Source organism: Cupriavidus phytohabitans, assembly GCF_000426345.1.
Classification (GTDB): domain Bacteria; phylum Pseudomonadota; class Gammaproteobacteria; order Burkholderiales; family Burkholderiaceae; genus Cupriavidus.
Genome location: NZ_AUFE01000005.1, coordinates 169,136 through 225,361 on the forward strand (window position 1 = coordinate 169,136; position 56,226 = coordinate 225,361).

Genomic DNA, 56,226 nt, shown 5'->3' on the forward strand with positions numbered 1-56,226 from the left:
CGTAGTCGCGGTGCATGGCGATCTGCGAATGCAGTGCATGCGACAGCAGGCCGGCCTCGGTGTCATAGAGGGCCAGCCCGGTTTCGTCGCAGGAAGATTCGATGCCGAGGACAAGCATGGGGAAGAAGCTGAACGCCGCCGCAAAAAGGCGAAACGGCCGTTGAAACAACCGGTTGCAGGAAGCGCGCAGGGTAGCACAGCGGCGCGCGTCGCGCTTTTCGCTACAATCTGCCCTTTCTTGAGCGGTGGCAACAGATGGATTGGCGAGGCAAGCAATGAGCGGGGCGACGGGAACCCGGACAGGCCGGTATGACGTGGCCGTGCTGGGCGCGGGCGCGGCCGGCATGATGTGTGCCGCCGTCGCCGGACAGAACGGCGCCAGCGTGGTGCTGGTCGATCACGCTACCAGGCTGGCCGAGAAAATCCGCATTTCCGGCGGCGGTCGCTGCAATTTCACCAACCTGCAGGCGGGGCCGGCCAACTACCTGTCGTCCAATCCGCACTTCTGCCGTTCGGCGCTGGCCCGCTACACGCCACAGGACTTCCTCGACCTGATGCGCCGCCACGGCATTGCCTGGCATGAAAAGCATCGCGGCCAGCTGTTTTGCAATGACAGCGCCGAAGATGTGATCGCGATGCTGCGCGCCGAATGCGACACCGGCCGTGTGCGTTGGCAGACCGGCTGTTCGGTGGCGGAAGTCCGTCGCGAGGGCGACGACTTCGTGTTGCTGACCTCCACCGGCACGATCCGCGCCGGCGCACTGGTGGTGGCGACCGGCGGGCTGTCGATCCCCAAGATCGGCGCCACCGACTTCGGCTACCGCATCGCGCGCCAGTTCGGGCTGGGCATCGTCGAAACCCGGCCGGCGCTGGTGCCGCTGACCTTCGACGGCAAGGACTGGGCTCCGTTCGCGCCGCTGGCCGGCGTGTCGCTGGAAGTGGATGTCGCCACCGGCAACGGCAAGGCGGCCGGCGCGTTCCGCGAAGACGTGCTGTGGACCCACCGCGGGTTGTCCGGGCCGGCGGTGCTGCAGATTTCCAGCTACTGGAAGCCGGGCACGCCGGTCGCCATCGACCTGTTCGACGGCGAAGACGCGGCGGCGTGGCTGCTGGAGCAGAAGGGCGGCAGCCGCAAGCACCTTGGCAACCTGCTGGCGCAGCGGCTGCCGGCGCGGCTGGCCGACGCGTGGTGCACGGCCGCCGGCGTCGATGCCACCATGCCGCTGCATGACGTCACGGACAAGGGCCTGCGCAAGCTTGGCGCATCGCTCAACGACTGGCGCATTGTGCCGTCGGGTACCGAAGGCTACCGCAAGGCCGAAGTGACGATCGGCGGCGTCGATACCCGAGCATTGTCCTCGACGACGATGATGGCGCGCGAAGTGCCAGGGCTCTACTTCATTGGCGAGGTGGTCGACGTGACCGGCTGGCTGGGCGGCTACAACTTCCAATGGGCCTGGGCGTCCGCGGTCGCGGCAGGCAAGGCGGTGGCGGAGGCCAGCCGCAGCGCTGCCGCCGGGCAGTCAGTGGCCTGACCGTCGATCCTGTTTGTGATCAGGGCGGCGCTTTCCCGGTGTCCGTTGCCCGCCACTTCCGTGCTCGGGGCTTGGTGCTACAATCCAGAACTTCGTAAAGCCGCTATCCCGAAAATCTTTATTTTCTGGCCAAATGACTACGGTCCGTCTCAAGGAAAACGAGCCTTTTGAAGTCGCCTTGCGCCGTTTCAAGCGCGCCATCGAAAAGAACGGGCTGATCTCCGAATTGCGGGCCCGCGAGTTTTACGAAAAGCCCACCGCCGAGCGCAAGCGCAAGGAGGCCGCTGCCGAGAAGCGCCATTACAAGCGCATCCGCAGCCAGATGCTGCCGAAGAAGCTGTTCTGAACCGGGCCTCGCGTTTGCACCAACCCGCTGTGGCGCACGCTTCGGCGGGTTTTTGCGTTATGGACCTTGCAGGGCCTTGCAGCGAGCGGCTTTTGCCGCCACCTGTGAGTGTCCACCCACTTTCTGGAAGATCACGATGTCCCTCAAAGCCCGTATCAGCGAAGACATGAAGAACGCCATGCGTGCCCGCGAAACCGAGCGCCTCGGCACCATCCGCCTGCTGCTGGCCGCGATCAAGCAGCGCGAGGTCGACGAGCGCACGGAACTCGACGATACCGCCGTGCTGGCCGTGGTCGAGAAGCTGATCAAGCAACGCAAGGACTCGATCTCCCAGTTCCAGCAGGCTGGCCGCAACGACCTGGCCGACAAGGAGCTGGCCGAAGTCGAGGTGCTGAAGGTCTATATGCCCGCCGCGCTGTCCGAAGCCGAAGTCGCCGCCGAGGTCCAGCAGGCGGTTGCCGCCACCGGGGCGGCCGGCCCGCAGGACATGGGCAAGGTCATGGGCGTGCTCAAGGGCAAGCTCGCCGGCCGTGCCGACATGACGGCGGTGTCGGCGCTGGTCAAGGCTGCGCTGGCACCGAAGTAAGTGCTGATTTAATCAGATATAGGCGTGATGCATGCCGAATCCGATGGATTCGGCGTAGATGCACGGAGTTAATAACATTGCGGGCGGCCTGGGCGCGCTGCACTACAATATTCCGATAAGCAACCGGGCGTCGTACCGGTCACGCATTCCTAGAAATTGCCTCCCGTCGCGGGACGGCCAAGCCTCAGGACGGTCAGTCGGGTGATTCCGCAATCCTTTATTCAGGACCTGCTCAACCGTGTCGACATTGTCGATGTGGTGGGCAAGTATGTGCAGTTGAAGAAGGGCGGCGCGAATTTCATGGGGCTGTGCCCTTTCCATAACGAGAAATCGCCGTCTTTCACGGTCTCGCCGACCAAGCAGTTCTACCACTGCTTCGGTTGCGGCGCGCATGGCTCGGCCATTGGTTTCCTGATGGAGTATTCGGGGCAGTCCTACCCGGAGGCGGTGCGCGAGCTGGCCCAGTCGGTCGGCATGACCGTGCCGGAAGAGCGCGACCGGCTGCCGCCGGGCCAGCGCGCCGAGCAGCAGGCCCGCTCGGTGGCGCTGTCCGACGCCATGGCCCGCGCGACCGAGTTCTACCGCCGCCAGCTGCGCACCGCGCCGCAGGCCGTCCAGTACCTGAAGGGACGCGGACTGACCGGCGAGATCGCCGCGCAGTTCGGCCTGGGTTATGCGCCAGACGACTGGCAGGGGCTGGAAGCGGTTTTCGGCGGCTATCGCGACGACAATATCGCCGCGCCGCTGGTCGAGGCCGGCCTGCTGATCGAAAGCGACAAGCGCGACCCCGACGGCAAGCCGCGGCGCTATGACCGCTTTCGTGACCGCATCATGTTCCCCATCCGCAACACCAAGGGGGCCGTGATCGGCTTCGGCGGCCGCGTCATGGGGCAGGGCGAGCCCAAGTACCTGAACTCGCCGGAAACCCCGTTGTTCAGCAAGGGCACGGAACTGTATGGCCTGTTCGAGGCGCGCCACGCCATCCGGGAAACCGGCTACGTATTGGTGGTCGAAGGGTATATGGACGTGGTGGCGCTTGCCCAGCTCGGTTTTGCCAATGCCGTGGCTACCCTCGGCACGGCATGTACGCCAGTGCATGTGCAGAAGTTGCTGCGCCAGACCGACGCGGTGGTGTTCTCGTTCGATGGCGATGCCGCCGGACGCCGTGCGGCGCGAAGGGCGCTCGAAGCCTGCCTGCCGCACGTAGCCGACAACAAGACCATCCGCTTCCTCTTCCTGCCGGCCGAGCATGATCCCGACAGCTACGTGCGGGAAGAGGGCACCGAGGCCTTTGCCACGCAGGTGCGCAACGCCATGCCGCTCTCGCGCTTCCTGCTGCAGTCGGTGACCGAAGAGCTTGACTTGCGCCAGCCGGAAGGTCGCGCCCGGGCGCAGTACGAGGCCAAGCCGCTGCTGCAGGCGATGCCGGCCGGTGGCCTGCGGCTACAGATTGTGCGCGAACTTGCCGATGCCACGGGTACGACGCCTGCGGAGATTGAGGCCATCTGCGGCCTGCGCAGCGATCCGGTCCGTGTGGGCCGTTTCGAGAAGCCGCGCCCCCGGGCCAGGCGGCAGGCGCCGACCGGCCTGGAGCAGCGCGTGATCCAGTTGCTGATGTGCTATCCGGCGCTGTCGGCACGGCTCGACGAAGACGCGCGTGCCCTGCTTCTGGATGGCGAGGGCGGCATGGGCGGAGAGAGCGAAGTGCTGACGCACCTTGTGTCGACGTGCGACGGGCTGCAGGGCGAAGTGAATTTTGCGGCATTCAGCGAGCAGCTGGCCCAGTCGCCATACGCCGAGATGTATGCGGCCGCGCGTACCGCCGTGCTGAAGGAGGAGATCGAAGAGGCGCCTGCCACGCAGGAGTTCGATGCCGCCATCACCAAGCTGCTGGCCGAGCCATTGCGGCGCGAACTCGACATGCTTCAGGCTGAAGTGGTGGCAGGGACCGCCGATGAGGCGGCCAAGCAGCGCATGCGCTGGCTGGTGGGGGAGATCCACCGGCGGCGCCAACTTGGCTGAAGCGTCGCGGCGCAACGGCTATCAACCTGGAGGCAGTGTCAGGCGTTGGATGAGTGGCTAGGCCGGCATCGCTGAGCTTAAGCCTTGATTTTTCAGGTGAAAACCTCACCTGACAGGAAGCTGGCTATCCGTGGCGTGCTACAATAGCCGGTTTGGATTGCGAAATCTTTCTTCCCAGTTCTGGTGAAAGTGAGCGTGCCAATGGCAAAGGCCAAAGCAACCGAAAAGGTTACAACGAAGGCTCCCCAATCAGGGAGCGGCAAGGCGTCTGCAAAAACGACGGCGGCGAAGACATCGACCGCGCCAGTCAAGACACCAGCCCGGTCTGCGCCATCCAAGTCCGTGCGTAGCGCGCAAGCGCCCGCCGTGACCACTCCTGCCAGGACTCGCACATCCAAGGAAACACAGGCCTCGACTTCGGCACGCGAGGGCGCCAGTACGAGCGGCAAGGTTGCCGTGTCTGCACCAGTGAAAGGCAAGAGTATCACCGTGGCGAAACAGCAGAATACCGAAGTCGAGAGCAAGCGAGCGGCAGCAGCCGGCGCCAAGAGCGGAGCCGCCAAGGCGGACAGTACCGCGACGGCAACCAAGGCACGCACCGCGACCCCTGCATCCGTTGCATCCGAGCGTCCCGCTGCCCCGGCAATCAAGCCGGAGCCGAAAAAGCGCGGCCGCAAGCCCAAGGCCGAGATGCAGCACGACGACAGCACAACAGACGACGTGACTGAAGAGTTTTACGAGAACGACATGCGTGCTGCGGCGCCCGCAGCCGCGCCGAAGACCGAAAAGCAGAAGGCCAAGGACCGCAAGGCCAAGGAAAAGGCCCTGCTCAAGGAGTTCGCCTCGACCCAGCAGGGGACCGAAGAGGAGCTCGAGCTGCGTCGCCAGAAGCTCAAGGCGCTGATCAAGCTCGGCAAGTCGCGCGGCTACCTGACCTACGCGGAAATCAACGATCACCTGCCGGACGACATGGTCGATTCGGAAACGATCGACACGCTGGTCGCCACGCTGAACGACATCGGCATCGCTGTCTACGAACAGGCGCCGGATGCCGAGACGCTGCTGCTCAACGACAACGCGCCGTCTGCCACCAGCGAGGAAGAAGCCGAGGAAGAGGCCGAGGCGGCCCTGTCCACGGTTGACTCCGAATTCGGCCGCACCACCGACCCTGTGCGCATGTACATGCGTGAAATGGGCACGGTCGAGCTGCTCACCCGCGAGGGCGAGATCGAGATCGCCAAGCGCATCGAAGCCGGCCTGAAGGACATGGTGATGGCGATCTCGGCATGCCCGGTCACCATCTCCGAGATCCTGGCCCATGCCGAGCGCGTCGCCAACGACGAGATCAAGATCGACGAGTTCGTCGACGGCCTGATCGACCCGAACGCCGACGAAGCCCCTGAAGCACCTTCGGCCCCGGCCGCGGCGTCCGACGATGACGAGGACAGCGACGAGGAAGGCGACGAAGAGGGCGACGAGGACGATGACGACGAAGGCGGCGCCGGCGCCGGTGCCTCCGCGCGCCAGCTGGAAGAGCTGAAGCAGAACGCGCTGGAAAAATTCCGCGTGATCGCCGAGCAGTTCGACAAGATGCGCCGTGCCTTCGAGAAGGAAGGCTACAAGTCCAAGCCTTACGTCAAGGCGCAGGAAGCCATCCAGGCCGAACTGATGGGCATTCGTTTCACCGCTCGCAATGTCGAGCGCCTGTGCGACACGCTGCGCGGCCAGGTGGACGAAGTGCGCAAGCTCGAGCGCTCGATCCTGAATATCGTGGTCGACAAGTGCGGCATGCCACGCTCGGAATTCGTCGCCCGCTTCCCGGGCAACGAGACCAACCTCGAGTGGATCAGCACCGTGGTGGCCGACGGCAAGGGCTACAGCGCCATCGTCGAGCGCAACGTGCCGGCCGTGCACGAACTGCAGCAGAAGCTGATCGACCTGCAGTCGCGCGTGGTGCTGCCGCTGAAGGAACTCAAGGGCGTCAACCGCAAGATGGCCGAGGGCGAGCGTCGTGCCCGCGAAGCCAAGCGCGAGATGACCGAGGCCAACCTGCGCCTGGTGATCTCGATCGCCAAGAAGTACACGAACCGCGGCCTGCAGTTCCTCGACCTGATCCAGGAAGGCAACATCGGCCTGATGAAGGCGGTGGACAAGTTCGAATACCGCCGCGGCTACAAATTCTCGACGTACGCCACGTGGTGGATCCGCCAGGCCATCACGCGCTCGATCGCCGACCAGGCGCGCACCATCCGTATCCCGGTGCACATGATCGAGACGATCAACAAGATGAACCGCATCTCGCGCCAGATCCTGCAGGAAACCGGCAATGAGCCGGATCCGGCAACGCTGGCCGAGAAGATGGAGATGCCGGAAGACAAGATCCGCAAGATCATGAAGATCGCCAAGGAACCGATCTCCATGGAAACGCCGATCGGTGACGACGACGATTCCCATCTGGGCGACTTCATCGAGGACACCAACACGCTGGCCCCGGCCGAAGCGGCGCTGCACGGCTCCATGCGCGACGTCGTCAAGGACGTGCTGGACTCGCTGACGCCGCGCGAAGCCAAGGTGCTGCGCATGCGCTTCGGCATCGAAATGAGCACCGACCATACGCTGGAAGAGGTCGGCAAGCAGTTCGACGTCACGCGCGAACGGATCCGCCAGATAGAGGCCAAGGCACTGCGCAAGCTGCGCCACCCGAGCCGCTCCGACAAGCTGAAGAGTTTCCTGGAAGGCAACTAAACGCTTCCAAGGGCCTCTAGCTCATGCCTGGTTAGAGCAGCGGACTCATAATCCGTTGGTGCCGTGTTCGACTCACGGGAGGCCCACCAATGCTGAAAAGGGGGTTACGGTGAATGCCGTAACCCCCTTTCTGCTTACGCCGGTGACTTCCGGAGCCCCACATCCGGCAACGCCGCTTCGTCCTCCGGCACCGGTCCGACCACCTCTGCCTGCCGCTGACCGCGGGCAAACACTGGAACTTTAGCCATCGTAGCGATGGACTAAGGTATTCGGATGCAATGGATTCGCAACCGTTCAACCTGACGAGGAGTCGGATCCATGTCTTATATCGACGGATTCTTGCTGGCCGTGCCGCAGGCCAATCGCGAAACCTACCGCCAGGTGGCGCAGAAGGCCGCAGCGGTGTTCAAGGAGCACGGCGCGCTGAAGGTAGTGGAATGCTGGGGTGACGACGTGCCGGAAGGGAAGGTGACGTCCTTCACCATGGCGGTCAAGCGCAAGGACGATGAGGCGGTGGTGTTCTCGTGGATCGTCTGGCCGTCAAAAGAGAAGCGCGACACCGGCATGAAGGCGGCGATGGAAGACCCGCGCCTGAAGGAAGGGATGGACCCGATGCCGTTCGATGGCCAGCGGATGATCTATGGCGGCTTCGAGGTAATTGTCGACGAGTAAGGCGCGTAATGAGCAGCAGCGACGAGCACCGCGCCGGCGTGGCGGCGCGGTGCCCGGGCAAGCTCAGATCAGATTAGGTGAAAGACCATTCCGAGGGCGATCGCCCCGCCTACGGTTTCCAGTGCTGCGAGGGCAAGAAGGTTCTTCAGTACGAATGCGTCTTCTTTTTTCGTCACCATGGTCTGTCTCCCGGTCATTGGAATCGTCTTGGTGCTCCATCGACTGCGGCGATACGCCGCGTTGGCGGTGCCCTGTCAATGTGATACCAGTAGACCGCATGCGCGGCGGGACGGGAAGCTGGCGGAAACCCGCTCGGAGAAAACCCCGATACCAGGGGTGGCGGGCGCGAGTGATGATTGACAGGCTTTGCAGGCAGCCCCAGGCGCGTGCCCAAAGCCCGCATTTGGGTGATGTGCGCCGTGACCCGATCGGCCAAGATCACTGCGTGGGTAATCGGAAGGTTGCCCCGCTACCACTTGAGCCCCGCTGCCCTCCCCGGTACGCGGGGCTTTTTCATCGCGAGCCAGCCAGCCGGGTCAGGGCATTCACGCCGACGCTGCTGATGGCGCCCCTGCTAATCGCAGGGGCAACGACACCTTCAAGGACTTCATGCCGATCGCCATGGCCTGCGGCCTGCGCATCGTGATGGTGGGTCACCAACCGTGCAGCAGAAGATGATGGGCACCGTCACCGCCTATTTGCCGCCGAGCAGCTGGCGGCGCGCATGAGCGGCGACTGCAAGAAGTGGGGCAAGGTAATCCGGGATAACGGCATCCGCGGCGCTGGAGGGTACCTGGATGCCGGGCTGGCGGTCCGGCGGATTCGCCTGTCAGGCCGCCTGTTGTGCAGGCTGGGCCGGCTGACTCGCCGGCCGCGGTGGCAAGGGCAGGGCGGCGGCCAGGCCAAGGAACTGGCTCGAAGTGCGCAGGAACTGCTGGCAGGTCTGGCGGAATTGCTCGAAGTCCATAATGGTCTCGGTGGTCGGAGGGTGGCGTTCGCGCGGCCGGTCGCGGCTGGCCTTGTCTACGGCGCCGCCGGCATCATCCATTGCCGATGTGACAGTTTCTTTAAAACGCCCCCGCGTAGCCGCAGCACGGTCGCGGCGCCGGCACGGCCGGGCCATGCTGGTCACTGTGCGTGCAGAAATGCTAAAATTTAAGTCTTTGATTCTCTTGGTCAAAAGCTGCATGCCTGTGCAAGCGGCATGGCCGCGCCGGCACCTCTCCGGTGCCAGCCGAGAGCCAGGGCGAGATGAGTTCCAGACGCGTATCCGTTTGTGCCGGGTTCGCCTCCCGCCAGACACCGATACCCATGACCACTACGACCGCACCAGAACCCAACACCGCCGGGCAGACCGCGGTGCAGACCTTCGAAAGCTTTGGCCTGGACGCGCGCATCCTGCGTGCCTTGTCCGACCAGGGCTACACCACGCCTACGCCGATCCAGGCGCAGGCGATCCCGGTCGTACTGCTCGGCAAGGACGTGATGGGCGCCGCGCAGACCGGCACCGGCAAGACCGCCGGTTTCGCGCTGCCGATCATCCAGCGCCTGCTGCCGCTGGCCAACGCCAGCGCCTCGCCGGCGCGCCACCCGGTGCGCGCGCTGATGCTGACGCCCACGCGCGAACTGGCGGACCAGGTCTACGACAACGTCGCCCGCTATGCCAAGCACACCGACCTGCGCAGCACCGTGGTATTCGGCGGCGTCGACATGAACCCGCAGACCGATGCCCTGCGCCGCGGCGTCGAGATCCTGGTGGCCACGCCCGGCCGCCTGCTCGACCACGTGCAGCAGAAGTCGGTCAACCTGTCGCAGGTGCAGATGCTGGTGCTGGACGAGGCCGACCGGATGCTCGACATGGGCTTCCTGCCGGACCTGCAGCGCATCATCAACCTGCTGCCGGCGCAGCGCCAGACGCTGCTGTTCTCGGCGACGTTCTCGGCGGAAATCAAGCGGCTGGCCGCCAGCTACCTGAAGCAGCCGGTCACCATCGAGGTGGCGCGCAGCAACTCGACCAATGAGAACGTGCGCCAGACCGTGTACCAGGTCGAAGATGGCCACAAGCAGGCGGCGGTGGTGCACCTGCTCAAGCAGCGGGCCGAGCAGGGACTGTCGCGCCAGTGCATCGTCTTCGTCAACAGCAAGATCGGCTGCTCGCGCCTGGCGCGGCACCTGGAGCGCGAGGGCATCAATGCCTCCGCGATCCACGGCGACAAGACCCAGACCGAGCGTATGCAGACGCTGGACGGCTTCAAGAGCGGCACCATCGACGCGCTGGTTGCCACCGACGTGGCGGCGCGCGGGCTCGATATCCCCGACATGCCCTGCGTGATCAACTTCGATGTGCCGTACAGCGCCGAGGACTACGTGCACCGCATCGGCCGGACCGGCCGTGCCGGCGCCAGCGGCGATGCACTGTCGATCTTCGTGCCGGGCAACGATGAGCGCCTGCTGTCCGACATCGAGAAGCTGATCAAGCGCAGCATTCCGCGCGGCAAGCTGGAGGGCTTCGACCCGACCGGCGAGAAGTCGCGCCAGGATGATGCAGAGCGCCGCCGCCAGCGCGGCGACCTGCGCCGCGCGCGTGGCAACGGCGACGAGGAGCGGCCGCGCCGCCACGAGCACAGCGGCAGCCGCCAGGTGTTCCGTCCGTCGGACGATCCGTTCTTCTCGCGTCCGTACGAGCCCAGCGCCAGCAGCTCGCAGGTCAAGCCGTCGGAGGAAATCGCCGCCGCGCTGAGCCGTGGCCGCCAGGCGCCCAAGCGGCCGGTCGCGGCGCTGCTGGGCGGCGTGCCGCGCAAGTCCTGATCGGGCGATCCTGCTGAGGCGGCCTGCAGCTCAGGCCGCCGCCATCCGCTGGCGCCAGTTCTCCGTGGCGCGCGCCAGCCAGTCCCGCACATTCCCTTCGTTGTTCGCCAGTCCCAGGTGCCTGCCTGCCTGGCGCAGCGCCTCCAGCGGCGCGCTGGTGTCGATCGCCTGCGCGCCGCTCTGCTTGCTCAGCTTTTCCCCGATCTCGTTGACCACCACCGGCACATGCAGGTAGCTCGGCGTGGGCAGGCCCAGCAGGTGCTGCAGGTGGATCTGCCGTGGCGTCGAGTCGAGCAGGTCGGCGCCGCGCACGATATGCGTGATGCCCTGCAGGCCATCGTCCACCACCACCGCCAGCTGGTAGGCCCATAGCCCGTCGGCGCGGCGCAGCACGAAGTCGCCCAGTTCGGTTTCGAGGTCCTGGCACTGGCGCCCCTGCCAGCGGTCGTCGAAGCAGATCGTCGCGGCCGGGCCATCCGGCACGCGCACGCGCCAGGCGCGCGGCAGCTTGCCGTTCAGGCCGTGCCGGCAAGTGCCGGGGTAGCCAAGCGTCTGGTGCCGCTCCCGCACGTGCACCAGCGAATCGGCGATTTCCTTGCGCGAGCAGCCGCAGGGGTAGAGCTGTCCGGCGGCGTCGAGCTGGCGCAGTGCCTCGGCGTAGTGCACCTCGCGCCGGCTTTGCCACACCGGCGGCTCGTCCGGCATCATGCCCAGGCGCTCCAGCGTCCGCAGGATGTCGTCGTCGGCACCACGCACGCAGCGCGGCATGTCGATGTCCTCGATGCGCACCAGCCACTGGCCGCCATGCGCGCGCGCATCCAGCCAGCTGGCCAGCGCGGTGACCAGCGAGCCCATATGCAGCGGGCCGGTCGGCGAGGGGGCAAAGCGGCCGCGGTAGCCGCCCGCCGAGGCAAACTTTGCAGCCGTCACTGCCATGCGGACACCCTCAGCCGGCAAGTTCGGATTGCAGCAGCAGCGCCTGCGCCAGGCGTGGGTCTTCCAGCTTGCCGGCCCACCATTGCAGCGCCTTGCCGCGGTTGCTGGTGCGCCAGGCCACCTTGAAATTGCCCGGGGCGCGCACCTCGACTGTCTCGCGCACCTGCAGCACGCCGCTTTCGATATGCGGCTGCGCCATCGGCGCCGGCAGCCAGCCGCAGCCGAGCCCGCGGATCTGCGCTTCCATCTTGTCGCGCATGGTCGGGACCACCAGCACGTCCTGCCCGGCCAGCACGCCATGGGTGCGCGCCGGCAGGTTGCGCGAGGTGTCGCCCACCGCGACGATACGGTGTTTGGCGATCTGGATGGTAGTGAGCGGGCCTTCCTCGGTGGCCAGCGGATGGTGCGCCGCCACCGCGAACACGAACGGCACCGTGCCCAGCGGCCGGATCTGGAAGCCCTGCGTGCTCGGCGCATCGTAGGCGCCGCCGATCACGAGGTCGGCACGGTTGCTGACCAGCGCGTCCCAGGCACCGCCCAGCACTTCCTTGGCAAAGCGCAGCCGCGTCGCGGTGTTCTCGGCATAGAAATCGTGGATTACCGGCAGCAGCGCGCGGAAATTGATCAGGTCGTCCACCACGATGGTCAGCGTGGCTTCCCAGCCGGTGGCCAGCCGCTTGACGCGGCGCGCGAGGTCGTCGGCGGCGTGCAGCAGGTGGCGGCCCTCATCGAGCAGTGCGCGTCCGGCCGGGGTCAGCTCGGCGCGGTGGCGGCGCCGGTCGAACAGCAGCACGTCCAGGTCTTCTTCCAGCTTGCGCACCACGTAGGTCAGCGCGGAGGGCACCTTGCCCATCTCGTGGGCGGCGGCGGCGAAGCTGCCCTTGCGCTCGATGGCGTCCAGGACTTCGAGGGATTCAAGTGAGAGTGGCATATTCAGAAAAACTGAATGAGTGCTTCTAAGGTGATCCCCGTAAATATACGCGTCGGGGCCTAAACTTCCTAGCATCAACAACGCAATACATGCCGCCAAACGGTTGCAAGCGGTTCGGATGCCGGTGGCGACACGAAAACAGGCCAAGGAGGGCCATCAAAATGATTGAAATCAGAAAGTCTGCAGAGCGCGGTTATGCGGATCACGGCTGGCTGAAGTCCTATCATTCGTTCTCGTTTGCCGACTACTACGATCCGCAGCATGTGCAGTTCGGGCCGCTGCGCGTGATCAACGAGGACCGCGTCGCGCCGGGCATGGGCTTTGGCACGCACGGCCACCGCGACATGGAGATCATCAGCTACGTGCTCGAAGGCGAGCTGGCGCACAAGGACAGCATGGGCAACGGCAGCGTGATCCGCCCGGGCGACGTGCAGCGCATGAGCGCCGGCACCGGCGTGCGTCACTCCGAGTACAACCATGCGGCGCACGATACGACCCACTTCCTGCAGATCTGGATCATGCCGGCGCAGAATGGCATCGAGCCAGGCTACGAGGAAAAGCACTTCGAGGCGGCCGACAAGCGCGGCAAGCTGCGCCTGGTCGCCAGCCAGGACGGCGCCGACGGTTCGGTGGTGGTGCACCAGGACGTGCGCCTGTACGCCGGGCTGTTCGACGGCGAGGAGGCGGCCACGCTGGCCCTCGCTCCGGGCCGCCGCGCCTATGTCCATGTGGCGCGCGGCCGCGTGCTGGTCAACGGCACGGCGCTGGAAGCGGGCGATGCGGCCAGGCTGGAGTCGGTCGGCGAGATCGCGCTGTCCGGCGGCGACAAGGCCGAGGTGCTGGTGTTCGATTTGCCCTGATCCCCCGCCACGCGCAGTTTCGATCGAAGAAGTCCTGCCCGCCCACCGGCGGGCTTTTGCTTTTTGTATCGCAATGGGTAGAGTCAGGTATCGCTGTGCTATCTTCTCGCTATGCATTGCGCCTGTACCGGCACATCGGGTGGGGCGCGCCCCCTTGGAACACCCGTACCAAGATGACCTTTGTTTCTATTCTCCTGGCGCTGATCGCCGAGCAGTTCCGCGCCCTGGGCCGCAACAACCCGATCCACGAGATCGTGCGCGCGCTGGGCGACCGCGCCGAGCATGCTTTCGACACCGGCCGCCCCCGCGATGCCGCGCTGGCCTGGTTCACCGTAGTGCTGCCGCTGACGCTGGCGGTGGTCGTGGTGCATTACCTGCTGGCTTCGATCAGCGTGGCGCTGACCCTCGCCTGGAACGTGCTGGTGCTGTACATGACGCTGGGCTTCCGCCAGTTCAGCCACTACTTCACCGACATCCACGAGGCGCTGAACCGCGACGACGTCCACACAGCGCGCACGCTGCTGCATGAGTGGACCGGCCTCGACACGGTCGAGATGCCGGTCACCGAAATCGTGCGGCACACGCTCGAAGCAGCGATCATCGCCGTGCACCGGCATGTGTTCGGCGTGTTCTTCTGGTTCCTGGTGCCGGTCGGGCCCGGCGGCGTGGTGCTGTACCGCGTCGCGGAATACCTCGGGCGCCACTGGAACGAGCCGTCGACCGAGCGCAGCCCCGCGCTGGGCCGTTTCGCCGCGCACGCGTTCTACCTGCTCGACTGGATCCCCTCGCGCCTCACCGCGATCGGCTTTGCCATCGTCGGCAATTTCGAGGATGCGGTGTACGCGTGGCGCAATCATGCGCGCAAGTGGAACGACGCGGTCAACGGCATCCTGCTCGCCAGCGGCGGCGGGGCGCTGGGCGTGCGCCTGGGCACGCCACTGGCCGAGGATGACTCCACCGTGGTGCTGCGTGCCAGCGTGGTCGGCCCGGCGGTGGACTATGCGCCCGGCATGGAAGAGGACAACGGTCCTGAGCCGTCGGCGCCGGAATTCGGCGCCGAGCCTGGCGTGCGCACGCTGCAGTCGGCAGTCGGGCTGGTATGGCGTGCGGTGGTGCTGTGGATGTTGCTGCTCGCCATGGTGTCGCTGGCGCTGTGGGTGGGCTGATACGGGCGTAGGTGAAAGCGGCCGCCGGCGCTAGTCGCGTGCCGCACCGCAGCGCCAGCAGGCGCCAAATTGTGCCTCATGCCATTCGTGGCAGTGGCGGCATTGCCAGCTTGGCCCCGGCACCGGGTTCGCCGCGGCATTGAGCGCCGCCCACGCCTGCGCCTCCGTCTCGTCATCGACCAGCCAGACCTGCGGCGCGCTTTCCCGGAACGGGATCTCGCCGGTGGCCCCGCCCAGCCAGGTGTTGCGCAGTTCCGCCCGGATGCCGGCAGCCTGCAGGACGTTCTTGCAATGGGCGGCGTGGACCAGCGAGGTGGCGTACAGCAGCAGTTTCATGGCAGCTCACCGGTTACCCAGGTGCGCTTACCTTACCACGGCTTCTGCTGGCTGGACTCGTGCAGCAGCTGCGCGTAGAGCTGGTGGCGGCGCTCGGCGATCGCGCCGGAGGCCACCGCCGCCAGCACGCCGCAGCCTGGTTCGTTGGTGTGGTGGCAGTTGTAGAAGCGGCACTCCGTCAGCCGCGGCCGGAACTCCGGGAAGGCGCGTTCCAGCATGCCTTCGCTGAGGTGGTACAGGCCGAATTCCTGGAAGCCGGGCGAGTCGATCAGCGCACCCTGGCGTCCGTCGACCGTGCCCCAGTCCGCCGGCAGGTGGTACAGCCGCGTGAAGGTGGTGGTGTGCTTGCCGGAATCGAGCTTGGCCGAGATCTCGCGCGTCTGCGCGTCGACGCCCGGGATCAGCAGGTTGAGCAGCGACGACTTGCCCATGCCAGACTGGCCGATCAGGATGCTGGACAGCCCGGCCAGCCGCGGCTGCAGCGCCCCCAGCGCCTGGTCGGGATCGGCGCGCACCGACAGCTCCAGCGTGTCGTAGCCAAGCTCGCGGTACAGCGCCAGGCGCCGCCGCGCCTCCTCCAGGCGTTCCGGCAGGTCGGTCTTGTTGAGCACGATCAGCGGCCGGATCTCCAGTGCCTCGGCCGATACCAGCGCGCGCCCAAGCAGGTCTTCGGAGAAGCCCGGCTCGGTCGCCAGCACGATGATGACCTGGTCGATATTGGCCGCCAGCAGCTTGGACTTGAACTGGTCCGAGCGATGCAGCAGGTTCTTGCGCGCCTGCACCCTGGTGATCACGCACTGGTCGGCCGCGGCGAGCTCGACGCTGACATGGTCGCCCACGGCGCTGTCGCTCTTCTTGCCGCGCGGGAAGGCATGCATGCGCGTGCCGTCGGCCAGCTCGACGACGTAGTGGCGGCCGTGCGCGGCGATGATCAGTGCGGGCTCGGCGCTTTTGCCTGCATTCGTGCCGGCATTGGCGCTGCCGGCGCCGCGGTGTCGGGAGGTGCGGCTCATGCGTGCGCCAGCAACCGGTCGATCCGCTGCGCGGCGGGCGGATGCGAGTAGTAGAAGGCGCTGTAGAGCGGATCGGGCGTGAGGGTCGAAGCGTTGTCCTTGTACAGCTTCACCAGTGCCGACACCAGGTGGCCGGCGTTGGTCTGGTCGGCGGCGAAGGCGTCGGCCTCGAATTCATGGCGGCGCGACGACTGGCTCGACAGCGGGCCGAGCAGGAAGGTGAACACCGGCAGCGTCAGGAAGAACAGCACCAGTGCCAGCGCATGGTTGGACACGCCCAGGTTGGGCGCCACGCCGAGGCCGGTGTAGAACCACGTGCGCGTCGCCAGCCAGCCCAGCAGCGCGAGGAACACGAGGCTCAGTGCAAAGGTGACCGCGATGCGCTTGGCCACGTGGCGGCGCTTGAAGTGGCCGAGTTCGTGCGCCAGCACCGCCTCGATCTCGTCGCCCGACAGGCGCGCCAGCAGCGTGTCGAAGAAGACGATGCGCTTGGCCGCGCCGAAGCCGGTGAAGTAGGCGTTGCCGTGCGCGCTGCGCTTGCTGCCGTCCATCACGAACAGGCCCTTGCTGGCAAAGCCGCAGCGCTGCATCAGGGCCTCGATGCGCTGGCGCAGCGATTCGTCGGTCAGCGGCTCGAACTTGTTGAACAGCGGCGCGATAAAGGTCGGGAACACCACCAGCAGGAACAGGTTGAAGCCCATCCACACCAGCCACGTCCATAGCCACCACAGCGAGCCGGCGCGCTCCATCAGCCACAGTACCGCCAGCAGCAGCGGCAGGCCCAGCACGCTCGCGACCAGCAGCATCTTGACCATGTCGGCCAGCCACAGGCGGAAGGTCATCTTGTTGAAGCCGAAGCGCTCCTCGATGCCGAACTGGCCATAGAGCGAGAAGGGCAGGTCGACCAGCCCCCCGATCACCGCCACGCTGGCGACCAGCGCCACGCCATACGCATAGCCCGGGCCGAAGGTTTCCAGCCAGGCCTGGTTGAGCCACTGCAGCCCGCCCAGCATGGTGAAGCCGATCAGCACCGCCGCGCCGGCCAGCACTTCTAGCATCGACAGCCGGGTGCGGGCGATGGTGTAGTCGGCCGCCTTCTGGTGCGAGGCGAGCGAGATGGTGTCGGCAAAACGCGCCGGCACCGCATTCCGGTGCTGTGCCACATGGCGCACCTGGCGCGCGGCCAGCCAGAGCTTGGTCAGCACCATCAGCACCAGCGCGGCGAGGAAGACAATCGTGAACATCGGCAAGAGCCTTGGGACGGATATGCGAGAATTATAAGTTGTTCGTGTCCGCCTCCGCCGCGGCCGCTTTCCCAAATCCCTTTCTCAGCAGTCCCGATGACCACCCACGCCACCGCCAAATCCGTCAAGAGTGAGAACAACCTGATCTGGCTGGACATGGAAATGACCGGCCTGCAGCCGGATACCGACCGCATCATCGAGATCGCGATCGTCATTACCGACTCCGAACTGAACATCCTGGCCGAGGGGCCGGTGCTGGTGATCCACCAGAGCGATGCCGTGCTCGACGGCATGGACAACTGGAACAAGGGCACCCACGGCCGCTCCGGCCTGATCGACAAGGTCAAGGCGTCCACGCTGACCGAGGAGCAGGCCGAGGCCGAGCTGCTGGCCTTCCTCAAGCGCTGGGTGCCGGCCGGCAAGTCGCCGATGTGCGGCAACTCGATCTGCCAGGACCGCCGCTTCATGGCGCGCTACATGCCCAAGCTCGAGGCGTTCTTCCATTACCGCAACCTGGACGTGTCCACGCTCAAGGAACTGTGCAAGCGCTGGGAGCCGGTCATCCACAAGGGTTTCGTCAAGCGCCAGCTGCACACGGCGCTGGCCGACATCCTGGAATCGGTGGAAGAGCTGCGCTACTACCGCACGCACTTTATCCGTCACACGCCGCCGGGCGCGCCGGCGGCCACTCCGCCTGCCGACACTCCTGCTGCCGACACCCCGGCGCAATAAGCCGGGTTCCCGGCCTGCGACGACAACAATAACCAACCACCACTGACGGGGCGCGCGCTGCCCTCCCGGGCACCTCCCGTCGAGCCTGCCATGTTCGAGCGCATCGTATCCATCATCACGCCGGTCATCCTGATCATCCTGGTCGGGTGGCTGTACGGGCGCAAGGCCCATCCGGACATGGCCGGCATCAACCGCGCCACGCTCGACGTGATCGCGCCGCTGCTGGTGGTGTCGGCCTTTGTCAGCAAGGAATTCGTGCTGGCCGACCAGCTGGTGCTGCTGGTCTGCGCGGTGGCGGTGGTGCTGGGTTCGGGCGTGCTGGCGTGGGCGGTGGCGCGGCTGCTCAAGGTCGATCCGCGCACGTTCGTGCCGCCGATGATGTTCAACAACTGCGGCAACATGGGTTTGCCGCTGTCGGTCTTTGCCTTCGGCCACGCCGGGCTGGCACCGGCGGTGGCGCTGTTCGCGGCGTCGAACCTGATGCACTTCACCCTCGGCCTGAAGATCGTCAACCGGCATGCGTCGATGGCGCAGATCGCGCGCAACCCGATGGTGCTGGCCACGGTGGCCGGCGTCGGGCTGTCGCTGGCGCGGCCCTGGTTCACGTTGCCGGACCCGGTCTACCAGTCGGTCAAGCTGCTGGGCGATGCCACCGTGCCGCTGATGCTGTTCGCGCTGGGCGTGCGCATGAAGGACGTGAGCCTGCGCAACTGGGGCATGGGCCTGGTGGGCGCGGTCGCGTGCCCGCTGACCGGCATCGCGGTGGCGCTGCTGCTGGCGCAGTGGGTGCCGCTGACGGACCTGCAGCGCGGGCTGCTGTTCGTGTTCGCAGCGCTGCCGCCGGCGGTGCTGAACTTCCTGATTGCCGATCATTTCCGGCAGGAGCCCGACCAGGTCGCGTCGATCGTGCTGCTCGGCAACATTGCGGCGGTGGTGTTCGTGCCGGTGGGGTTGTACCTGGGATTGCGTTGAGGCGCAGGGGGCGGCTGCCGCCGGCAGGTGCCGGCGGAGAGGTTTCTGTGACTTACTCAGCAGGCTTGGCGCGCACCGCGTTCTTCGGGCGCCAGGCCTTGACCACGGCCTCGTCGGTTTCCATGTAAGGCCCGCCGATCAGGTCGATGCAATATGGCACCGCGGCAAAGATGCCTTGCACCACCGGCTTGCCGTCGGCATCGCGCAGGCCTTCCAGCGTCTCGCGGATGGCGCGCGGCTGGCCGGGCAGGTTGATGATCAGCGCGGCGCGGCTGGCGGTCTCGCGGATCACCGCCACCTGCCGCGACAGGATCGCGGTCGGCACGAAGTGCAGGCTTACCTGCCGCATCTGCTCGCCGAAGCCTGGCATTTCCTTGGTGGCCACCGCCAGCGTGGCCTCCGGCGTGACATCGCGCCGCGCCGGGCCGGTGCCGCCGGTAGTCAGCACCAGGTCGCAGCCGGCCACGTCCACCAGATCGATCAGCGTGCGCGAGATCTGTGCCTGCTCGTCGGGGATCAGCCGCTCCACCGCCTGCCATGGCGAGGTCATCGTGCGGCCGAACCACTCGCGCAGCGCCGGGATGCCTTCATCCTGATAGGTGCCGGCCGAGGCGCGGTCCGAGACCGAGACAAAGCCGACGACGAGTTCGTCGGGATGATTGCGGGATACCGGCTGCGTGGACTGCGTCGTCTGGGTCATGCCTCGGGCTCCGGGGAAGGGGCTGCGTCGCTGGAGGCAGCGCCGTCCTTGGCGTCGAGCGCTGCCTTGATGGCCTGGAACAGTTCGCGGAAGTAGCGCGGCGGCCTGGCCTGCTCCTTTTCCTTGCGTGCGTTGCGGATGATGTTGCGCAGCGACTGGACATCGGCGACCGGGTGTTCGCCGAGGAACCGCGTCAACGCCGCGTCGTCGGCAAGCAGCAGTTCGCGCCAGCGCTCGATCAGGTGCATGCGCGCGGTCTCGGCCTTGCTGGTGCCCTTGAAGCCTTCCAGCGCGGCGCGGACCGCCTCGACTTCGTCGTCGTCGAGGCCGCGCATGACCTTGCCCACGAACTGCATCTGGCGGCGCTTGCCCTCATGGCTGGTGGTGCGGCGCGCCTCATGGATGGCGTCGGCCAGCGTTTCGGGCATGGGCACGCGCGCCAGCCGGTCCTTGGGCAGGGCCTCGAGCTCCGCGCCAAGGTCCTGCAGGGCGGTCATGTCGCGCTTGCGCTGCGACTTGCTTTTCGGTTCGTCGTCTTCGGGCTCCGGCGAAAACGCGCCAGGGAAGCGTGAGCCTTGGGAATTACGGGAATTTCGCGTCATGACCGGCATTTTATCTTGCTATGATTCCCGCTTGGACTTTTGATGACCCCGAGGCACGGACCCCACATGGACCAGATCGCAGAACAGACCGCGCATTTCACCTACACCCAGGCCCAGCTCAGCGAGATGGCCGCCGATGTGCTGCGTGTGGCACGCGAGCTGGGCGCGACGGACGCCGCCACGGAGATCTCCGAAGGCAGCGGGCTGTCCGTATCGGTGCGCAAGGGGCAGGTGGAAACGATCGAGCAGAACCGCGACAAGGTGGTCGGCGTCACGGTGATGATCGGCAAGCGCCGCGGCAACGCCAGCACCTCGGACTTCTCGCCGGCGGCGCTGCGCGCTACCGCCGAGGCGGCCTACAACATCGCCCGCTTCACCGCGGAAGACGAATGCGCGGGCCTGGCCGAGGAAGAACTGCTGGAGCGCTCGCCGCAGGACCTGGACCTGTTCCATCCCTGGACCATCGATGCCGAGGCCGCCATCGACATCGCCACCCGCGCCGAGGCCGCCGCCTTCGCGGTGTCGCCGCGCATCCGCAACAGCGACGGCGCCAGCGTGTCGGCGCAGCACTCGCAGTTCGTGCTGGCGACTACGCGCGGTTTCTCGGGCGGCTATCCGTATTCGCGCCATTTCATCTCGTGCGCGCCGATCGCCGGCAGCGGCGGCGGCATGCAGCGCGATGACTGGTACTCGTCCAAGCGCTCGCCGCTGGCACTGGCCAACCCGGAGGACATCGGCCGCTACGCCGCCGAGCGCGCGCTGGCGCGGCTGCAGGCGCGCAAGCTGTCCACGCGCCGCTGCCCGGTGCTGTTCGAGGCGCCGCTGGCCGCCGGCCTGCTGGGCGCCTTCGTGCAGGCGGTGTCGGGCGGCGCGTTATATCGCAAGTCCACCTTCCTGTGCGATACGCTGGGCAAGGCCGTGTTCGCGCCGCACGTGCAGATCCACGAGCAGCCGCACACCCCGGGCGCCATGGGCAGCGCCCCGTTCGACGAAGAAGGCGTGCGCACTCACGAGCGCGACGTGGTCCGCGACGGCGTGGTGCAGGGTTACTTCCTGTCTACCTATTCGGCGCGCAAGCTCGGCATGAAGACCACCGGCAACGCGGGCGGCTCGCATAACCTGACGCTGCACAGCAACCTGACCGAGCCCGGCGATGACTTCCCGGCGATGCTGCGCAAGCTCGGCACCGGTCTGCTGGTGACGGAGCTGATGGGGCAGGGCGTCAACTACGTGACCGGCGATTATTCGCGCGGTGCGTCGGGCTACTGGGTCGAGAACGGCGTGATCCAGTACCCGGTGGAGGAAATCACCATTGCCGGCAATATGGCCGAGATGTTCCGGCAGATCGTCGCGATCGGCGCCGATTCGCTGATCCGCGGCACCAAGGAAACCGGCTCGATCCTGATCGAGCAGATGACCATCGCCGGCAACTGACCAGCGACTGACGGAACTGCGAGCCGCCTTCGGGCGGCTCGCTTTCGTTTACCAGCGTCTACGCGAGGAACATGCGGTACGCCGGGTTGTTGCTGACTTCCTGCCAGGGATAGCCCAGCGTGGCCAGCCGCTCGCGGAATGCGTGTACCTGGCCGTCGGTGACCTGGATGCCGGCCAGCACCGATCCCGTATCGCCGCCCTGGTTGCGGTAGTGGAACAGGCTGATGTTCCAGTCCGGCGCCAGCGCCGACAGGAAGTCCATCAATGCCCCTGGCTTCTCGGGGAATTCAAAGCGGAACAAGCGTTCGCCGCGCGCCAGCGGCGAGCGCCCGCCGATCATATGGCGGACGTGCCCCTTGGCCACCTCGTCGGCGGTCAGGTCGAGCGCCGGGAAGCCGTCGGCGTGCAGCGTGTCGAGGATCTCCGTCGCCTCGCCGGCCGCGCGCAGCTGCATGCCGACAAAGACGTGCGCGGTCTGGGCATCGGCAATCCGGTAAGTGAACTCGCTGATCTGCCGGTCCCCCACCCGGGTGCACAGGCGGCGGAACGCGCCGCAGGCCTCGGGCAGCGTCACGCCGAACATGGCTTCGCGCGCGTTGCCCAGTTCGGCGCGGTCGGCAACGAAACGCATGCGCTCGAAGTTGATATTGGCGCCGGAGGTCACTGCCACCAGCGTCTGGCCGCGCAGGCCTGCGCGCGCCGCGTACTGCTTGGCCGCGGCCACCGCCAGCGCGCCGGCGGGCTCCAGCACGCTGCGGGTGTCCTCGAACACATCCTTGATCGCGGCGCACAGCGCGTCGGTGTCGACGGTGATGATCTCGTCCAGGTAGCGGCGGCACAGCCGGAAGGTCTCTTCGCCGACCAGCTTGACCGCGGTGCCGTCCGAGAACAGTCCCACTTCCTCCAGCTCGACGCGCCGTCCCGCGCGCACCGATTGCGCCATCGCGCACGAGTCCTCCGTCTGCACGCCGATGACTTTGATCTCCGGCCGCACCGCCTTGACGTAGGTGGCCACGCCGGCGGCGAGGCTGCCGCCGCCGATCGGCACGAAGATGGCGTGGATCGGGCCGCGGTGCGCGTTGAGGATTTCCGCCGCCACCGTGCCCTGGCCGGCGATGACGTCGGGGTCGTCGAATGCCGGGATAAAGGTCAGTCCCTGCTCGGCCTGCAACTGCATCGCGTGGCGGTAGGCATCGGTATAGGAGTCGCCGGCCTGCACCACCTCGACGGTGGGCCCGCCGTGCGCGCGCGCCGCGTCGACCTTGACCTGCGGCGCCGTGGTCGGCACCACGATCAGCGCGCGCACGCCGAGCCGCGCCGCGGACAGCGCCACGCCTTGCGCATGATTGCCCGCCGAGGCGGTGATGACGCCGCGCCGCAGCGCCTCGGGACTCAGGTGCGCCATCTTGTTGTAGGCGCCGCGCAGCTTGAACGAGAACACCGGCTGGGTGTCTTCGCGCTTGAGGTAGACCTGGTTGTGCAGCCGGGCGGACAGGTGCCTGGCAAGGTCCAGCTCGGTCTCGCGCGCCACATCGTAGACGCGCGCGGTCAGGATGCGCTTCAGGTAGGCGTGATGGTCGGACGCGGCGGATGTGGTGGCGTCGGTGGCGTCGTCAGCGGCGGCTTCGGCGGTGGTGTGCATGGTGCGGCTCCGGGGTTCGTTGTCGATTGCCCTGGAGCCGGAAAACAAAACACCCGCCTGCAGGGCGGGTGTTTGCGGAAACTGGTTCTGGACGCGCGCTAACCCACCATTCGGAGAATGGTGCGAATAATTCGCGCGACGGGGAAGTGACGGCGGTCCATGGGCCAGACTTTGGGCGATGCGGCGGGATTTGTCAATGACGCCGGCAGCGGCTCAGGACTCTTCCGAAGCTGGCCGATCGTACGTGACGAACGCATAGTCGAAGCCGTTGGCCTCGGAATGATGCGTCTCGCGCGCGGTTTCCAGCCATTGCGTGCGGTCGATCGGCGGGAAGAAGGCGTCGCCTTCCACGTCGGCATCGATCTCGGTCACGACCAGCCGGTCGGCGCAAGGCATCGCCTCGGCATACAGCTGCGCGCCGCCGATCAGGAAGATCTGGTCGACGCCCACGCACAGGCGCTGCGCGTCTTCCAGCGACGTTGCCACCTCGGCGCCTTCGATGCGCAGGTCCGGGTTGCGGCTGACCACGATATTGCGCCGGCCCGGCAGCGGGCGGCCGATCGAGTCCCAGGTCTTGCGGCCCATGATCACGGGCGCGCCCATGGTGGTGCGCTTGAAATGCGCCAGGTCTTCCGGCAGGCGCCACGGCAGCGTGTTGTCGCGGCCGATGGTGCCGTTGCGGGCCTTGGCGACAACCAGGGTCAGGATCGTCATACGGCCACCGGTGCCTTGATGGCGGCATGCGACTGGTAGCCGTCCAGTTCGAAGTCTTCGTAGCGGTAGTCGAAGATGCTGTCGGGCTTGCGCAGGATGTTCAGCCGCGGCAGCGGCAGCGGCTCGCGCGCCAGCTGGGTCTGCACCTGCTCGAAGTGGTTGTTGTAGATGTGGCAGTCGCCGCCGGTCCAGATGAAGTCGCCCACTTCCAGCCCGGCCTGCTGCGCGATCATGTGCGTCAGCAGCGCATAGCTGGCGATATTGAAGGGCACGCCGAGGAAGATGTCGGCGCTGCGCTGGTACAGCTGGCACGACAGCTTGCCGTCGGCCACGTAGAACTGGAAGAACGCGTGGCAGGGCGGCAGCTTCATGCGGGGGATATCGGCCACGTTCCAGGCCGACACGATCAGCCGGCGCGAGTCCGGGTTGGCGCGGATCTGCGCCATCAGGTCGGTGATCTGGTCGATATGGCGGCCGTCCGGCGCCGGCCACGAGCGCCACTGCGAGCCGTACACCGGGCCCAGCTCGCCGTTCTCGTCGGCCCACTCGTCCCAGATGCTGACGCGGTTTTCCTGCAGCCAGCGCACGTTGGTCGAGCCCTGCAGGAACCACAGCAGCTCCAGGATGATGGACTTCAGGTGCAGCTTCTTGGTGGTCACTACCGGGAAGCCTTCGCGCAGGTCGAAGCGCATCTGGTAGCCGAACACCGAGCGCGTGCCGGTGCCGGTGCGGTCGGCCTTGTCGGTGCCATGCTCGTACACATGGCGCATGAAGTCGAGATACTGTTTCATCGGCGCGGGGCAGGGGATGTGGCGCGGGCGCTGGACCCGCAAAGCAGGCATTTTAAAGCAAGAAGGGCCACCCTTCCGGGCGGCCCTTCCTTCAGCAGGCCGGGGCGGCTGCCCCGGCGCGGCGAGCCTTAGTGGCTGCCAGCCGGTTCCTGCTGGTCGCGGCGCTTCTGGACCAGGTAGCCGGCACCCAGTACGCCGCCGATGATCAGCACGTACAGGCCCCAGTTAACCACCGGGTTGGCCTCGAAGAACGCCTTGACCAGCGGCTCGTGCACGATCATCTTCACCGCCGTGAACGCCAGCACGCCCGCACCCACGTAGATGATGGCCGGGAAGCGCGCCATCAGCTTGAGCACCAGGCTCGAACCCCACACCACGATGGGGATGCTGATCAGCAGGCCCAGCACCACCAGCAGGAAGCTGCCGTGCGCGGCGCCGGCCACGGCCAGCACGTTGTCCACGCCCATCACCGCATCGGCGATGATGATGGTCTTCATCGCGCCGAACAGGGTCGCGGCACCTGAGCCGTGCCCTTCTTCGCCGCTTTCGTCGGAGAGCAGCTTGTAGGCGATCCACACCAGCGCCAGGCCGCCGACCAGCAGCAGCCCGGGGATCTTCAGCAGCCAGACCACGCCGATCGTCATGGCCGAGCGCACCACCACGGCACCGATGGTGCCCCAGATGATGGCCTTCTTTTGCAGGTGCGGGGGCAGGTTGCGCGCCGCCAGGGCGATCACGATGGCATTGTCGCCGGCCAGCACCAGGTCAATGACGACAATCGACAGCAGGGCCGTCAGGAACTGCATCGTGAACAGATCGGTAAACCACTCCATGAACTCTCCTCAGGTACAAATCAGGGTAAATACAGCGCAGATGCGCACGCTTAACGTTGGTTCGCCTGGATTCGCGGAGCACGGAGCATGGGGGCGCCTTTGCAAACCATGAAGTCCAGGTTGCAAAGGTCTTGCTCGACCACAGGCGCGGTATGCGCACCGGTGGTCAGCACAACCGGGGACACGGGTCCCGGAATGACGATTGTGCTAAGGGCATCAGGCCCCGGAGCTACTCCCCTTTGAGGGTCGCGGGCCTGCTGAGGCCGCGCTGGGCGGCATTATAAACGAACTGTTGCCGGTGTGGCCCATTGGGGGAGATACCGACTCAAGTCGCGGCGTGTGCTGCATCGTGCCCATCGGGGCATGCAACGCTGCGCAATCCGCCGGATGCACCTATCCTTGAAGCTCGGCTCCGTCCGATGCGCCCCGGACAGCACAGGGGGCGGGTTGCGGAGACCGGCGCGCACGACATGCACAGCGCGGCCTTGGGGAATACGCAGTGAGCAGTAACCATTCGCGACCACACAAGGAAACGTCATGCCGGCTGTCCCGAACCCGCCGAACGCCTCTTCCCAGCAGACCTCGCAGACCACTCCCCGCAACCACCACAACGGCCATGCCGTGTCGCCAGCGCCCGGCGCCCAGCCCGCGCTGGTCGCACTGGCCAACGGCCACGCGCACCGTCCACCGCCCCAGCCCGAGTTCGTGCAGCAGTATTGCGAGGACAGCGGCGCCCTGCGCCGGCAGGTTCTGGCCGGGCTGTGCGCCGAGCCGGCGGCGATCAGTCCCAAGTTCTTCTACGACGTGCTGGGCTCGCGCCTGTTCGAGGCGATCACCGACTTGCCCGAGTACTATCCGACGCGCACCGAGGCGGCCATCTTTGCCAGCGCCGCCCCCGCCATCGCGGCACGCGCCGGCAGCGGCTGCGTGCTGGTGGACCTGGGCGCCGGCAATTGCGAGAAGGCCGCGCGCCTGTTCGGCAGCCTGCGTCCGGCGCAGTACGTGGCACTGGATATTTCGGTCGATTTCCTGCGCACGACGCTGTCAGCGCTGCAGCAGCAACATCCTGGCATCCCGATGCTGGGGCTGGGCGCCGACCTGTGCGCGCCGTTCGACCTGCCGCCCAACGTCAGGCGCGGCAGGCGGCTGTTTTTCTACCCGGGCTCGAGCATCGGCAATTTCTCCCCGATGGAAGCGCTGGCGCTGTTGCAGCGGCTGCGCGGCGCGGCCGGGCGCGGCGATGGCGTGCTCATCGGCGTCGACCTGCACAAGGACGAGTCCGCGCTGGTGTCGGCCTACGATGATGCGCTGGGCGTCACGGCCGCTTTCAACCGCAACATGCTGCGCAACGTGAACCGGATCGTCGGCACCGACTTCGAGTTGGCGGACTGGCGCCACGTGGCCAGCTTCGACCGCGAGGCGTCGCGCATCCAGATGCACCTGGAGGCATGCCGCGACGTACGCGTGCAGTGGGAAGGCGGCGCGCGCGAGTTCGGCGCGGGGGAGCTCATCCATACCGAGGACTCGTACAAGTACAAGCCGGCCGACTTCGCGCTGCTGCTCGAAGCCGCGGGGTTTGAGGACCCGGTCTGCTGGACCGATCCGCGCGGCTGGTTCGCGGTGTTCCACGCGCGCGGCTGAGCCCGTTGGCCCGGCCCGGGGCGCCTGCGGGCAGGGACGGCGGCTGGTGTCATAATGGCCGCACCGGCATGCGCTGCAGGCTGCACGCCGGTGCGGCCATTGCCTTCCCATCCCCATCTCCCTGCGCGGACCTTCCGATGAGCGGTTTTCCCATGCTTCCCGATCTCTATTTCACCGGCGGCAAGGCGGCCTGGTCCGACCCGCGCCGGCTGCCGCGCGAAGGCCTGGCGCAGGCGCTGGTCGAGACGCGCAACCGCACGCTGGCATGGCTGGCACCGTTCGGCCAGACCCGCCGCGCCTGGGATGTGCCGCGCCAGTACGATGCCGATCCGCCGCTGTGGACGCTGGGCCATGTCGCCTGGCATGCCGAGTGGTGGTGCCTGCGCGGCGTGCGCCAGGTAGACCGCGGCGGCGTGCCGGTGCCGGTGGCGTCCGAGCCTTCGCTGCTCGACGGCGCCGACGAATGGTTCGATCCCGACCGCATTGGCCCGGACGAGCGCTGGGAAGTCACGCTGCCCGACGTGGCCGTGGTCAAGCGCTATGCCGCCGATGTGCTCGACGGCCTGCTGCGCCGGGTGGCATTGCTGCCCGACGACAATGACCCGACCCTGTACCCGTACCGCCGTGCGCTGTTCCATGAAGATGCGCAGGGCGAGGGGCTGGCCGCGCTGCTGCAGGCGCTGGGCATGGCGCCCGCGGAATCGGCGCCCGCCCCCGGCCCTGTCCGGCCGGCCGGGCAGGGTGGCACGCTGCAGTTCCCGGGTGGGCGCTTCACGCTGGGCTGGAGCCAGGCGGACGGTTTCGCCTGGCCCGACGAACTGCCGCCGCAACCAACCTACGTGCCGGCCTTCGAGATGGATGTCGCGCCGGTCAGCAACGCGCAGTTCCTGGAATTCATCGAAGACGGCGGTTACGAGCGGCCCGCGTGGTGGTCGGCGTCGGGCCGCCAGTGGCTGATGACGCAGGAGCGCTCGTCTCCGCGCTACTGGTCGCGCCACCCGGACTCGCGCCGATGGATGGTGGAGCGCTTCGGCACGCTGCGCACACTCAATCCCGACGAGGCGGTGCGCCACGTGACGCTGTTCGAAGCGCAGGCTTGGTGTGTCTGGGCCGGGCGGCGCCTGCCGGCGGAATCGGAATGGGAGCTGGCGGCCACGCAGAACCGCGGGCTGCAGTGGGGCACGTTGCGCGAGTGGACGGCGACGCCGTACGAGCCCTACGCGGGCTTCACCGCGGCGCCGTCGGACGGCGAGTTTGTCGGCCGCTTCGGCACGCACCAGGCCGTGCGCGGCGTATCGTTCGCCAGCCCGTCGCGACTGCGCCATGCGCGGGCACGCTGGGCGCTGCTGCCGGAGGATGACGTGGCGTTCGTCGGCTTCCGCACCTGTGCGTTGTAGCGTCTCTGCGCGCGCATGCAAGAAGGGCACCCTCGGGTGCCCTTCTTGCTGCCTTCGGCAAGGTGCGCTCAGCGCACCGGCCCATCAACGCTCGTAGCGCGAGCGGCTGTTGCGGTTGCCGGCATTGCCACCGTTGCCACTGTAACCGCCGCCAAAGCCGCGGTTGCCGTCACGGTTGCCATCGCGGTTGCCGAAGCTGCGGCCTTCGCCGTTGCCGCGATAGCCGCCGCCATTGCGGTTGCCGAAACCGCGGTTGTCGTCGCCAAAGCTGCGCGCGCCATCGCGGTTGCCGAAGCCACGGTCGCCACGGTCTTCACCGAAGCTGCGGCCGCCTTCGCGATTGCCGAAGCCGCGGGCACCGTCGTTGCCGCCACGGTAGCCACCATTGCCGCCCTGGCCACGGTAGCCGCCTTCGCGGTTGCCGAAGCCGCCGCGGTTGTCGTCGCCGAACGGGCGCGCGCCTTCCGTGCGGTTGCCGAAGCCGCGGCTTTCGCCGCCGAACTTGCGGTCGCCGAAGCTGCGGTCACCAAAGCTGCGTTCGCCGCCACGGTAGCCGCCGCCATTGCCAGGGAAATCACCACGGCCGCCCGGCTTGCCGCCGAAGTTCGAGCGCGGCTTGGGCTGGCGGCGCGGCTCCAGGCCTTCGATCACCGAAGCGTCGACGCGCTGGTTGGTAAAGCGCTCGATGCGGCGCCACTGGAACACGTCGCCGTGGTTGACCAGGTTGATGGCGATGCCCGAGCGGCCCGCGCGGCCGGTACGGCCGATGCGGTGCACGTAGTCCTCGGCCTGCTTGGGCAGGTCGAAGTTCACCACGTGGGTGATATCGGGCACGTCGATGCCGCGCGCGGCCACGTCGGTGGCCACCAGGATGCGCAGGTTGCCGCGGCGCAATGCGGTCAGCGTGCGGTTGCGCGCGCCCTGGGTCATGTCGCCGTGCAACGCGCCGGCGGCAAAGCCAGTGTCGGACAGGCGCTCGGCCAGCGAGTCGGCATCGCGCTTGGTCGCGGTGAAGACGATGGCCTGCTTCAGGCCCGCGTCGCGCAGCAGGTGGTCCAGCAGGCGCTCCTTGTGCGACATGTCGTCGGTGTAGTGCAGGCGCTGCTCGATGTGGCTCTGGTCGGCGCGGGCCGCGGCGATCTCGATGCGTTGCGGATCCTTCAGCTGGCGCGAGGCGAGCTGGGCGATGCGCTGGTCGAGCGTGGCCGAGAACATCAGCGTCTGGCGCGAAGCCGGCGTGGCGTTGACGATGGCGTCGATGTCGTCGGCAAAGCCCATGTCGAGCATGCGGTCGGCTTCATCGAACACCAGCATCTGCAGTGCCGACAGGTCGATGCGGCCGGCGTCAATATGGTCGAGCAGGCGGCCCGGCGTCGCCACCAGGATGTCAGGCATCTTGGACAGCGCGGCCAGCTGCTTGGGGTAGGGCATGCCGCCCAGGATGCTGGCGCAGACGATGCGGCGCAGATTGCGGCCGTACTTGGCGGCGGCCTCGGTCACCTGCAGCGCCAGTTCGCGCGTCGGGGTCAGCACCAGCAGTGCGGGCTGGGCCGGCGACGGACGGGGGCGCTTGCCCTTCATGCGCTTGGCGGGTTCGGTCGAGCGCTGCGGTGCCGGCATTTCGCTGATGCGCTGGATCGCGGGCAGCATGAACGCGGCGGTCTTGCCCGAGCCGGTCTGGCTCGACACCAGCAGGTCGCGGCCGGCCAGGAAGGCGGGGATAGCCTGGGCCTGCACCGGGGTCGGCGTGTTGTAGTTCAGTTCGGAGAGCGCGCGCAGGATGGCCGCGTCGAGGCCAAGCTTCGCAAAGCCGCTTTCGGTCGCTGCGGTTTCCGTGGCGGCCTGGGCTTCGGCTGCCGGGCTGCCGTTGAGCATGGCGTCGAGCTTGTCGAGCGGGCTCTCGATAATCTGGGCAGCGTCGGAAGTGATCGAAGCGTCGGTCGCGGAGGCAATAGCTTGCTCCGCACGAATGTCGTGCTGGGTCATGTCGTAATGATCAAATAAATGCATGGCACCCCGAACGCAGAATGGGGTGGGCGCAGTGCAAAGTCTTAAAAAGGCTTCGGCGCCAATCGGTGAGGCCGTTACGACAGACACAGCTGGCAGTACGGCGGCAGGCAGGGCGTTGGCTGGTCCCGCTAGGCGGTCCGGCCATGTCCCTGGCAGGCAAACAGCTCAGGTTTCAGGCTGTTCAACAGGATCGGAGACGAGGCGACGTCAGGTGAGCGGTGCGTTCTGCTGGGCGGCTGGCGCAAAAACAACTAGGCGTCCGGCAGCGAGGAAACAGAGCTTGGGAGGGCAGCGGATTCGCCGCGGCATTGATGGAGCCGGTGCCGGGCGGTTGGCGGATCTCACAGTTGCGAAACTCACGGCGCGGATTATAGCAGAGTGAGAAATTTTTGTTGCACTGCGAAAGGTAACCAAAGCGTAACCAGATATGTCAGCCTGGCGTCACCTGCATGCGCGGCCGGCGCCACATCGGCGCGCCGCAGGCGCTGGCCGGGTTGAAAGGCTGCGGCCCCTGCCTATACTGGAGGCGCGAGCACACAGGATGCCCGCACGGGGCGGACGAAAACGTTCCCGCTTTGACCTCCTCCAGCGGCATTGCGCCACTGCTAGCGGCAAGCATTGCGGTCATTGCCCCAAGCGCCAGTCTTCCTGCGACTCTCCGGGTGGTCCGGATGGGCGTCCGCGTCATGGGCGGAATCATGGGAAGCCTGCCTGGCAAAAGAATGACCGAACTGTTGACCGCGTGACCCAGAAGGTCCGGGCCCGTCCGCAACCAAGCCCGCCAGTTACTGGCGGGCTTTTCATTGGATTGACCGTTTCTCTCTACCCGTTGCCGCCCGCGCTTAGCCGCCCGTCCCCTCGTCTGCCGGTCCTGCCGGCTTTCGCGGCAGCCGGCCCTGTGGGATCTCCCGTGGCATCACATGGCGATTGCCGGGCAGGCCGCCCGCGTAATCGACGATGCGCGCCGGCCCGCTGCGCCGCAGCCCATGCCATCCCTGGCCGCCGGCAGTGCGCCCGCCGCCCAGGATGGCGGTCATGGCTTGCCGGTCGAGATCCGTGCTGTCGGACAAATCCTTGATGACGATTACTGCCATGGCTGTCTCCGCTGTTTCCGGTTACGCGGCGCCACGGCCATGCGGCCGCGGAACCGCTTCAGTATAGGCGGCGGCCCGCGGTGCTTAGCCGCGGGCCTGCCACCGCTCCCCGTACCCAGGCGCTCAGACCGCGGCGAAGTTGCCGGCCCATTGCGACGGGTTGACATCGACGCTCACCGGGCCCACGCCGTGGCCGACGAAGCTGTTGTTGAGCGTGTTGACATTGATGCTCTGCAACTGGGCGATGTTCTGGTTGACGTTGACGGTCACGTTGGCCAGCGGGCCGACGCTGCCGACACCGCGGCTGAGCCAGGAATTGCCGCCGCGCACGGCGCGCAGCGAGGCACGGTCGAGGTCTTTGCTGACGGCGAGGTCGCGAACGATGATCGATGACATGATGGTGCTCCTTCAGGTGATGCGATGAGGTTTCCGGGGCGGCTGCGCGGAGGTTGCATATTTCCACCGCGCGCCGCGGCCGTGGCCGGATCAGCCGTAGATGTTGTTGGTGGCGTTCTGGTTGGTATGCACGTTGGACTTGACGTGATCCAGGAAGGCCGAGCCGTTGCCGTTCAGGTTGGTGACGGTCTGCATCTGCGCGATCGACTGCTTGGCGTCGATGCTGTTGTCGAACGCCAGCTTGATCGGCGCATAGACGGCGGCGAAGGGCAGGTACGCGAGGCCGCCGCGCACGGCGTGCATGCGCTTGCTGTCGAGGGTTTCGGCGGCGGACAGGTCTTTGATGGTCAGCGTGGTCATGATGGTCTCCGGGTCTCGGTGGGTGCGTTGGCAGATATGGCTATGGCGCGGGCTCAGCCGTAGATGTTGTTGCTGGCGTTCTGGTTGGTGCGCACGTTGGACTTGACGTGATCCAGGAAGGCCGAGCCGTTGCCGTTCATGTTGGTGACGGTCTGCATCTGCGCGATTTCCTGCACGGCGGTGATGCTGCTGTCGAACGACAGCTTCAGCGGGCTGTACACCGCGGCGAACGGCATGTACGTCATGCCGCCGCGCACGGCTTGCATGCCCTTGCGGTCCAGGGTTTCGGCGGAGGACAGGTCCTTGATGGTCAGCGTGGTCATGATGGTCTCCAATGGCGGAAGGTATTGCGTTTGGGTTTGGATTCGAGCATCGGGTTGGTGTCGCGCTCGGTTGGGATATTGCAGGGAGCGTGCCAGCGCTGCGGCCAGCTGCGCGCGCCGCGCGCAAGTGCCTGAAAACAAGGGGTTTTTGATCGTCGTGTCGGGTTGCCGGCACCGGCCGCGTGCGCAAATGCGGGGCCCTGGGTGGCGGTGCCGGGCCAACACCTGTGGCGCCGGTGTTGGCCCGGCTGTGACAGTCGGCGGCCATCGCGGCCGACGCGCGCTGGCGCCGCACGCGCGCGGCGTTGCGTGCCGGCAGCGCGGCGCAAGCGCACGGATTGCGCATGGCATGGGTGCGCACTAGTATCCATCGAAGACAGGGCAATTTCGCACTGCACACTGCGCGGGCGACCCTGCCCGAAAACCATGTCAGGGCGAGCCGTGACCAGTCTCAAAGACCTGATCCGCAAGTTCCAGAACGGCGGTCTGTCCGACGACGAATTCGTTGCGTCGTTCGAGACGGCGCTGGCCCAGGATCCCACCTTGCCCAGCCAGGCGGCGCGCGTGGTGATCGAGGAAAACACGCGCTTTCCGTTCCCGCCCGCGGTCTATGCCGAGGTGATGCGGCGCATCGAGCGCCGCAGCGCCACCCAGTACGAGGGCGTCACCGAAGCCACGCGCATGGCCAGCGGGCCGCAGACAGGCTCGCTCTACGCGACCTCGCCCGAGGCCGGCACGCTGCCGCCTGCTGCGCATGCCAAGGGCGTGGGCGATACGCTGAACGGCCGCTTCGTGCTGGAAGAGTGCCTGGGCGTGGGCGGCATGGGCACGGTGTACAAGGCGCTCGACCTGCGCAAGCTGGAAGCGTCGGACCGCAAGCCCTATATCGCCATCAAGGTGCTGAACCTGCAGTTCAGCGGCCATCCCAAGTCGCTGATCGCGCTGCAGCGCGAGGCGCGCAAGGCGCAGACGCTGGCGCACCGGAATATCGTTACTGTTTACGACTTCGACCGCGACGGGCCGGTGGTCTTCCTGACCATGGAATACCTGTCGGGCAATTCGCTCAACCATGTGCTGAAGGCGCCCGGCTTCAGCGGCATGCCGATGGCGCGCGCCATGCCGATCATCAACGGCATGGGCAACGCACTGGCCTACGCGCACGAGCGCGGCTTCGTGCACTGCGACTTCAAGCCCGCCAACGTGTTCCTGACCGACAGCGGCGAGGTCAAGGTGATCGACTTCGGCATCGCGCGCGGCTTCCTGCCGCCGGCCGACGAGTCAGACCGGACCGTGTTCGACCCCGGCTCGCTGGGCGGCATGACGCCGGCGTATGCGAGCCCCGAGATGTTCGAGCACCGCGAGCCCGACCCGCGCGATGACATCTATGCACTGGCCTGCGTGACCTACGAACTGATAACAGGCAAGCATCCGTACCAGCGCATGTCGGCCAACCAGGCGCGTGAAGCGGGCGTCAAGCCGCCGCAGCCGCCGCAGCTCAGCCGCACGCAGTGGAAGACGATGCGCGAGGCACTGTCGCTGGATCGCGCCACGCGCACGCCCACCGTTGCGCGCTTCCTGCAAGGCATGAGCGCGGTGCCGATGACCACGCCGTCGCAGCGCTCGCCGATAATGATCGGCGGTGTCGCCGCCGTGCTCGCCGGAGTGTCGGCGATTGGCTACTACGCCTGGCATGCGCAGCGGCAGCCCGCCGCGCCGCCCCCTGAGACGCGTGCGGAAGCGCCCGTCACGCCGCCCGCGCCACCGCCGCGGGCAGCGCCTGCTCCGGCGCGGCCCGCGGTGTTCTCCATGGCCGAAGTCACCAAGGCGCTCGCCGCCGTGCCGTGTTCGCTGCTCAGCGCCAGCGAGAAGGCCCATACGCTGCGCGTGCGCGGCTTCCTGGCCGAAAGCGTGGGACCGGCGCGCCTGCGCGAGCAGTTGGCGGCGTTGCCCGGCGTGAAGGGCGTGGCCGTCGAGACGCAGCCCTTCGCCGATGACAAGTGCGACGTGGCGAAGCTGGTCGCGCCGTATTGGTCCGGCAATCGCGAAGGCGCCAGCGCGTCGTCGCTGCGGCTGCGTGGCAAGAGCTCGCAGCTCGCTGATGGCTCGCCGCTGGTGCTGGAGCTGCGTACGCCGGCACAGGAGTCGTATGTCTACGTCGACTACTTCGCGGCCGACGGCAAGGTTGCGCACATGGTGCCCAGTACCCGGGTGCCGGCCCACCAGGCTCCGGCAGGCCACCAGGCGACAATCGGCGAAGGCGGCACCTGGGTGGTGTCGGCCCCCTTCGGCACGGAGGTGGTGGTGCTGCTGACGACGCCTGTTCCGCTGTTCGAAGGGCGCCGCACCGAGGTGGAAGGGCGGCAGGACTACCTGCTTGCGCTGGAAAAGCCGCTGGCGCAGATGGCGCGCACTTATGGCAAGGACCGCATCAGCGCGGACGTAGTGCAGATATCGACGCGTGCGCGCTGACGGGGCGGACGCTCCGGCTCGCACTTCATGCCAGGCGCCGCGGCGCGTTATTTCATGTCGCGCGCCACGCGGAAGCCATTCTGCGACTGCCGCACGCTCGGGCTGTACTTGAAGCGCGTGGAAGACACCATGTAGCCGGCCCCTTCGCGCCACGAGCCGCCACGGATCACGCGCGAGCCGCAGGCGTTCTCGTTCCACGCGCGCCCGTCCACGGGCGCGCCCTTGTACGAGCTGTGCCAGCAGTCGGCGACCCATTCCCACACGCTGCCGTTGACGTCATGCAGGCCCCATGGGTTGGCGGCGAACGAGCCCACCGGCGCCGGCGCATCGTTGCTCCACGGATCGCCGCATTCCTTGCAGTTGGCGTTGCCCTTGCGCATCTGGTCGCCCCACCAGAACGCGCTGGCGGTGCCGCCGCGCGCCGCGTATTCCCATTCCGATTCGGTCGGCAGGCGGTAGGCCTTGCCGGTGGTCTTGCTCAGCCACTCCACGTACTGTTGCGCATCGTCCCAGCTGACATCGCGCACCGGTGAGTTCTTCGCGCTTTCAGCAATGGTCGGCACGCGCTGGCAGCTGCCGGCGTCGACACAGGCATTCCACTGCTCGACCGTGACTTCGAAGCGGCCGATCGCGAACGGCTGTCCGATGGTGACGTGGTGCGGCGGCTTCTCCGCCGGATCGCTGGCGCTGCTGCCCATGGTGAAGCTGCCGGCGGGCAGCGCAATCAGCACCGGACATGCAGGGCAATCGCGAATTTCGCCGGTGCGGATCGGCGGTGGCGCAACACCGACCGAGCCACCGGCAGCGGCGCCGGCCCTGGGCGCTTCCGCCGAGGGCGGAGCCGGCGCAGGAGCGGGCGCCGAACGGGCAGCGGCGGGTGCCGACGCAGCCGGCGCGCGCGAAACCGGCCCGCCTGCCGACGTGCCAGACCGGGGCGGCGGCGCAGCCTGCTGTTTTGCCTTCGGCGCGGGCGCAGGTGCCGCCGGTGCCGACGCACGCAGCCGCTCGAGCCTTGCCTTGGCCAGCACCGCGAAGCGCCCGTTGGGGTATTGCTTCAGGTATGCCTCGTAGTCGGCGGCGTAGTTGCTGTTCTTGATCGATTCCCAGAAGCTGAGCTCGTACTGCTCGTCGGTGTTCTTGGGCAGGATGCCGGCCAGCAGCAGCGGGTCCGCGGAGGCTGCAGACGCCGCACCCATGGAAAGCGCAGTGGACGCGAGAATCCCGGCCACCGCGGCCAGATGCACGACTGGTAGATTGCGCCACATCTTCACACCTCGTCGGACGGCAGCGAACCCGTTGCATGCCGGCACATGCCCTGCGGGCGCATTGTGGTGTTGCCGAGACCTCGACCGGCTTGCTTCAAGATAGCACAGCGCCTGTGTCCCGGGCGAAGCATTGCAAAGCCGCCACGCTTCGCCGGGGTCGCATTTTCCGGGCTTGCGTCCTAACCTGAATGACGAATCGCCGAGCGCTGGTCCAACAAGCAACAAGAATGGGCTGACGGGACAACGTGATCGGGTTTCGGAAAGATCTCCGGGGAGGGCGTATGTCCAGACGATTCCTGTTCCGCCTGGCGGCGGCTGCGGTGTTCGCGGCCGCGCCATCGCTGTCCCTGTCGACAGCCGCTCCACCCAACGCCGAGGCCTACATCATCTGGCCTCACGACGGCACGGTGATCAGCGGCGGCAAGTTCTGGATCCGCATGGGGCTGCGCAACATGGGCGTGTGCCCCAAGGGCGTCGAGCTGCCGCGCTGCGGCCACCACCACCTGTTGATCGACGTCGAGCTGCCTCCGCTGGACAAGGAAATTCCGAACGACCGGAACCACCTGCACTTCGGCGCGGGCGAGACCGATGCGCGCATCGAACTGCCGCCGGGCAAGCACACCTTGCAGCTGCTGATGGGCGACGCCAAGCACGTACCGTTCGAGCCGCCGATCTATTCGAGGAAGATCACGATCACCGTGCGCTAGCGTTGCGCGCGGCGTGGCATTGCACGGTCAACAAGGGAGAGCGTTATGTCCAGACTACTCGCTGCCGCTGCGCTGGCTGCCAGCGTGCTGGTATCGTTCGCGGCCCAGGGCGGATCCACGCCGGCGCCGGCGAATGCCTATCTCTATATCGGGTGGCCCAATGACGGGCAGGTGATGCCTGCCGGCAAGCCGTTCAAGGTATGGTTTGGGCTACGCAACATGGGGGTGGCGCCGAAGGATGTGAAGTTCAAGAACACCGGACACCATCATCTGCTGATCGATGTCGACCTGCCGCCGATGGACAAGGAAATCCCGAACGACCGGAACCACCTGCACTTTGGCGCGGGCGAGACGGAAACCATGCTGGAGCTGCCGCCCGGCAAGCACACACTGCAACTGATCATGGGGGATGACAAGCATATCCCTACCAATCCGCCCGTGTATTCAAAGCGCATCACGATCTACGTAAAGTAGAACGCCCAACATAGGACTGGCGACCGGCGCGCGAAGGCGTTCCTGCGTTGACGCCCGCAGCAGGGGCCACCCACAGCTCTGGGCTCGTTCAAGAACCGCGTCAATCCCAAGCCACCGTGGCGCACCAGGCGTCAGGCAGTCCTATTCTGCAACGAAGCAAAGCCCCGTACGAAAGCCCCCGCCCACTACGATGAAAGTGACCGCCCCCCCAGGGCGGTAAATGCGCACAAAAACAACCACCAGATTCGAAGCGCAGCCGCATCCCTCCAGAACAAAAACGCCCGCTGTCACAACACACCCAACACCCACCCCCAACCTGTTGGGCCGAACCCACCATCCTCCGCTCTCCACGAACCTCGCCAACCCCGGCCTGGAAGGCAAGATCAAACAAAAACCCCCATATTTTCAGGCGTTTACAAGGCGCCAGCCCAAGAATACAACCCCCTGGCACGCTCCCTGCGATATCCCAACCGAGCGCGACACCAACCCGATGCTCGAACCCAACCCAGGCAACACCATCCGCACCAGGAGCCCATCATGACCACGCTGACCATCAACGACCTGACCACCATCGACACCCTGGACCAGAAGCGCATGCACGCCGTCCGCGGCGGCTTCGCCTACGTCCCGTTCGTCGCCGCCTACATGCCGCTGAAGCTGTCGATCGACAAGAGCATCACCGCCACGCAGGAAATCGCGCAAATGCAGACCGTCACCAACCTGAATGGCAACGGCTCCGCATTCCTGGACCACGTCAAGTCGAACGTCCACACCAACCAGAACGCCACCAACAACATCTACGGCTGAGCCCCGCGCCATAGCCATATCTGCCCACGCACACATACCGATACCCGGAGAACGATCATGACCACGCTGACCATCAAGGACCTGTCCGCCACCGAAACCCTCGACAGCAAGCGCATGCACGCCGTGCGCGGCGGTCTCGCCTACATGCCCTTCGCGGCGGTCTACGCCCCGATCAAGCTCAAGCTCGACAGCAGCATCACTGCCACGCAGGAAATCGCGCAGTTGCAGTCTGTCACCAACCTGAATGGCAACGGCTCGGCCTTCCTGGACCATGTCCGTTCGCATGTGGATACCAACCAGAACGCCAGCAACAATATCTATCGTTGAGAAGCTTGTTGAGATGGCGCCGCGCCGCGAGGATGTCCCCGCGGCGCGCTTTATGTGCCCATCGTCCATGCCCGGTTGCGCCTGATTCCGCCTGATGCAGATCGGGGTTGGAGCGCGCGCCCGCGCGCACCACAATACAGACAGACCTTCGCGGCCACGGCACGCCAGCGCGTCCCGCCCGCCGCGCCCGCACGCAGGATTGCACCGTGCCCGTATCCCGTATTTCCGCTCCCCGGGTCAAGCCGACCCCGACCTCGCGCCGCCTGGCCTGGCTCGCATCCGCGGCATCCGTGACATGCGCCGCGCTGCTGGCCGGCTGCGCCGATTTCCGGCCGCCGGTGTACCAGCGCCCGGAGACGCCGGCCAAGGCCGAATGGTCGCGCCAGGGTTCGATCACGGTGTCGCCTGAGGAAGCCGTGCAGCCCAACTGGTGGCACAACTTCAACGATCCGTACCTGGATGGGCTGATCGACCAGGCGCTGGCTGGCAACTACGACATCAAGGTGCTGGCCGCGCGCATCCGCGTGGCCAACGCGCAGATCGGCGAAGCGCGTGCCGGCGGGCTTCCGGTGATCGATATCGGCGCCGGGGCGAGCTTCGAGAAAAGCACCGGGCAGAAGTCCACCTGGACCTACAACGCCGGCGCGCAGCTGAACTGGGATATCGATATCTGGGGCAAGGTCGAGAAGGGCGTGCAGGCGCAGACCGCCGAGTTCCGCGCCACCGAGGCCGACTGGCGTGCCGGCTACCTGACGCTGGTGTCCAATGTATCGACCACTTACTTCACGATCCTGCAGTTCGACGAGCAGATCGAGCAGCAGACACGCACCGTCGCCAAGAACGGGCAGATCCTCTCTACCTACCAGGCCATGTACCAGAACGGCCTGGTGCCCAAGATCCGCGTGATGCAGCAGCAGGCGGAAATCAACCGGCTCAACAAGGACCTGCTGGAGCTGCGCCGTTCGCGCGATGTGGCGGAAAACGCGCTGGCGACGCTGGTGGGCGTGCCCGCGGGCAACCTCAAGGTGCCGGCGGGACGCCTGCAGGACCGCGTGAAGCCGCCCAGCGTGCCGGCCGGCCTGCCGTCGCAGTTGCTGGCGCGCCGGCCCGATATCGTCGCTGCCGAATATCGCGTGCTGGCGGCCTACAACATCGTCGGCCAGGCGCGGCTGGCGCAGCTGCCCAGCATCAGCCTGACCGCGCGCGGCGGCACCGCCAGCTTTGCGCTGAGCGACCTGCTCAAGTCCTTCACCTTCGGCTTCATGCCGAGCATCAACCTGCCCATGCTCGATCCCAGCGTGCGTGCGCGCGTGAAGACCACCGAGGCGCAGGTGGGCGTGGCGGAAAACGAATATGGCCGGGCCGTGATGACGGCGTTCGAAGAGGTGGAGAGCGCACTGGTCAACGTCGATGCGCACAAGAAGCAGCGCGTCGAGCTGCAGCAGCAGGTCGAGCAGCTGCGCGTGGTCTCGGCGCAGATCGAGGCCCAGCTCAGGGAAGGGGTGGTCTCGCAGCTCGAGGTATTCGAGACCGAGCGCTCGCTGCTGAATGCACAGCTGCAATTGTTGGCGGTCCACCAACAGATCCTGGCCGACACTGTCACGCTGTACAAGGCGCTCGGCGGCGGCTGGCCCGATACCGAAGTGCGCAACACGGCGGCCAGCCAGCCGCAATAGTGCACTTGCTGCCGCGCGGGGCGGGCGGGTGCCCGCAGCGATCGCAGCGACCCTCATGGCGCGGTGTGACGCATGCGTACGCAACGCGTTGCGCAATACCTTGCGCGGTGCGTGCAGCCCTTGTCTCTTTCCCTGATCCACTCCGTGAAAATACGCGCCTGCGCGCGTACCGCGGCCGATTGACTAGCCTAAGCCGTCGCCTACTATGTTCTTAGTCGCTTCACCCCCCTTGGCCGGCCGCCGCGGCAGCCGCGCTGTTGGCTCCCTGGAAACATGGCTCCTGACGAAGCACTGATCATGGAAATGCCGGTGAAAATGGCCCAGGGGATCGCTCGGGAGTCGAGCCAGGATCTGGCAAGGGAATTCGACGTGTTCCTGACGCCGGTCTCGCGGCCGGACCTGGGCGAGATCCGCATCGACGAAGACCTGTTCCCGGTCGGCCGCACCGAACTGCCATTCGCTGCCTATCCCGAAGACCTCGCGGCGCCGCTGTCCCGGCGCCATGCGCGCATCTTTGCCGAGCAAGGTGCGGTCTATGTCGCCGATCTGGGCAGCAAGAACGGCACGCGCGTGAATGGCGCGGCGGTGGCGCGTCAGCCTGCCCAGCTGCGCGATGGCGACGAGGTGGCGTTCGGTCCCGCGCTGTCGTTCCGCGTGCGCTTGTCGCCGCGCGCGCCGCAGCCGGAGCCGCCGCGGGTTGCGTTGACCCTGTTGCCGGAACGCAGCGATGTCGGGCTGCAGCCGATCCAGGTCGACGGCTTCCCGTATCTGATCAGCAAGGCCGACGATGCCTTTGCGCGCTATCGCGACAACTATCCGCAGCAGGTCAATTACCTGTCGCGCCGGCACGCGCACGTGTACCTGAAGGGCGGCGTGCCGTTCGTGGAAGACCTGGGCAGCACCAACGGCACCTTCGTCAACGGCACGCGCCTGGCGGACCACGGCGTGCCGCTGGATGACGGCGACCGCATCGCGTTCGGCGGCAGCCATTTCGTCTACAAGGCCGAGGTCCGCCGCGCCGGCGACGACGATGCCACCGCGACGCGCACCACGCTGGAGCCTGCCGTGCCGGCGCCGGCGTCTGCTGAGCCGGCCGCACAAGACGATGATGACCGCACCACTTTTGTCGGCGCGGCCAATTCTTTCCTCGACATCTTCTGTGTCGACTACGCTTCGCACCAGGAAGACGAAGTCAATGCCGACGCCGAAGCCCAGGCCGCGGCCGCGACCGCCGTGCCGGACCGCGCGCATCCATCGCGCAAGCGCGGGCGTGTCGCGCTCTTGCTGACCGAGGCGGCGCGCAGCTTCGGCCTCGACGACGGCGCACGCCTGCGGCGCGCCGCGCGCTGGGGCAGCGCGCTATTGCTGCTGGCCCTACTCGCCGGCGTCGCGCTCTACTGGCACGGTGCCGACGAGCGCGCGGTGCAGACCCTGCATGCGGCGGGCGACTACGCTGGCGCCGCGAAGGCTGCCGACGGCTACCTCGCGCGCCATCCCGACGATGCCGACGTGCAAGTGCTCGGCACCGAAGCGCTGCTGCGCGCGTACGTGCCCGGGTGGGTCGCGAAGCTCAAGGCCGGCGACTTCGGCGGCGCCGATGCCGCGCTCGCACAGATGCGGCAGCTCAGCAGGAATAACGCAGACGCCCGGCCGCTGGTCGCCGAACTCGAATGGATCGGCAGGCTCGAACGCTATACCGCGCAGCGCGGCGCTGATGCGCCGATCCGCCTCTATGCCGACGAAGCGCCGATCCGGCAGCTGCTGGCGCACTGGAACCAGGACACCATTGCGCACCAGCGCGCGCTGGGCCGCATCGCCGCCGACGTTCCGGCATTCCGCGACCTCTATGCCGATGCGCTCAGCGACGTGCGCCGGCTGCAGAACGATGCGTCGGTCTATCTCGCGGCGATCACGCGGCTCGACGCCAGCATTGCCACGGAACTTGGCCGCGACCGCCCCGAAGCGCTGCAGCCGGTGATCGCCGACTATCGCGAGAAATATCCGCGCCTGGCGGGCCTGGACCAGGTGCAGGCGGACCTGGACCGCTACACCGCGCTGCTGCAGGCACTGCGCGCACGCCGCCCCGGCACGCTGGTGGCGCGGCTGGCCGACAGCCGCTTCGTTACGCCACCGTTCCAGGCCCAGTTCGCGCAACTGGCACCGCGGCTGCCGCCGCCGCAGATGGCAACGCAGTACGCCAGTGCCGCCGACGCATGGCAGAAGGGCGACAGCAGCGCCGCGCTGGCAGGGTTCAGGCAGATCCAGGGCGGTGCGTGGAGCGATGACCTGGCGCGCGACCTCGCGCACAAGCAGAAGGTGGCGGCGCAGTTTGCCGAGCTGCAGTCCGAGCGCGGCAGCAAGGGTTATGAAGACCGCCTGCTCGGCTTCTACGCCATGCTCGACGCCGACGAGGACAAGTTCTTCGCCAGGGCGGTGGAAGCCGATGTCAACAGCGTGCGCGACAGCGCGTTGCGGCGTGCGCGCGAGCTGATGGGCAGCGCCGTCGCCGCGTGGAAGCAATACCGCAGCAACGGCGTGATCGGCAGCGAGCAGCGGCTTGAGCCCGGCATCTCGCCCAGGTTCCGTGCGCAGGCCCGGCTGTTGTCGCAGGCGCAGGAAGATGCGCGCCAGGGCATGCGCATCTTTACGCAGCTGCGCGCCGGCGAAAGCGCGGACCTGGCGCAGCTGGCCAAGGTCGAGGAAGAAATCCGCGCCGAGGCCGACCAGCAGCGCCATGCGCTGCGCGAACTGAGCACCGTGCTCGACCCGACCGTCCTCAAGACCAAGCTCGAGCTGATCGGCGGCGAAGACCGCGGCAAGCTGCCCGCGGACGCCGCGCCGAGTGACGCGGCCAACGTGACCCCCACGCCGCAGCAGCCCGCGAGGCAGCCATGAAGGACGATTCCCGCCGGGCCGGCCTGAAGCCCCTGTCCGAAGCGCTGGAGGATCACAGCGCCGACGGTATCGGCTTGCTTACCGCGGAACCGTCGCGGCTGGGCATGCTGACCATCGTCACCACGTTCGCGCTGGTGGTGTGCGGGCTGGTGTGGTCCTTCGTCGGCCACGCCGACGTCATCGTCACCGCGCAAGGCACGCTGGCCCCCGAATCCGAAGTGCGGCGCTTCTATGCCCCGGTCGACGGAGAACTGGCCGACCTGTACGTCGCCGAAGGCCAGCCGGTGTCCAAGGACGACGTGCTGGCGCGGCTGAACGCGCGCGGCGCGATCGAGGCCGCCGCCAATGCGCTCGAAGCGCAGCTCAAGCTGGAGGACTCCGAGCGCGATTGGAAGCAGTTCCCGGAGAAGAAGGCGCTGATGGAACGCCGCGCCAACGCGCTCAAGCAGCAGATCGACGTGGCCACGCGCCAGCACGAGAATCGCCTGGCTCAAGGCACCACGCGGCTGGCCGAGGAACAGCGCGCGCAACTGCAGGAAGCGCGCAGCAACCTCGAAAACGCCCGGCGTGCACGCGAGTTCGCGCGCCAGGAGCAGGACCGCTATGCGCGCCTGCTGGCGCTGCCCGGCGGCGGCGGCGTGTCGCAGTCGCAGCTCGATGCCAAGCGCGCGGCGGCGCAGGACGCCGAGAACAACCTGCGCGTGGCGCAGTCGCGGCTGAGCGAGCTGGATGCCCGTCTCGCGCGCGAGATGACCCAGGCCAGCGCGCTGCTCGAAAGCAGCGGGCAGGACCTGGCCGGACTGCGCGTGCAGTATGACGCCGCGCTGCGCGAGATCGCCAGCACCGAGGACAAGCTGCGCCTGCAGGTGCAGACCGCGCGGCTGGTGGCCGACGCGGCCGCGCGCATCCGCTTCGAGAATATCGACAAGGACAACTTCCTGCTGATCCTGGCGCCGGTGTCGGGCGTGATTACCGATGTCACTTCCACCCAGCGCGGCGACAAGGTGCAGGCGAACACGCCGCTGGGCGGGATCGCGCCCAAGGATGCGCGCCCGGTGGTCAAGATCGTCATTGCCGAGCGCGACCGCGCGTTCCTGCGCGAAGGGTTGCTGGTCAAGCTCAAGTTCAGCGCCTTCCCGTACCAGCGCTACGGGATCATCGAAGGCACGCTGGAATTCATCTCGCCCGCGACCAAGCCGGGCCCCGACAAGCAGCCGGTCTACGAAGGCAGGGTGCGCCTGGCGCGCGACTACTACACCGTGGCCGACAACAAGTATCCGTTGCGCTATGGCATGACTGCCACGGCGGAGATCGTGGTGCGCGAGCGCCGCCTGATCGACCTGGGGCTCGACCCCTTCCGCGAGGTGGCGGGATAAATGCCGGCGGCAGCCGGGGGAACACAGCAACAGCCGATCTGGATGCCCGTGCGCATGCGCCGGGCCGTCAAAGGAGCCTAGACATGACTGGCATTGTCCGTATCGACGACGAGGTGCTCGGCGTCGAGGAATTCGTGCGGCTGCTCAAGCTGACGGGGCAGTTCGAAGGGCTGGTCGAGCAGATGGTGCGCGACAAGCTGACCGTGCACGCCGCGAAGCGTCAGGGCATGGTGGTCACGCCCGACGAAATCCAGGAGCGCGCTGACCAGTTCCGCCGCGTGCAGGGCCTGCACCGCGCCGCCGACATGAACCACTACCTCGATGCGCTCAATGTCAGCCTCGACGAGTTCGAGGCGTTCATCACCGATAACCTGTACCAGGAACGGATGATGGAGCAGGTCTGCAGCGACGCCGCGGTGCAGGAGTACTTTGCGCTGAATTCGCCGCGCTTCGACAGCATCGAGGTCAGCCATATCGTGGTCGACAGCGAAGGCAAGGCCAAGGAGCTGATCTCATACCTGCAGGAAGATCCCGAGGCGTTCGCCGACATGGCGCGCGAGCATTCTATTGCCGACACGCGCGAGCACGGCGGCGAGATCGGCAAGGTGCTGCGCGGCTCGCTCAAGACCGATATCGAGGCCAAGGTGTTCAACGCGGAGCCGGGCGACCTGCTGGGGCCTTTCCCCGCGCCGGACCGCTCTTTCTTCGAAGTCTTCCTGGTGCGCGCCAAGCATCCCGCCACGCTCGACAGCGAAGTCGCGGTGGAGGTGCGGCGCCTGCTGCGCGAAGACTGGCTGATGGGCAGGGCGCAGGAACATGTCATCGAAGCCCGCTAGCGAGTCTGGCGAAGCCGCCGCTGCTGCTGCCCCGGCGGCCCCGGCTGCCCCGACAGCGTCGGAAAGGCCCGAGGGCGGATCCGCGCTTGCCGCTTTCCTGGCCGGCGTGGAAATCCTGTCGGTGCTGACGCCGGAGGAACTGGCGCGCCTGGCCGATGCCGCGCAGGTGGTGACCTTTGGCTTTGGCGATACCGTCTGCAATGCCGGCGACGCGGCGGCCGGCCTGTTTATCGTCAAGTCGGGATCCGTGCGCGTGTTCAACGAAGAGCACGGCAAGGAAATCAGCATGGGCGTGCGCAAGGCCGGCGAGGTCTTTGCCGATATCGCGCTGCTGCGCGAGTACCGGCATGAATCGTCGGTGCGCGCCTCGGGCAAGACCGAACTGCTGATGATCCCGCGCGCCGTGGCTGAGCCGGTGGTCGCCGGCAACCCGGCAGCGCTGGCCTTTGTCACCAGCTATGTCGCGATCAGTTCCGCCGGCGGCTTTGTCGCGCGGCTGTTCGACCTGCGCGGCAAGCTCGACAAGCAGGAACTGGCCGATGCCGTGCGCAGCGTGGGCGTCAAGCGCGTCAGCGCCGGCAAGGAGATCCTGAAGCAGGACGGGCGCGAGGACCGGCGCCTGTACGTGGTGCGCCAGGGCACCGTGCGCGTGGTGCGCAGCGAAGAGGGCAGCGAGTTTCCGCTGGCGACCCTTGGCCAGGGCGATATCTTCGGCGAGCGCGCCTGCGTGATGCGGCAGGAGCAGCTGGCATCGGCCGTCGCCGAGACCGATGTGCGCCTGCTGGTCATCCCCGAGAAGACCGTGCAGCTGATCCTGGAGCGCAACCCGCGCCTGCGCGAGGTGCTGGAAGAACGCATCCGCGCGCTCGACCGCGAGCTGCATCGGCAGAAGAAGCTGGCCGAGCGGCGCAAGCGCCCGGTGCTGCTTGACCTGCATTCGAAGCCCGAGCTGGGCGAAAAGCTGATCCGCCGCTTCGGCCTGGTCGAACAGGCCGAGGAAATGGATTGCGGCGCCGCCTGCCTGGCGATGATCTGCCGCCACTACGGCATCCCGATGACGCTGGGCAAGCTGCGCGAGCTGGCCAACGTGACCACGCAGGGCGCCACGCTCGAAAGCCTGGCGCGCGCCGGCGAGTCGCTCGGCTTCACCACGCGCGGGGTGCAGTGCACGCGCGACTCGCTGATGGGCTTCGAGCTGCCGTTCATCGTGCACTGGGAGGGCTACCACTACGTGGTGGTGTACGGCATCTCGTCGCGCTGGGTGTGGGTGGCCGATCCCGCCATCGGCTTCCGCAAGATGAGCGCGGAAGAGTTCGAGCGCGGCTGGAGCGGCACCTGCCTGCTGTTCTCGCCTGGCGAGAGCATGACGCAGCTGTCGGTGCAGCGCTCGCCGTGGCTGCGCTTCATCGGCTACCTGGCGCCGTACAAAAAGATCCTGGCGCACCTGTTCCTGGCGACCTTCGTGATCCAGATGCTGGGCGTGGTGCCGCCGCTGATCATCCAGAACATCCTCGACGGCGTAGTGGTGCACCAGAACGTGGGGCTGCTGCACCTGCTGATCGCGGGGCTGATCATCTCCAACGTGTTCTCGCAGCTGATGTCGACGATCCGCGCGTACCTGGCCAACTTCATGGTGCGCAACATGGACTTCGCCATGATGTCGCACTTCTTCAAGCACACGCTGTCGCTGCCGCTGTCGTTCTTCGCCAAGCGCAAGACCGGCGATATCTTCGCGCGCTTCCAGGAGAACCAGACCATCCGCGCCTTCCTGACCGAGTCGACGGTGACCACGGCGCTGAACCTGCTGATGGTGTTTATCTACTTCACCATCATGTTCCTCTACAACGTCAAGCTGACGCTGCTGCTGATCGCCTTCGTGATCCCGATCGCGGCGCTGACGGTGGTGGTGACGCCCAGGGTCAAGACCTATGCGCGCGAGGTCTTTGCCACCTCGACCGATGCCAAGGCCTACCTGATGGAAACGCTGGGCGGCGCCGAAACCGTCAAGGGCATGGGCATCGAGCGTCCGGTGCGGCTGCGCTGGGAGCGCAAGTACACCAAGGCGCTGGAATCGCAATACAAGGCGCAGGCCTTCCATATCCTGGTGGGGTTGGTGAGCCAGCTGCTTAATGCGGCCACCACCATCGCGGTGCTGTGGGTAGGCGCGACGCTGGTGCTCGAGCGCGAGCTGACCATCGGCCAGCTGATCGCCTTCAATGCCTTCATGGGCAGCGTGCTGGCGCCGCTGATGGGGCTGGTGGCGTTGTGGGGCCAGCTCAACGATGCGGGCGTGGCGATGGAGCGGCTCGGCGACATGCTCGACCTGGAGCCCGAGCAGAAGCCGCAGGATGTGCTGTCGCGCGTGATGCTGCCCGACCTGCAGGGCGAGATCGTGATGAAGGACCTGTACTTCCGCTATGGCGGCGAGGACACGCCTTACGTGCTGGAGAACATCAGCTTCACTATCCGGCCGGGCGAGATGGTCGCCATCGTCGGGCGCAGCGGCTCGGGCAAGACCACGCTGGCCAAGCTGCTGGTGGGCTTCTACAAGCCGACCGAGGGCTCGATGTCGGTCGACGGCTACGACCTCAATGTGATCGACGCGGCGTTCTACCGCGCGCAGGTCGGCTATGTGATGCAGTCCAACCTGCTGTTCTCCGGCACCATCGCCGAGAACATCGCCTGCGGCGACGACAGCCCCGACCGGCGCCGCATCGAGGAAGTGGCGCGCATGGCCGACGCCCATGCCTTTATCAGCAAGCTGCCACTGGGCTACGAGCAAGTGGTGGGCGAGCGCGGCATGGGCTTGTCGGGCGGACAGATCCAGCGGTTGTGCATCGCCCGCGCGCTGTACCACGACCCGCGGCTGCTGGTGTTCGACGAGGCGACCTCGGCGCTCGACACGCAATCCGAAAGCAACATCCTGGCGAACATGCAGGAGATCCTGCGCGGGCGTACCGCGGTCATCATCGCGCACCGCCTCAGCACCATCATGCAGGCCGACAAGATCCTGGTGCTGTATGAAGGCGCGATCGTCGAGCAGGGCCGGCATGAGGAGCTGCTGGAACGCAAGGGCATGTATTACCAACTGGTGCAGAAGCAACTGAGCGCAGCATGAAGCTATACAACCAGGGTGCCACTCCTGCCTCGGTCACGTCGCCGGTGTCGTTCGCCGGCCTGATCGAGAAGATCGAGATCCTGCGCTCGACGCTGCGCTGGGCATCGCGCCTCGACCGCCCCGAAATCGAGAAGCTGCTCAAGCAGGCCACCACGCTGCGCGACGAGGTCATGGGGCTGTCGCACAAGGAGCGCTTCGTGCAGGCGGCGGCATCCGCTGAAACCGCGGCCGGAAGCGCGGATGAAAGCGCGCCGCCGCAGCAGGAAGTCGAACGCATGCCGCGTGAGCGGCGCCAGGCGCTGATGGAGCGCAGCTTTATCTTCGAGGGAACCTTTGGCGACAACCCCAAGCTGCTCGAAGCCCTGGAAATCGCCGAGAAGGCCGCGCCGACCGACCTGCCGGTGCTGATCGACGGCGAGAGCGGCACCGGCAAGGAGCTGATGGCCAAGGTGATCCACGCCAACGGTTCGCGCACCGACAAGCCGTTCATCTCGGTCAACTGCGGCGCGATCCCCGACAGCCTGCTCGAATCCGAACTGTTCGGCCACAAGAAGGGCGCCTTCACCGGCGCCAGCAACGACCGGCGCGGCAAGTTCGAAAGCGCGCATACCGGCACCATCTTCCTCGACGAGATCGGCGAGCTGCCGCTGACCGGGCAGGTCAAGCTGCTGCGCGTGCTGGAAGCGCACGAGATCCAGCGCGTGGGCTCGGACGAGATCATCTCGGTCGATGCGCGCATCGTCGCCGCCACCAACAAGGACCTGCGCAAGATGAGCGAGGCCGGCACCTTCCGCGAGGACTTGTTCTACCGCCTCAGCGTGATCCACGTCAGCCTGCCCGCGCTGCGCGAGCGGCACGACGAGATCCCGCTGCTGGTGTCCTACTTCAGCGACGAGGCGGCCAGCATGCTCAAGCGCGCGCCGGTCAGGCTGACGCCCAGGCTGCGCGACTTCCTGCTGCACTACGACTATCCCGGCAATATCCGGGAGCTGCGCAACCTGATATACCGGCTGTCATGCCTGGCCGGCGACATGGCCGACCTGGCGCAGCTGCCGCAGGACATCCGCCCCAAGCCGGCGCTGTCGGTGGTTGGGGCCACGGCGTCTGGAGGGACGGACATTGCCATGCCGACCTCGCTCAGCGAGGCCAAGCGCGCCGCCAGCGACGAGGCCGAGCGCGCCTTCCTGGAGCGCGGGCTGCAGGAAGTCGGCGGTACGGTGGCCGAGCTGGCGCGGCGCTTCGACATGAACCGCTCGCACCTGCAGATGCTGCTGAAGAAGCACGGCATCCATTCCAAGGATTTCCGCGCCAGCAGGCAGGCGGATGGGAGCAAGGCGTAGGGTGAAGGGTAGGGCGATGCTCAGGTGTCCAGCTCGGGATTGACCAGCGTCTTGTCCGAGCCGTAGGGATCGGTGGCCCGGACTACCACCACCGAGATGTTGTCGCGCCCGCCGGCATCGAGCGCCATCTTCAGCAGCGTCTGCGCGGCTTGCGGCGGGTCCTGTTGCGCCAGCACCGCGGCGATGTCGGGGTCGTCGACCTCGTTGCTCAGGCCGTCGCTGCACAACATGAAGATGTCGCCATCGGCAACTTCGGTCAGCAGCTGCTCCGGCGCCAGGGTTGCCGCGGCGCCCACGGCGCGCGTGATGGTGTTCTGCGCGGGATGGTGGCGCGCCTGCTCGGGTGTGATCAGGCCGCGCGCCAGCAGGCGCTCGACCTGGTTATGGTCGCGCGTCAGCCGCACCAGCTCGCCGCCGCGCAGCCGGTACAACCGGCTGTCGCCGGCCCACAGGCAGCCGCAGCGGCTGTCGCCGGCCAGCAGCACCACCACGGTGCTGCCGATGCAGCGCACGCCCAGCCGCGCGGCTTCGTCGACCAGCGCCAGGTTGACGCCCTGCATCGCCGCGCGCGTGGCCTCCATCCGGTCTTCCAGCAGCGGCTGCGGCGGCAGCGCGGCCAGCGCCTGGACCACGGCCTGGCTGGCGAAGTCGCCGACGGCATGGCCACCCATGCCGTCGGCGACCGCCCACAGCTGCTGCGCGGGCAGGTCCAGGCACGCATCCTCGTTGCGTTCGCGTACGCGGCCGACGTCGGTGCAGGCCGCCGAGGTCCACTGGAAGTGCGAATCGAAACCCAAATCTAGCCTCCGCTCCGCGTCGCGCCCCTTCTTCGTGCCCCGTCGTGCCGGGGCGTGCCACGACAGGCACTCAGACCAGGCGACCGTCGTTCCTCGCGCCCTGGTCTCCCTGGACACTGATATTGGAGTTGGGCGCGTTGTTGCGGATATCGATGTTCTGGAACTGGTTGTTCATCTGATCAGCATAGAAGCTGTAGTTGATCTCGTAAAAGTTGAACACCGCGCCGGCCGGCACCGGCGACGACGGCACGAACGGGCGGATCCACCCGAACACCCACTGCCCGCCGGCACCGCGCACGCGGGCCATGGCGTCGGAAGCAAGTTCGCGGCAGCTGGCAAGGTCGTGGATAGCTAGGGTGGCCATGTTTCTGTCTCCGGGTAGTCTCGGCGTCGTGCCGGGGCGGTACCGGAATACAGCAAGGCACGTGCCAACGGTGCCAGCCGCCGGTTGGGTCGGCGCCAGAGCGCCATGCGGCGCGGGTTGCCGGCTGGCGGCACGGTGTCGCGCCATCAGCGGATCAGCAATATGCGTTGGCCTGGCGCCGACATCTGCGCGGACACCTGTCGGGATTTTCCCGCCACTGTAGCGCTCGCTGGGAAATGGCCGCTTCAGCCGCCACATTCCTCGGTTATGTGACGCTGGCCACCGATGCCGCATGCGCAGGCACTGGCGTTCGCGGCGGATATGCAGGCGCACTGACGCGTGCAGCCACATAAACGAATCCTGGACGGCGCGGCGGTCCGAGTCGGGTGACTTCCGGCAAGAGGATTTTGATATACTCCCCTCCTGCTTCAGGGTCCCCTCGCCGTAGTTCAATGGATAGAACGAGCGCCTCCTAAGCGCTAGATACAGGTTCGATTCCTGTCGGCGGGACCATAGTCTTCAGCAAAATCACCCCATCCCACGTCGATCCCAGCCGGGGGGCTGATTGCGCCTGGCGTTGCCTATACTTCCGCAAAGGCAAAGGTTGCGTTCCGGACACCTGCCGGCCGCAGCCTTGCCATACAGGGAGATCGCCATGGCACGCGTCGGACTTCTCGTACGTTCACTAGTGTTGTTGCCGCTTCTCGGGCTCGCCGGCTGCATCTCGGTGCAGCGAACCGTTTCTGATCCGCCGCCGAGCGGCCGTACGGTCATCGTACCGCCGGGCTCCACCGTGACATGTACGCCTGGGCCGTGCGAGGTGCGGTAAGTCGTCCAGTTACTACCAGCAATCAAGCCGGCTGCACTTACGGTCTGAGCATGGCGTGGCTCAGTGTGCGCTCGTCTTCGAAAAGAGCTGAATCACCGCGACGCCGGCAATAATCAGGCTGATCCCCAGGCAAGCCGCCAGATCGGGAATCTGCCGGTACAGTACTACCGCAATCAGCGTCACCAGCACGATTCCGGCCCCGCTCCAGATTGCATACGCGATTCCTACCGGCACGGTGCGCATCACCATCATCAGCAGCCAGAACGCCGCCACATAGCCGCCCATCACCAGGACGCTGGGCATGAGCCGCGTAAATCCTTGCGAGGCCTTCAGGCTGCTGGTGGCGATGACTTCGGCGACGATCGCGAGGGCGAGGAGCAGGTATCCGTTCATGGATGGGCTGGAAAGTGGGGGCGGCAAGGCGCCAAACCGGCATCTTAGCCTCGGCGCCATGTTGCGCCAAAGCCGCGTCCCTCCATTGCGGTGGTTGTGCGAAGCGGCAATGCGGTTTTGAATAGAGCAAATACAGAACAAGGCGGCCCCCCTCGGGCGTGCTTTACCAGGCAGTCGCGGTATTTGAGGCCTGACCAAGCCGGCACGAACCCTACGATGCCGGCGGCTGGCTTTTTGGGGCAAGGGGAGCGGCATGAATCACACCGGCATCGAGGACACGGCCGTCTGGCCGACGACGCAGTTCGGGGATCCGGCGCCGGAGCCGGACGCGACGCCATGGCAGGACACCATCGCCGCGGCGGACCATGCGCTGGAAGAAGCCACGCGCATCCATCGCGGCGTGCAGCACAACCTGAAGCTGATTCAGGAAGTCCGGTCACTGCGTGAAGAGCTGCGCAAGGCCCATGCGGAAATCGACCGCTACCGGGGCATGCATGCGCGGGTGGTGGTCGGCATGCGCCAGCTGGAAGACGACCACACCGGGGCGATGAGCCGGCTCAAGGCAGATAACGAGATGCTGCTGGTGCGCCACCGGGTCTACAAGCTGATGGCCGAGCACTACGCCCGCATGGCATTGAGGCTGGACCCGCAGACCTTCGCCACGCACCGCGACCGCGTGCTGCAGCACATCCTGTTCCAGCGCCGCAAGGGCGTGCCGCCGGATACGGTCAGCGCCGCCGACGTCGCCTTCCTGATGCTGTAGGCGCCCGCGGGAGCGCTCAGGCCGCGCGCGGGCGCAGCACGTAGAGCGCCAGCATGCCGCCGACCACGCCCCAGAACGCCGAGCCGATACCAGCCAGGACCATGCCCGAGGCGGTGATCATGAAGGTCAGCAGCGCGGCTTCGCGCTCGGCCGGCGTCTGCATGGCAACGGTCAGGCCGTTGGCGATCGAGCCCAGCAGCGCGAACGCAGTGACGCCGACCACCAGCGCCTTCGGGAACGCGGCGAACAGCGCGGCAATGCTCGCGGCCAGTGTGCCCGCCACCAGGTAGCCGATGCCGCAGACCACTGCGGCGGTATAGCGGCGGTGGCGATCCGGGTCGGCCTGCGGGCCGGTGCAGATGGCGGCCGTGATCGCCGCCAGGTTGATGCCGTGCGAGCCGAACGGCGCCAGCGCGGCCGACGCCAGCCCGGTTACCGTGATCAGGCGCGAGGCCGGCACGTGGTAGCCGTCGGCGCGCAGGACCGCCAGCCCGGGCCTGGCCGCGTCAGTCCGCCACCTTGTCGCTCGGGAACTTGAACGAGTCGCGCAGCAGGTAGCTCATCGGGATATCGAGCCGGATGCCGTGCGGCGGGATCGGTGCCTGGAACCACTTGCGGTACAGCCGCTGCGTGTCCTGGTCGTAGATCGAGGCCACCAGCGTCTTGTCGGCCAGCTGCTTGAAGGCCGTGTCTTGGCGCGACAGCATGATGGCGTAGGGCTCGATGGTGAGCAGGTCGCCGGTGACGCGGTAGTCGTCCGGGCGTGCCGCGTTGGCGCGCAGGCCATAGAGCAGCACGTCATCCATCACGAAGGCATCGGCCTTGCCGGCCTCGACCATGGCGAAGGCCTGGGCGTGGTCCCTGGCCTCGACCAGCCGCAGCTGCAGCGCGCCGGATTCATCCATCTTGCGCAGCGTGGCCAGCGGCGTGGTGCCGGTGGTCGAGACCACGGTCTTGCCGCGCAGGTCCGGCCACTTGTTGATCCCCGATGCCGCCTTGACCAGCATGCGGCTGCCGGCGATGTAGTGCGGGATGGTGAAGGCGACCTGCTCGCGCCGCTCGCGGTTGTTGGTGGTGGAGCCGCATTCCAGGTCGGCCTTGCCCTCGACGATGGCCGGGATGCGGCTGGCGGGCGTGACCGGCACCCAGTCCACGCGCAGCGACGGCAGCTTCAGCGCGCTGCGCACGGCGTCGGCGACCTTCAGGCACAGGTCGACGGCATAGCCGACCGGCTTGCCGTCGGCGACGAAGGAGAACGGGACCGAGCTTTCGCGGTGGGCGATGCGGATGGCGCCGGTCTGCCGGATCCGGCGCATCACCGGCGCGCCGTCGGACGGCGCGGTGGCGGCAGGGTCGTTGGTTGCGGTAGTGGCGGTAGTGGCGGCGGATGGTGCCGGCATGGCCGCGGCCAGCAGTGCCACCACCAGCGCGGCCAAGGCAGGACATGACAAGACGGGCGCGCGCTTCCCGCAGGAAGGCAGGCGCCCCGGACCCGGATCGGACATGTAACCCCCGTACAAAAATGACTGGAACCGGCGCGGCGGCGGCCGAAGGGCAACCACCCATTCCGTCTTCAGGCCGGCTGTGGCTCCGGCTCTGCGTTGTCTTGTTTGTCGTGCCGGCACACCGGGTGCAGGACAAGCCATTGTTCCACGCGGGGCCGGGTGCGGACAACTGCGGGCACACCAGGCGTGCCCGGCGAGCAACGCCCCGGCGCACCCGGGTTGACGGGACTTTCCCTTACGGAGTTGTCCGACTGGAGCGGGACAGGGCGCATTGATATTCTGCTTGCGTGCCTTGTGAGCAGGGCACCGAGGAGAGACTCTTGGGCCCGCAGTGCGCGGGCCCTTCTTTTTGAGCCGCCTGCCCGGAGCCGCCTGTCGGCCGCGGTCGTCTACAATGCGGGCTGCCGCGCCATGCCCGGCAACCATCCCCGTCCCATCCGGCCCCGTCTTTCCATTCGTCGTCTTTTCCCATGGCCCTGTTTTCCATCACCGACGCCCAGCTCGCCTTCGGGCACGTGGCTTTGCTCGACCATGCCGATTTTTCGCTGGAGGCCGGCGAACGCGTGGGCCTGATCGGGCGCAACGGCTCGGGCAAGTCCTCGCTGCTGAAGATCGTGGCCGGGCTGTCGGCGCCGGATGACGGCCTGATCGCGCGCCAAAGCGGCGTCACCAGCGCCTACGTGCCGCAGGAGCCGCTGTTCGAGCCGGGCATCACCGTGTTCGACGCGGTGTCGCAGGGCATGGGCGACGCCCACGACCTGCTGGTGCGCTACGAGGCCGCGGCCGACCGCGTCGCCGAGCACCATGACGACGAAGCGGCGCTGGCCGAGCTGCACCGGCTGCAGTCCGAGCTGGACGCCGCCGGCGCCTGGCAGTTGCGCACCCGCGTGGAAACCACGCTGGCGCGGCTGGGGCTGGATTCGCACACGCGCGTCGATGCGCTGTCCGGCGGCCTGCAGAAGCGCGTGGCGCTGGCGCAGGCGCTGGTGGCCGAACCCGACATCCTGCTGCTGGACGAGCCCACCAACCACCTCGACATGGAAGCCATTCGCTGGCTCGAAGACCTGCTGCTGGCGTTCCGCGGCAGCGTGCTGCTGATCACCCACGACCGCGCCTTCCTGGACCGCGTGGCCACCCGCATCGTCGAGCTGGACCGCGGCCGGCTGGTGTCCTTCCCCGGCAACTTCGCCGCGTACCAGGCGCGCAAGGAAGAAATGCTGGCCGCCGAGCAGGTCGAGCAGGCCAAGTTCGACAAGCTGCTGGCGCAGGAAGAAGTGTGGATCCGCAAGGGCGTGGAGGCGCGCCGCACGCGCAGCGTGTCGCGCATCCAGCGGCTGGTGGCGATGCGCACTGAGCGCGCGGCGCGCCGCGAGGTGCAGGGCAACGTCAAGCTGGAGGTGTCGCAGGCCGACCGCTCCGGCAAGATCGTGTCCGAGCTGATCGA

The 56,226-nt window shown here is 67.0% G+C and carries 51 protein-coding genes, 2 tRNA genes and 1 pseudogene (2 of these 54 only partly in view); 29 read left to right on the top strand and 25 right to left on the bottom strand.

Features of this window, described 5'->3' with window-relative positions:
• On the bottom strand, nt 1–118 hold the 5' end (the start) of the coding sequence (gene tsaD / locus K309_RS0105860) for a tRNA (adenosine(37)-N6)-threonylcarbamoyltransferase complex transferase subunit TsaD (RefSeq protein ID WP_029045551.1). 917 nt of this gene lie to the left of the window's left edge; 118 of the gene's 1,035 nt are visible here — the first part of the coding sequence; it begins with the start codon at nt 116–118; the stop codon falls past the left edge of the window.
• Between the two features lie 157 nt (nt 119–275).
• Between tsaD and K309_RS0105865 the strand changes: the two genes are divergently transcribed.
• The 4 genes from K309_RS0105865 to dnaG all read left to right on the top strand — a co-directional run bounded on the left by K309_RS0105865 (nt 276) and on the right by dnaG (nt 4,489).
• Complete coding sequence (locus K309_RS0105865; protein ID WP_029045552.1) at nt 276–1,535, top strand: BaiN/RdsA family NAD(P)/FAD-dependent oxidoreductase; 1,260 nt, start codon at nt 276–278, stop codon at nt 1,533–1,535.
• Nucleotides 1,536–1,668: 133 nt separating this feature from the next.
• Complete coding sequence (gene rpsU, locus K309_RS0105870; RefSeq protein WP_029045553.1) at nt 1,669–1,881, top strand: 30S ribosomal protein S21; 213 nt, start codon at nt 1,669–1,671, stop codon at nt 1,879–1,881.
• Nucleotides 1,882–2,017: 136 nt separating this feature from the next.
• Nucleotides 2,018–2,467, top strand: coding sequence for a GatB/YqeY domain-containing protein (locus K309_RS0105875; protein WP_029045554.1), 450 nt, complete (start codon nt 2,018–2,020; stop codon nt 2,465–2,467).
• Between the two features lie 201 nt (nt 2,468–2,668).
• A complete protein-coding gene (gene dnaG, locus K309_RS0105880) occupies nt 2,669–4,489 on the top strand; it encodes a DNA primase (protein WP_029045555.1) in 1,821 nt (606 codons plus the stop codon).
• 92 nt (nt 4,490–4,581) lie between these two features.
• Here dnaG and K309_RS42385 read toward each other — a convergent pair whose 3' ends face one another.
• Nucleotides 4,582–4,938, bottom strand: coding sequence for a hypothetical protein (locus K309_RS42385; protein ID WP_029045556.1), 357 nt, complete (start codon nt 4,936–4,938; stop codon nt 4,582–4,584).
• 241 nt (nt 4,939–5,179) lie between these two features.
• Here K309_RS42385 and rpoD point away from each other — a divergent pair, with 241 nt between their 5' ends.
• From rpoD to K309_RS0105900, 3 genes are all read left to right on the top strand, one after another.
• Nucleotides 5,180–7,234 (top strand): RNA polymerase sigma factor RpoD, encoded by a 2,055-nt coding sequence (gene rpoD / locus K309_RS0105890; protein ID WP_245178218.1) that lies wholly within the window; start codon nt 5,180–5,182, stop codon nt 7,232–7,234.
• Nucleotides 7,235–7,244: 10 nt separating this feature from the next.
• Nucleotides 7,245–7,323 (top strand) — tRNA-Ile (locus K309_RS0105895).
• 229 nt (nt 7,324–7,552) lie between these two features.
• Nucleotides 7,553–7,906 (top strand): DUF1428 domain-containing protein, encoded by a 354-nt coding sequence (locus K309_RS0105900; protein ID WP_029045558.1) that lies wholly within the window; start codon nt 7,553–7,555, stop codon nt 7,904–7,906.
• Between the two features lie 829 nt (nt 7,907–8,735).
• Here the strand turns inward: K309_RS0105900 and K309_RS41575 are convergent.
• On the bottom strand, nt 8,736–9,095 hold the full coding sequence (locus tag K309_RS41575) for a hypothetical protein (protein WP_156914310.1): 360 nt from the start codon (nt 9,093–9,095) through the stop codon (nt 8,736–8,738).
• A 122-nt stretch (nt 9,096–9,217) separates the two neighbouring features.
• Here K309_RS41575 and K309_RS0105915 point away from each other — a divergent pair, with 122 nt between their 5' ends.
• Nucleotides 9,218–10,714 carry a DEAD/DEAH box helicase gene (locus tag K309_RS0105915; RefSeq protein ID WP_029045559.1) on the top strand — a complete coding sequence of 499 codons (1,497 nt, stop codon included), beginning with the start codon at nt 9,218–9,220 and terminating at the stop codon, nt 10,712–10,714.
• 30 nt (nt 10,715–10,744) lie between these two features.
• On the opposite strand, the gene gluQRS is transcribed toward K309_RS0105915, so the two are convergent.
• Both gluQRS and K309_RS0105925 read right to left on the bottom strand, forming a co-directional pair.
• Nucleotides 10,745–11,650: a tRNA glutamyl-Q(34) synthetase GluQRS gene (gene gluQRS / locus K309_RS0105920; protein ID WP_029045560.1), complete on the bottom strand. Its 906-nt coding sequence runs from the start codon at nt 11,648–11,650 to the stop codon at nt 10,745–10,747.
• Between the two features lie 10 nt (nt 11,651–11,660).
• Entirely contained in the window at nt 11,661–12,581 is a 921-nt protein-coding gene (locus tag K309_RS0105925) for a LysR family transcriptional regulator (protein ID WP_029045561.1), read from the bottom strand.
• 161 nt (nt 12,582–12,742) lie between these two features.
• Between K309_RS0105925 and K309_RS0105930 the strand changes: the two genes are divergently transcribed.
• Entirely contained in the window at nt 12,743–13,441 is a 699-nt protein-coding gene (locus tag K309_RS0105930) for a pirin family protein (protein ID WP_029045562.1), read from the top strand.
• Between the two features lie 173 nt (nt 13,442–13,614).
• A complete protein-coding gene (locus K309_RS0105935; protein WP_029045563.1) occupies nt 13,615–14,607 on the top strand; it encodes a CobD/CbiB family protein in 993 nt (330 codons plus the stop codon).
• Between the two features lie 30 nt (nt 14,608–14,637).
• Here the strand turns inward: K309_RS0105935 and K309_RS0105940 are convergent, their stop codons facing one another.
• The 3 genes from K309_RS0105940 to K309_RS0105950 are packed head-to-tail and all read right to left on the bottom strand — an operon-like array spanning nt 14,638 to nt 17,200.
• Nucleotides 14,638–14,943: a putative signal transducing protein gene (locus K309_RS0105940; RefSeq protein WP_029045564.1), complete on the bottom strand. Its 306-nt coding sequence runs from the start codon at nt 14,941–14,943 to the stop codon at nt 14,638–14,640.
• 32 nt (nt 14,944–14,975) lie between these two features.
• Nucleotides 14,976–15,956, bottom strand: coding sequence for a ribosome small subunit-dependent GTPase A (gene rsgA / locus K309_RS0105945; RefSeq protein ID WP_029045565.1), 981 nt, complete (start codon nt 15,954–15,956; stop codon nt 14,976–14,978).
• Nucleotides 15,953–17,200: a M48 family metallopeptidase gene (locus K309_RS0105950; RefSeq protein ID WP_029045566.1), complete on the bottom strand. Its 1,248-nt coding sequence runs from the start codon at nt 17,198–17,200 to the stop codon at nt 15,953–15,955. Before K309_RS0105950 ends, rsgA begins: the two co-directional genes overlap by 4 nt.
• A gap of 96 nt (nt 17,201–17,296) precedes the next feature.
• Between K309_RS0105950 and orn the strand changes: the two genes are divergently transcribed.
• On the top strand, nt 17,297–17,932 hold the full coding sequence (gene orn / locus K309_RS0105955) for an oligoribonuclease (RefSeq protein ID WP_029045567.1): 636 nt from the start codon (nt 17,297–17,299) through the stop codon (nt 17,930–17,932).
• Between the two features lie 90 nt (nt 17,933–18,022).
• Nucleotides 18,023–18,904, top strand: a complete 882-nt coding sequence (locus K309_RS0105960) for an AEC family transporter (RefSeq protein ID WP_029045568.1) — start codon at nt 18,023–18,025, stop codon at nt 18,902–18,904.
• Nucleotides 18,905–18,956: 52 nt separating this feature from the next.
• Here the strand turns inward: K309_RS0105960 and mog are convergent, their stop codons facing one another.
• Entirely contained in the window at nt 18,957–19,604 is a 648-nt protein-coding gene (gene mog, locus K309_RS36035; RefSeq protein WP_051320352.1) for a molybdopterin adenylyltransferase, read from the bottom strand.
• Complete coding sequence (yjgA, locus tag K309_RS0105970) at nt 19,601–20,215, bottom strand: ribosome biogenesis factor YjgA (protein WP_029045569.1); 615 nt, start codon at nt 20,213–20,215, stop codon at nt 19,601–19,603. The genes mog and yjgA overlap by 4 nt, the downstream gene beginning before the upstream one ends.
• 57 nt (nt 20,216–20,272) lie before the next feature.
• Between yjgA and pmbA the strand changes: the two genes are divergently transcribed.
• Nucleotides 20,273–21,640 carry a metalloprotease PmbA gene (gene pmbA / locus K309_RS0105975; RefSeq protein ID WP_029045570.1) on the top strand — a complete coding sequence of 456 codons (1,368 nt, stop codon included), beginning with the start codon at nt 20,273–20,275 and terminating at the stop codon, nt 21,638–21,640.
• Nucleotides 21,641–21,698: 58 nt separating this feature from the next.
• Here the strand turns inward: pmbA and ilvA are convergent, their stop codons facing one another.
• From ilvA to K309_RS0105995, 4 genes are all read right to left on the bottom strand, one after another.
• The gene (gene ilvA / locus K309_RS0105980) at nt 21,699–23,282 is read right to left on the bottom strand and encodes a threonine ammonia-lyase, biosynthetic (protein ID WP_084402366.1); all 1,584 of its coding nucleotides are present in this window, start codon (nt 23,280–23,282) and stop codon (nt 21,699–21,701) included.
• A 213-nt stretch (nt 23,283–23,495) separates the two neighbouring features.
• A complete protein-coding gene (locus K309_RS0105985) occupies nt 23,496–23,996 on the bottom strand; it encodes a dihydrofolate reductase (protein ID WP_029045572.1) in 501 nt (166 codons plus the stop codon).
• The gene (locus K309_RS0105990; protein WP_029045573.1) at nt 23,993–24,787 is read right to left on the bottom strand and encodes a thymidylate synthase; all 795 of its coding nucleotides are present in this window, start codon (nt 24,785–24,787) and stop codon (nt 23,993–23,995) included. Before K309_RS0105990 ends, K309_RS0105985 begins: the two co-directional genes overlap by 4 nt.
• 128 nt (nt 24,788–24,915) lie before the next feature.
• Complete coding sequence (locus K309_RS0105995) at nt 24,916–25,620, bottom strand: TerC family protein (protein WP_029045574.1); 705 nt, start codon at nt 25,618–25,620, stop codon at nt 24,916–24,918.
• A gap of 537 nt (nt 25,621–26,157) precedes the next feature.
• Here K309_RS0105995 and egtD point away from each other — a divergent pair.
• Together egtD and K309_RS0106005 are read left to right on the top strand one after the other, a co-directional pair.
• Nucleotides 26,158–27,261, top strand: a complete 1,104-nt coding sequence (gene egtD / locus K309_RS0106000; protein ID WP_029045575.1) for an L-histidine N(alpha)-methyltransferase — start codon at nt 26,158–26,160, stop codon at nt 27,259–27,261.
• A gap of 137 nt (nt 27,262–27,398) precedes the next feature.
• A complete protein-coding gene (locus tag K309_RS0106005; RefSeq protein WP_029045576.1) occupies nt 27,399–28,658 on the top strand; it encodes an SUMF1/EgtB/PvdO family nonheme iron enzyme in 1,260 nt (419 codons plus the stop codon).
• An 84-nt stretch (nt 28,659–28,742) separates the two neighbouring features.
• On the opposite strand, the gene K309_RS0106010 is transcribed toward K309_RS0106005, so the two are convergent.
• The 5 genes from K309_RS0106010 to K309_RS0106030 all read right to left on the bottom strand — a co-directional run bounded on the left by K309_RS0106010 (nt 28,743) and on the right by K309_RS0106030 (nt 32,841).
• Nucleotides 28,743–30,644, bottom strand: coding sequence for a DEAD/DEAH box helicase (locus K309_RS0106010; RefSeq protein WP_029045577.1), 1,902 nt, complete (start codon nt 30,642–30,644; stop codon nt 28,743–28,745).
• 866 nt (nt 30,645–31,510) lie between these two features.
• The gene (locus K309_RS0106015; RefSeq protein WP_029045578.1) at nt 31,511–31,762 is read right to left on the bottom strand and encodes a hypothetical protein; all 252 of its coding nucleotides are present in this window, start codon (nt 31,760–31,762) and stop codon (nt 31,511–31,513) included.
• A 123-nt stretch (nt 31,763–31,885) separates the two neighbouring features.
• The gene (locus K309_RS0106020) at nt 31,886–32,158 is read right to left on the bottom strand and encodes a hypothetical protein (protein WP_029045579.1); all 273 of its coding nucleotides are present in this window, start codon (nt 32,156–32,158) and stop codon (nt 31,886–31,888) included.
• A 90-nt stretch (nt 32,159–32,248) separates the two neighbouring features.
• Nucleotides 32,249–32,518: a hypothetical protein gene (locus K309_RS0106025; RefSeq protein WP_029045580.1), complete on the bottom strand. Its 270-nt coding sequence runs from the start codon at nt 32,516–32,518 to the stop codon at nt 32,249–32,251.
• A 53-nt stretch (nt 32,519–32,571) separates the two neighbouring features.
• The gene (locus tag K309_RS0106030) at nt 32,572–32,841 is read right to left on the bottom strand and encodes a hypothetical protein (RefSeq protein WP_029045581.1); all 270 of its coding nucleotides are present in this window, start codon (nt 32,839–32,841) and stop codon (nt 32,572–32,574) included.
• A gap of 426 nt (nt 32,842–33,267) precedes the next feature.
• Between K309_RS0106030 and K309_RS0106035 the strand changes: the two genes are divergently transcribed.
• Nucleotides 33,268–35,310, top strand: a complete 2,043-nt coding sequence (locus K309_RS0106035) for a serine/threonine protein kinase (protein WP_029045582.1) — start codon at nt 33,268–33,270, stop codon at nt 35,308–35,310.
• Nucleotides 35,311–35,357: 47 nt separating this feature from the next.
• Here K309_RS0106035 and K309_RS0106040 read toward each other — a convergent pair whose 3' ends face one another.
• A complete protein-coding gene (locus tag K309_RS0106040) occupies nt 35,358–36,914 on the bottom strand; it encodes a formylglycine-generating enzyme family protein (protein ID WP_369796395.1) in 1,557 nt (518 codons plus the stop codon).
• On the opposite strand from K309_RS0106040, the gene K309_RS0106045 reads away from it, so the two are divergent.
• From K309_RS0106045 to K309_RS0106090, 10 genes are all read left to right on the top strand, one after another.
• Nucleotides 36,857–37,282, top strand: a complete 426-nt coding sequence (locus tag K309_RS0106045) for a DUF4399 domain-containing protein (RefSeq protein WP_029045584.1) — start codon at nt 36,857–36,859, stop codon at nt 37,280–37,282. The two genes, K309_RS0106040 and K309_RS0106045, sit on opposite strands and share 58 nt — an antisense overlap.
• A gap of 45 nt (nt 37,283–37,327) precedes the next feature.
• Nucleotides 37,328–37,756: a DUF4399 domain-containing protein gene (locus K309_RS0106050; RefSeq protein WP_029045585.1), complete on the top strand. Its 429-nt coding sequence runs from the start codon at nt 37,328–37,330 to the stop codon at nt 37,754–37,756.
• Nucleotides 37,757–38,293: 537 nt separating this feature from the next.
• The gene (locus tag K309_RS0106055; RefSeq protein ID WP_029045586.1) at nt 38,294–38,563 is read left to right on the top strand and encodes a hypothetical protein; all 270 of its coding nucleotides are present in this window, start codon (nt 38,294–38,296) and stop codon (nt 38,561–38,563) included.
• 57 nt (nt 38,564–38,620) lie between these two features.
• The gene (locus K309_RS0106060; protein ID WP_029045587.1) at nt 38,621–38,890 is read left to right on the top strand and encodes a hypothetical protein; all 270 of its coding nucleotides are present in this window, start codon (nt 38,621–38,623) and stop codon (nt 38,888–38,890) included.
• A 206-nt stretch (nt 38,891–39,096) separates the two neighbouring features.
• Nucleotides 39,097–40,566, top strand: coding sequence for an efflux transporter outer membrane subunit (locus K309_RS0106065; protein WP_029045588.1), 1,470 nt, complete (start codon nt 39,097–39,099; stop codon nt 40,564–40,566).
• 273 nt (nt 40,567–40,839) lie between these two features.
• The gene (locus tag K309_RS0106070; protein ID WP_029045589.1) at nt 40,840–43,461 is read left to right on the top strand and encodes an FHA domain-containing protein; all 2,622 of its coding nucleotides are present in this window, start codon (nt 40,840–40,842) and stop codon (nt 43,459–43,461) included.
• On the top strand, nt 43,458–44,837 hold the full coding sequence (locus K309_RS0106075) for a beta-barrel domain-containing protein (protein WP_029045590.1): 1,380 nt from the start codon (nt 43,458–43,460) through the stop codon (nt 44,835–44,837). The genes K309_RS0106070 and K309_RS0106075 overlap by 4 nt, the downstream gene beginning before the upstream one ends.
• Before the next feature lie 83 nt (nt 44,838–44,920).
• Nucleotides 44,921–45,673 carry a peptidylprolyl isomerase gene (locus tag K309_RS0106080; protein WP_029045591.1) on the top strand — a complete coding sequence of 251 codons (753 nt, stop codon included), beginning with the start codon at nt 44,921–44,923 and terminating at the stop codon, nt 45,671–45,673.
• A complete protein-coding gene (locus K309_RS0106085; protein ID WP_029045592.1) occupies nt 45,654–48,791 on the top strand; it encodes a peptidase domain-containing ABC transporter in 3,138 nt (1,045 codons plus the stop codon). The genes K309_RS0106080 and K309_RS0106085 overlap by 20 nt, the downstream gene beginning before the upstream one ends.
• On the top strand, nt 48,788–50,131 hold the full coding sequence (locus tag K309_RS0106090; RefSeq protein WP_029045593.1) for a sigma-54 interaction domain-containing protein: 1,344 nt from the start codon (nt 48,788–48,790) through the stop codon (nt 50,129–50,131). The genes K309_RS0106085 and K309_RS0106090 overlap by 4 nt, the downstream gene beginning before the upstream one ends.
• Before the next feature lie 20 nt (nt 50,132–50,151).
• On the opposite strand, the gene K309_RS0106095 is transcribed toward K309_RS0106090, so the two are convergent.
• Nucleotides 50,152–50,928: a PP2C family protein-serine/threonine phosphatase gene (locus K309_RS0106095; RefSeq protein WP_029045594.1), complete on the bottom strand. Its 777-nt coding sequence runs from the start codon at nt 50,926–50,928 to the stop codon at nt 50,152–50,154.
• Between the two features lie 70 nt (nt 50,929–50,998).
• Nucleotides 50,999–51,292 (bottom strand): hypothetical protein, encoded by a 294-nt coding sequence (locus K309_RS0106100; RefSeq protein ID WP_029045595.1) that lies wholly within the window; start codon nt 51,290–51,292, stop codon nt 50,999–51,001.
• A gap of 438 nt (nt 51,293–51,730) precedes the next feature.
• Here K309_RS0106100 and K309_RS0106105 point away from each other — a divergent pair.
• Nucleotides 51,731–51,805, top strand: a tRNA-Arg gene (locus tag K309_RS0106105).
• Nucleotides 51,806–52,181: 376 nt separating this feature from the next.
• Here K309_RS0106105 and K309_RS0106110 read toward each other — a convergent pair.
• Nucleotides 52,182–52,514, bottom strand: a complete 333-nt coding sequence (locus tag K309_RS0106110) for a DMT family transporter (RefSeq protein ID WP_029045596.1) — start codon at nt 52,512–52,514, stop codon at nt 52,182–52,184.
• Nucleotides 52,515–52,767: 253 nt separating this feature from the next.
• On the opposite strand from K309_RS0106110, the gene K309_RS0106115 reads away from it, so the two are divergent.
• Nucleotides 52,768–53,277 (top strand): hypothetical protein, encoded by a 510-nt coding sequence (locus tag K309_RS0106115; protein ID WP_029045597.1) that lies wholly within the window; start codon nt 52,768–52,770, stop codon nt 53,275–53,277.
• Nucleotides 53,278–53,293: 16 nt separating this feature from the next.
• Here K309_RS0106115 and K309_RS36040 read toward each other — a convergent pair.
• Both K309_RS36040 and K309_RS0106125 read right to left on the bottom strand, forming a co-directional pair.
• Nucleotides 53,294–53,773 (bottom strand): annotated as a pseudogene (locus K309_RS36040) (benzoate/H(+) symporter BenE family transporter); the annotation flags it as partial.
• 10 nt (nt 53,774–53,783) lie between these two features.
• The gene (locus K309_RS0106125) at nt 53,784–54,782 is read right to left on the bottom strand and encodes an amino acid ABC transporter substrate-binding protein (protein WP_369796396.1); all 999 of its coding nucleotides are present in this window, start codon (nt 54,780–54,782) and stop codon (nt 53,784–53,786) included.
• 470 nt (nt 54,783–55,252) lie between these two features.
• On the opposite strand from K309_RS0106125, the gene K309_RS0106130 reads away from it, so the two are divergent.
• Nucleotides 55,253–56,226, top strand: the 5' portion of a protein-coding gene (locus K309_RS0106130; protein WP_029045599.1) for an ATP-binding cassette domain-containing protein. Its footprint extends 955 nt past the window's final position; the window shows 974 of its 1,929 coding nt (coding positions 1–974); it begins with the start codon at nt 55,253–55,255; the stop codon falls past the right edge of the window.

Excerpts from the sequence above, each read along its gene's own strand:
- K309_RS0106100 (WP_029045595.1), bottom strand. The coding sequence starts at position 51,292 with ATGGCCACCCTAGCTATCCACGACCTTGCCAGCTGCCGCGAACTTGCT.
- gluQRS (WP_029045560.1), bottom strand. The coding sequence starts at position 11,650 with ATGGCAGTGACGGCTGCAAAGTTTGCCTCGGCGGGCGGCTACCGCGGC.
- K309_RS0106075 (WP_029045590.1), top strand. The coding sequence starts at position 43,458 with ATGAAGGACGATTCCCGCCGGGCCGGCCTGAAGCCCCTGTCCGAAGCG.
- K309_RS0106115 (WP_029045597.1), top strand. The coding sequence starts at position 52,768 with ATGAATCACACCGGCATCGAGGACACGGCCGTCTGGCCGACGACGCAG.
- K309_RS0105935 (WP_029045563.1), top strand. The coding sequence starts at position 13,615 with ATGACCTTTGTTTCTATTCTCCTGGCGCTGATCGCCGAGCAGTTCCGC.
- K309_RS0105985 (WP_029045572.1), bottom strand. The coding sequence starts at position 23,996 with ATGACGATCCTGACCCTGGTTGTCGCCAAGGCCCGCAACGGCACCATC.
- ilvA (WP_084402366.1), bottom strand. The coding sequence starts at position 23,282 with ATGCACACCACCGCCGAAGCCGCCGCTGACGACGCCACCGACGCCACC.
- K309_RS0106080 (WP_029045591.1), top strand. The coding sequence starts at position 44,921 with ATGACTGGCATTGTCCGTATCGACGACGAGGTGCTCGGCGTCGAGGAA.
- mog (WP_051320352.1), bottom strand. The coding sequence starts at position 19,604 with ATGACCCAGACGACGCAGTCCACGCAGCCGGTATCCCGCAATCATCCC.
- K309_RS0105900 (WP_029045558.1), top strand. The coding sequence starts at position 7,553 with ATGTCTTATATCGACGGATTCTTGCTGGCCGTGCCGCAGGCCAATCGC.
- yjgA (WP_029045569.1), bottom strand. The coding sequence starts at position 20,215 with ATGCCGGTCATGACGCGAAATTCCCGTAATTCCCAAGGCTCACGCTTC.
- K309_RS0106035 (WP_029045582.1), top strand. The coding sequence starts at position 33,268 with ATGTCAGGGCGAGCCGTGACCAGTCTCAAAGACCTGATCCGCAAGTTC.
- K309_RS0105875 (WP_029045554.1), top strand. The coding sequence starts at position 2,018 with ATGTCCCTCAAAGCCCGTATCAGCGAAGACATGAAGAACGCCATGCGT.
- K309_RS0106015 (WP_029045578.1), bottom strand. The coding sequence starts at position 31,762 with ATGGCAGTAATCGTCATCAAGGATTTGTCCGACAGCACGGATCTCGAC.
- K309_RS0106025 (WP_029045580.1), bottom strand. The coding sequence starts at position 32,518 with ATGACCACGCTGACCATCAAAGACCTGTCCGCCGCCGAAACCCTCGAC.
- K309_RS0106110 (WP_029045596.1), bottom strand. The coding sequence starts at position 52,514 with ATGAACGGATACCTGCTCCTCGCCCTCGCGATCGTCGCCGAAGTCATC.
- K309_RS0106085 (WP_029045592.1), top strand. The coding sequence starts at position 45,654 with ATGTCATCGAAGCCCGCTAGCGAGTCTGGCGAAGCCGCCGCTGCTGCT.
- rpoD (WP_245178218.1), top strand. The coding sequence starts at position 5,180 with ATGCAGCACGACGACAGCACAACAGACGACGTGACTGAAGAGTTTTAC.
- K309_RS0106055 (WP_029045586.1), top strand. The coding sequence starts at position 38,294 with ATGACCACGCTGACCATCAACGACCTGACCACCATCGACACCCTGGAC.
- K309_RS0106005 (WP_029045576.1), top strand. The coding sequence starts at position 27,399 with ATGAGCGGTTTTCCCATGCTTCCCGATCTCTATTTCACCGGCGGCAAG.
- K309_RS0105990 (WP_029045573.1), bottom strand. The coding sequence starts at position 24,787 with ATGAAACAGTATCTCGACTTCATGCGCCATGTGTACGAGCATGGCACC.
- K309_RS0106125 (WP_369796396.1), bottom strand. The coding sequence starts at position 54,782 with ATGTCCGATCCGGGTCCGGGGCGCCTGCCTTCCTGCGGGAAGCGCGCG.
- K309_RS0106050 (WP_029045585.1), top strand. The coding sequence starts at position 37,328 with ATGTCCAGACTACTCGCTGCCGCTGCGCTGGCTGCCAGCGTGCTGGTA.
- K309_RS0106020 (WP_029045579.1), bottom strand. The coding sequence starts at position 32,158 with ATGTCATCGATCATCGTTCGCGACCTCGCCGTCAGCAAAGACCTCGAC.
- K309_RS0105925 (WP_029045561.1), bottom strand. The coding sequence starts at position 12,581 with ATGCCACTCTCACTTGAATCCCTCGAAGTCCTGGACGCCATCGAGCGC.
- pmbA (WP_029045570.1), top strand. The coding sequence starts at position 20,273 with ATGGACCAGATCGCAGAACAGACCGCGCATTTCACCTACACCCAGGCC.
- K309_RS0105960 (WP_029045568.1), top strand. The coding sequence starts at position 18,023 with ATGTTCGAGCGCATCGTATCCATCATCACGCCGGTCATCCTGATCATC.
- K309_RS0106030 (WP_029045581.1), bottom strand. The coding sequence starts at position 32,841 with ATGACCACGCTGACCATCAAGGACCTGTCCTCCGCCGAAACCCTGGAC.
- K309_RS0106045 (WP_029045584.1), top strand. The coding sequence starts at position 36,857 with ATGTCCAGACGATTCCTGTTCCGCCTGGCGGCGGCTGCGGTGTTCGCG.
- K309_RS0105995 (WP_029045574.1), bottom strand. The coding sequence starts at position 25,620 with ATGGAGTGGTTTACCGATCTGTTCACGATGCAGTTCCTGACGGCCCTG.
- K309_RS0106060 (WP_029045587.1), top strand. The coding sequence starts at position 38,621 with ATGACCACGCTGACCATCAAGGACCTGTCCGCCACCGAAACCCTCGAC.
- rsgA (WP_029045565.1), bottom strand. The coding sequence starts at position 15,956 with ATGAGCCGCACCTCCCGACACCGCGGCGCCGGCAGCGCCAATGCCGGC.
- K309_RS0105865 (WP_029045552.1), top strand. The coding sequence starts at position 276 with ATGAGCGGGGCGACGGGAACCCGGACAGGCCGGTATGACGTGGCCGTG.
- orn (WP_029045567.1), top strand. The coding sequence starts at position 17,297 with ATGACCACCCACGCCACCGCCAAATCCGTCAAGAGTGAGAACAACCTG.
- K309_RS0105915 (WP_029045559.1), top strand. The coding sequence starts at position 9,218 with ATGACCACTACGACCGCACCAGAACCCAACACCGCCGGGCAGACCGCG.
- rpsU (WP_029045553.1), top strand. The coding sequence starts at position 1,669 with ATGACTACGGTCCGTCTCAAGGAAAACGAGCCTTTTGAAGTCGCCTTG.
- K309_RS41575 (WP_156914310.1), bottom strand. The coding sequence starts at position 9,095 with ATGCAGCTTTTGACCAAGAGAATCAAAGACTTAAATTTTAGCATTTCT.
- K309_RS0106040 (WP_369796395.1), bottom strand. The coding sequence starts at position 36,914 with ATGGCGCGGCCGCGAACACCGCAGCCGCCGCCAGGCGGAACAGGAATC.
- K309_RS0105940 (WP_029045564.1), bottom strand. The coding sequence starts at position 14,943 with ATGAAACTGCTGCTGTACGCCACCTCGCTGGTCCACGCCGCCCATTGC.
- K309_RS0106010 (WP_029045577.1), bottom strand. The coding sequence starts at position 30,644 with ATGACCCAGCACGACATTCGTGCGGAGCAAGCTATTGCCTCCGCGACC.
- K309_RS0106070 (WP_029045589.1), top strand. The coding sequence starts at position 40,840 with ATGGCTCCTGACGAAGCACTGATCATGGAAATGCCGGTGAAAATGGCC.
- egtD (WP_029045575.1), top strand. The coding sequence starts at position 26,158 with ATGCCGGCTGTCCCGAACCCGCCGAACGCCTCTTCCCAGCAGACCTCG.
- K309_RS0105930 (WP_029045562.1), top strand. The coding sequence starts at position 12,743 with ATGATTGAAATCAGAAAGTCTGCAGAGCGCGGTTATGCGGATCACGGC.
- K309_RS0106090 (WP_029045593.1), top strand. The coding sequence starts at position 48,788 with ATGAAGCTATACAACCAGGGTGCCACTCCTGCCTCGGTCACGTCGCCG.
- K309_RS0105950 (WP_029045566.1), bottom strand. The coding sequence starts at position 17,200 with ATGTTCACGATTGTCTTCCTCGCCGCGCTGGTGCTGATGGTGCTGACC.